This is a genomic window from Actinomadura sp. KC06 (assembly GCF_004348735.1).
In the GTDB taxonomy this organism is placed as follows: Bacteria; Actinomycetota; Actinomycetes; order Streptosporangiales; family Streptosporangiaceae; genus Spirillospora.
Map to the genome: position 1 here is coordinate 1 of NZ_SMKT01000011.1, position 54,670 is coordinate 54,670.

Annotated in this window: 52 protein-coding genes, 3 tRNA genes and 1 pseudogene; 23 read left to right on the forward strand and 33 right to left on the reverse strand. The window is 73.2% G+C overall.

The features are described 5' to 3' along the window. The 5 genes and pseudogenes from E1287_RS43545 to E1287_RS05825 form a co-directional block, all read left to right on the forward strand. Positions 1-456 (forward strand): annotated as a pseudogene (locus E1287_RS43545) (CHAP domain-containing protein); the annotation flags it as partial. A gap of 33 nt (positions 457-489) precedes the next feature. Then, positions 490-562, forward strand: a tRNA-Gly gene (locus E1287_RS05810). 30 nt (positions 563-592) lie between these two features. Then, positions 593-663 (forward strand) — tRNA-Cys (locus tag E1287_RS05815). Positions 664-668: 5 nt separating this feature from the next. Then, positions 669-743: transfer RNA gene (locus tag E1287_RS05820), tRNA-Val, on the forward strand. Between the two features lie 133 nt (positions 744-876). Continuing rightward, positions 877-1,644: an IclR family transcriptional regulator gene (locus E1287_RS05825; protein WP_131963784.1), complete on the forward strand. Its 768-nt coding sequence runs from the start codon at positions 877-879 to the stop codon at positions 1,642-1,644. 53 nt (positions 1,645-1,697) lie between these two features. On the opposite strand, the gene E1287_RS05830 is transcribed toward E1287_RS05825, so the two are convergent. The 5 genes from E1287_RS05830 to E1287_RS45420 form a co-directional block, all read right to left on the reverse strand. Then, positions 1,698-2,186, reverse strand: coding sequence for a flavin reductase family protein (locus E1287_RS05830; protein WP_131963855.1), 489 nt, complete (start codon positions 2,184-2,186; stop codon positions 1,698-1,700). 16 nt (positions 2,187-2,202) lie between these two features. Further along, positions 2,203-3,411, reverse strand: coding sequence for an acyl-CoA dehydrogenase family protein (locus E1287_RS05835; protein WP_131963785.1), 1,209 nt, complete (start codon positions 3,409-3,411; stop codon positions 2,203-2,205). Between the two features lie 25 nt (positions 3,412-3,436). Then, positions 3,437-4,933, reverse strand: coding sequence for an aldehyde dehydrogenase family protein (locus E1287_RS05840; protein WP_131963786.1), 1,497 nt, complete (start codon positions 4,931-4,933; stop codon positions 3,437-3,439). Further along, positions 4,930-5,328: a nuclear transport factor 2 family protein gene (locus E1287_RS05845; RefSeq protein WP_131963787.1), complete on the reverse strand. Its 399-nt coding sequence runs from the start codon at positions 5,326-5,328 to the stop codon at positions 4,930-4,932. Before E1287_RS05845 ends, E1287_RS05840 begins: the two co-directional genes overlap by 4 nt. A gap of 78 nt (positions 5,329-5,406) precedes the next feature. After that, positions 5,407-6,480, reverse strand: coding sequence for a response regulator transcription factor (locus tag E1287_RS45420; protein ID WP_243718670.1), 1,074 nt, complete (start codon positions 6,478-6,480; stop codon positions 5,407-5,409). Between the two features lie 122 nt (positions 6,481-6,602). On the opposite strand from E1287_RS45420, the gene E1287_RS05855 reads away from it, so the two are divergent. From E1287_RS05855 to E1287_RS05870, 4 genes are read left to right on the forward strand one after another with little or no spacing between them, the layout of a single operon-like run. Next, positions 6,603-7,340: a VOC family protein gene (locus tag E1287_RS05855; protein ID WP_131963788.1), complete on the forward strand. Its 738-nt coding sequence runs from the start codon at positions 6,603-6,605 to the stop codon at positions 7,338-7,340. Positions 7,341-7,360: 20 nt separating this feature from the next. Then, positions 7,361-7,765, forward strand: a complete 405-nt coding sequence (locus E1287_RS05860; RefSeq protein ID WP_131963789.1) for a nuclear transport factor 2 family protein — start codon at positions 7,361-7,363, stop codon at positions 7,763-7,765. Positions 7,766-7,792: 27 nt separating this feature from the next. Continuing rightward, positions 7,793-8,767 (forward strand): RNA polymerase subunit sigma-70, encoded by a 975-nt coding sequence (locus E1287_RS05865; protein WP_131963790.1) that lies wholly within the window; start codon positions 7,793-7,795, stop codon positions 8,765-8,767. 60 nt (positions 8,768-8,827) lie between these two features. Beyond that, the gene (locus E1287_RS05870) at positions 8,828-9,439 is read left to right on the forward strand and encodes a maleylpyruvate isomerase family mycothiol-dependent enzyme (protein ID WP_131963791.1); all 612 of its coding nucleotides are present in this window, start codon (positions 8,828-8,830) and stop codon (positions 9,437-9,439) included. Between the two features lie 26 nt (positions 9,440-9,465). Here E1287_RS05870 and E1287_RS05875 read toward each other — a convergent pair whose 3' ends face one another. Beyond that, positions 9,466-10,182 carry a VOC family protein gene (locus E1287_RS05875; protein ID WP_131963792.1) on the reverse strand — a complete coding sequence of 239 codons (717 nt, stop codon included), beginning with the start codon at positions 10,180-10,182 and terminating at the stop codon, positions 9,466-9,468. A gap of 72 nt (positions 10,183-10,254) precedes the next feature. Between E1287_RS05875 and E1287_RS05880 the strand changes: the two genes are divergently transcribed. Continuing rightward, the gene (locus tag E1287_RS05880) at positions 10,255-10,722 is read left to right on the forward strand and encodes a MarR family transcriptional regulator (protein WP_131963793.1); all 468 of its coding nucleotides are present in this window, start codon (positions 10,255-10,257) and stop codon (positions 10,720-10,722) included. Positions 10,723-11,009: 287 nt separating this feature from the next. On the opposite strand, the gene E1287_RS05885 is transcribed toward E1287_RS05880, so the two are convergent. The 3 genes from E1287_RS05885 to E1287_RS05895 all read right to left on the reverse strand — a co-directional run bounded on the left by E1287_RS05885 (position 11,010) and on the right by E1287_RS05895 (position 15,396). Beyond that, on the reverse strand, positions 11,010-12,017 hold the full coding sequence (locus tag E1287_RS05885; RefSeq protein WP_207934035.1) for a hypothetical protein: 1,008 nt from the start codon (positions 12,015-12,017) through the stop codon (positions 11,010-11,012). 234 nt (positions 12,018-12,251) lie between these two features. Next, positions 12,252-13,832 (reverse strand): serine/threonine-protein kinase, encoded by a 1,581-nt coding sequence (locus E1287_RS05890; protein WP_131963794.1) that lies wholly within the window; start codon positions 13,830-13,832, stop codon positions 12,252-12,254. Positions 13,833-13,914: 82 nt separating this feature from the next. After that, positions 13,915-15,396 (reverse strand): amidohydrolase family protein, encoded by a 1,482-nt coding sequence (locus tag E1287_RS05895; RefSeq protein ID WP_131963795.1) that lies wholly within the window; start codon positions 15,394-15,396, stop codon positions 13,915-13,917. 112 nt (positions 15,397-15,508) lie between these two features. Here E1287_RS05895 and E1287_RS05900 point away from each other — a divergent pair, with 112 nt between their 5' ends. The 4 genes from E1287_RS05900 to E1287_RS05915 all read left to right on the forward strand — a co-directional run bounded on the left by E1287_RS05900 (position 15,509) and on the right by E1287_RS05915 (position 18,717). Next, a complete protein-coding gene (locus E1287_RS05900) occupies positions 15,509-16,312 on the forward strand; it encodes an alpha/beta hydrolase (protein ID WP_165968895.1) in 804 nt (267 codons plus the stop codon). A gap of 52 nt (positions 16,313-16,364) precedes the next feature. Then, complete coding sequence (locus E1287_RS05905; protein WP_131963797.1) at positions 16,365-17,393, forward strand: permease; 1,029 nt, start codon at positions 16,365-16,367, stop codon at positions 17,391-17,393. Further along, positions 17,390-18,127, forward strand: coding sequence for a TIGR03943 family protein (locus tag E1287_RS05910; RefSeq protein ID WP_131963798.1), 738 nt, complete (start codon positions 17,390-17,392; stop codon positions 18,125-18,127). The genes E1287_RS05905 and E1287_RS05910 overlap by 4 nt, the downstream gene beginning before the upstream one ends. An 83-nt stretch (positions 18,128-18,210) precedes the next feature. Further along, positions 18,211-18,717: a nitroreductase family deazaflavin-dependent oxidoreductase gene (locus E1287_RS05915; protein ID WP_243718672.1), complete on the forward strand. Its 507-nt coding sequence runs from the start codon at positions 18,211-18,213 to the stop codon at positions 18,715-18,717. Between the two features lie 24 nt (positions 18,718-18,741). On the opposite strand, the gene E1287_RS05920 is transcribed toward E1287_RS05915, so the two are convergent. The 3 genes from E1287_RS05920 to E1287_RS05930 all read right to left on the reverse strand — a co-directional run bounded on the left by E1287_RS05920 (position 18,742) and on the right by E1287_RS05930 (position 25,614). Beyond that, on the reverse strand, positions 18,742-19,560 hold the full coding sequence (locus tag E1287_RS05920) for an SAM-dependent methyltransferase (RefSeq protein WP_131963799.1): 819 nt from the start codon (positions 19,558-19,560) through the stop codon (positions 18,742-18,744). Positions 19,561-19,691: 131 nt separating this feature from the next. After that, complete coding sequence (locus tag E1287_RS05925; protein ID WP_131963800.1) at positions 19,692-20,792, reverse strand: PQQ-dependent sugar dehydrogenase; 1,101 nt, start codon at positions 20,790-20,792, stop codon at positions 19,692-19,694. Between the two features lie 214 nt (positions 20,793-21,006). Continuing rightward, positions 21,007-25,614 (reverse strand): cation-translocating P-type ATPase, encoded by a 4,608-nt coding sequence (locus E1287_RS05930; protein WP_207934036.1) that lies wholly within the window; start codon positions 25,612-25,614, stop codon positions 21,007-21,009. A 114-nt stretch (positions 25,615-25,728) separates the two neighbouring features. Here E1287_RS05930 and E1287_RS05935 point away from each other — a divergent pair, with 114 nt between their 5' ends. Both E1287_RS05935 and E1287_RS05940 read left to right on the forward strand, forming a co-directional pair. Then, entirely contained in the window at positions 25,729-26,757 is a 1,029-nt protein-coding gene (locus E1287_RS05935; protein WP_131963801.1) for a hypothetical protein, read from the forward strand. 19 nt (positions 26,758-26,776) lie between these two features. Next, the gene (locus E1287_RS05940; RefSeq protein ID WP_131963802.1) at positions 26,777-27,340 is read left to right on the forward strand and encodes a dihydrofolate reductase family protein; all 564 of its coding nucleotides are present in this window, start codon (positions 26,777-26,779) and stop codon (positions 27,338-27,340) included. An 8-nt stretch (positions 27,341-27,348) separates the two neighbouring features. On the opposite strand, the gene E1287_RS05945 is transcribed toward E1287_RS05940, so the two are convergent. From E1287_RS05945 to E1287_RS05955, 3 genes are all read right to left on the reverse strand, one after another. Next, the gene (locus tag E1287_RS05945; RefSeq protein WP_131963803.1) at positions 27,349-28,632 is read right to left on the reverse strand and encodes a DUF6596 domain-containing protein; all 1,284 of its coding nucleotides are present in this window, start codon (positions 28,630-28,632) and stop codon (positions 27,349-27,351) included. Between the two features lie 33 nt (positions 28,633-28,665). After that, positions 28,666-29,085 (reverse strand): YciI family protein, encoded by a 420-nt coding sequence (locus E1287_RS05950; RefSeq protein ID WP_131963804.1) that lies wholly within the window; start codon positions 29,083-29,085, stop codon positions 28,666-28,668. A 127-nt stretch (positions 29,086-29,212) separates the two neighbouring features. Continuing rightward, positions 29,213-30,601 carry an MFS transporter gene (locus tag E1287_RS05955; protein WP_131963805.1) on the reverse strand — a complete coding sequence of 463 codons (1,389 nt, stop codon included), beginning with the start codon at positions 30,599-30,601 and terminating at the stop codon, positions 29,213-29,215. Between the two features lie 84 nt (positions 30,602-30,685). On the opposite strand from E1287_RS05955, the gene E1287_RS05960 reads away from it, so the two are divergent. Continuing rightward, complete coding sequence (locus E1287_RS05960; RefSeq protein WP_131963806.1) at positions 30,686-31,279, forward strand: TetR/AcrR family transcriptional regulator; 594 nt, start codon at positions 30,686-30,688, stop codon at positions 31,277-31,279. On the opposite strand, the gene E1287_RS05965 is transcribed toward E1287_RS05960, so the two are convergent. Next, positions 31,265-31,762 (reverse strand): GNAT family N-acetyltransferase, encoded by a 498-nt coding sequence (locus E1287_RS05965; protein ID WP_131963807.1) that lies wholly within the window; start codon positions 31,760-31,762, stop codon positions 31,265-31,267. The genes E1287_RS05960 and E1287_RS05965 overlap by 15 nt on opposite strands. Positions 31,763-31,847: 85 nt before the next feature. Here E1287_RS05965 and E1287_RS45425 point away from each other — a divergent pair, with 85 nt between their 5' ends. After that, positions 31,848-32,399 carry a CGNR zinc finger domain-containing protein gene (locus E1287_RS45425; protein ID WP_243718674.1) on the forward strand — a complete coding sequence of 184 codons (552 nt, stop codon included), beginning with the start codon at positions 31,848-31,850 and terminating at the stop codon, positions 32,397-32,399. On the opposite strand, the gene E1287_RS05975 is transcribed toward E1287_RS45425, so the two are convergent. The 6 genes from E1287_RS05975 to E1287_RS06000 are packed head-to-tail and all read right to left on the reverse strand — an operon-like array spanning position 32,396 to position 37,835. Then, positions 32,396-33,595 carry an acyl-CoA dehydrogenase family protein gene (locus E1287_RS05975; protein ID WP_131963808.1) on the reverse strand — a complete coding sequence of 400 codons (1,200 nt, stop codon included), beginning with the start codon at positions 33,593-33,595 and terminating at the stop codon, positions 32,396-32,398. The genes E1287_RS45425 and E1287_RS05975 overlap by 4 nt on opposite strands. 3 nt (positions 33,596-33,598) lie before the next feature. Then, positions 33,599-34,660, reverse strand: coding sequence for an acyl-CoA dehydrogenase (locus E1287_RS05980; protein ID WP_131963809.1), 1,062 nt, complete (start codon positions 34,658-34,660; stop codon positions 33,599-33,601). Between the two features lie 49 nt (positions 34,661-34,709). Continuing rightward, positions 34,710-35,141 (reverse strand): nuclear transport factor 2 family protein, encoded by a 432-nt coding sequence (locus tag E1287_RS05985; RefSeq protein ID WP_165968896.1) that lies wholly within the window; start codon positions 35,139-35,141, stop codon positions 34,710-34,712. Next, on the reverse strand, positions 35,141-35,713 hold the full coding sequence (locus E1287_RS05990; protein WP_131963811.1) for an OB-fold domain-containing protein: 573 nt from the start codon (positions 35,711-35,713) through the stop codon (positions 35,141-35,143). Before E1287_RS05990 ends, E1287_RS05985 begins: the two co-directional genes overlap by 1 nt. 2 nt (positions 35,714-35,715) lie before the next feature. Next, a complete protein-coding gene (locus E1287_RS05995) occupies positions 35,716-36,948 on the reverse strand; it encodes a thiolase (RefSeq protein ID WP_131963812.1) in 1,233 nt (410 codons plus the stop codon). Continuing rightward, entirely contained in the window at positions 36,948-37,835 is an 888-nt protein-coding gene (locus tag E1287_RS06000) for an LLM class F420-dependent oxidoreductase (RefSeq protein ID WP_165968897.1), read from the reverse strand. Before E1287_RS06000 ends, E1287_RS05995 begins: the two co-directional genes overlap by 1 nt. Before the next feature lie 94 nt (positions 37,836-37,929). On the opposite strand from E1287_RS06000, the gene E1287_RS06005 reads away from it, so the two are divergent. Next, a complete protein-coding gene (locus E1287_RS06005; RefSeq protein WP_165968898.1) occupies positions 37,930-39,642 on the forward strand; it encodes a thiamine pyrophosphate-binding protein in 1,713 nt (570 codons plus the stop codon). 17 nt (positions 39,643-39,659) lie between these two features. Further along, positions 39,660-39,995, forward strand: coding sequence for a hypothetical protein (locus E1287_RS06010; RefSeq protein ID WP_131963815.1), 336 nt, complete (start codon positions 39,660-39,662; stop codon positions 39,993-39,995). Between the two features lie 90 nt (positions 39,996-40,085). On the opposite strand, the gene E1287_RS06015 is transcribed toward E1287_RS06010, so the two are convergent. Genes E1287_RS06015 through E1287_RS06025 form a run of 3 tightly spaced genes read right to left on the reverse strand, consistent with a single transcriptional unit; the run spans position 40,086 to position 42,834 of the window. Next, positions 40,086-41,003 (reverse strand): enoyl-CoA hydratase, encoded by a 918-nt coding sequence (locus tag E1287_RS06015; protein WP_131963816.1) that lies wholly within the window; start codon positions 41,001-41,003, stop codon positions 40,086-40,088. Beyond that, on the reverse strand, positions 41,000-42,523 hold the full coding sequence (locus E1287_RS06020; RefSeq protein ID WP_131963817.1) for a class I adenylate-forming enzyme family protein: 1,524 nt from the start codon (positions 42,521-42,523) through the stop codon (positions 41,000-41,002). Before E1287_RS06020 ends, E1287_RS06015 begins: the two co-directional genes overlap by 4 nt. 8 nt (positions 42,524-42,531) lie before the next feature. Then, positions 42,532-42,834: a hypothetical protein gene (locus tag E1287_RS06025; protein ID WP_207934037.1), complete on the reverse strand. Its 303-nt coding sequence runs from the start codon at positions 42,832-42,834 to the stop codon at positions 42,532-42,534. A 156-nt stretch (positions 42,835-42,990) separates the two neighbouring features. Between E1287_RS06025 and E1287_RS06030 the strand changes: the two genes are divergently transcribed. After that, positions 42,991-43,863 carry a VOC family protein gene (locus E1287_RS06030; RefSeq protein WP_165968899.1) on the forward strand — a complete coding sequence of 291 codons (873 nt, stop codon included), beginning with the start codon at positions 42,991-42,993 and terminating at the stop codon, positions 43,861-43,863. A 65-nt stretch (positions 43,864-43,928) separates the two neighbouring features. Here the strand turns inward: E1287_RS06030 and E1287_RS06035 are convergent, their stop codons facing one another. The 5 genes from E1287_RS06035 to E1287_RS06055 form a co-directional block, all read right to left on the reverse strand. After that, entirely contained in the window at positions 43,929-44,816 is an 888-nt protein-coding gene (locus E1287_RS06035; RefSeq protein ID WP_243718676.1) for an SDR family oxidoreductase, read from the reverse strand. Between the two features lie 176 nt (positions 44,817-44,992). Next, positions 44,993-45,673, reverse strand: coding sequence for a TetR/AcrR family transcriptional regulator (locus tag E1287_RS06040; protein WP_131963820.1), 681 nt, complete (start codon positions 45,671-45,673; stop codon positions 44,993-44,995). Between the two features lie 62 nt (positions 45,674-45,735). Next, positions 45,736-46,944, reverse strand: a complete 1,209-nt coding sequence (locus E1287_RS06045) for a CoA transferase (protein WP_131963821.1) — start codon at positions 46,942-46,944, stop codon at positions 45,736-45,738. A gap of 20 nt (positions 46,945-46,964) precedes the next feature. Next, positions 46,965-48,614 carry an AMP-binding protein gene (locus tag E1287_RS06050; protein ID WP_131963822.1) on the reverse strand — a complete coding sequence of 550 codons (1,650 nt, stop codon included), beginning with the start codon at positions 48,612-48,614 and terminating at the stop codon, positions 46,965-46,967. Between the two features lie 85 nt (positions 48,615-48,699). After that, positions 48,700-49,614 carry an acyl-CoA thioesterase domain-containing protein gene (locus tag E1287_RS06055; RefSeq protein ID WP_165968900.1) on the reverse strand — a complete coding sequence of 305 codons (915 nt, stop codon included), beginning with the start codon at positions 49,612-49,614 and terminating at the stop codon, positions 48,700-48,702. Positions 49,615-49,772: 158 nt separating this feature from the next. Here E1287_RS06055 and E1287_RS06060 point away from each other — a divergent pair, with 158 nt between their 5' ends. Beyond that, the gene (locus E1287_RS06060; RefSeq protein ID WP_207934038.1) at positions 49,773-50,984 is read left to right on the forward strand and encodes an amidohydrolase family protein; all 1,212 of its coding nucleotides are present in this window, start codon (positions 49,773-49,775) and stop codon (positions 50,982-50,984) included. 110 nt (positions 50,985-51,094) lie between these two features. After that, on the forward strand, positions 51,095-51,622 hold the full coding sequence (locus E1287_RS06065; RefSeq protein WP_131963825.1) for a DoxX family protein: 528 nt from the start codon (positions 51,095-51,097) through the stop codon (positions 51,620-51,622). Between the two features lie 59 nt (positions 51,623-51,681). Here the strand turns inward: E1287_RS06065 and E1287_RS06070 are convergent, their stop codons facing one another. The 3 genes from E1287_RS06070 to E1287_RS06080 are packed head-to-tail and all read right to left on the reverse strand — an operon-like array spanning position 51,682 to position 54,658. Then, complete coding sequence (locus tag E1287_RS06070) at positions 51,682-52,398, reverse strand: TetR/AcrR family transcriptional regulator (protein WP_165968901.1); 717 nt, start codon at positions 52,396-52,398, stop codon at positions 51,682-51,684. A 26-nt stretch (positions 52,399-52,424) separates the two neighbouring features. Beyond that, the gene (locus E1287_RS06075) at positions 52,425-53,582 is read right to left on the reverse strand and encodes an acyl-CoA dehydrogenase family protein (protein WP_131963827.1); all 1,158 of its coding nucleotides are present in this window, start codon (positions 53,580-53,582) and stop codon (positions 52,425-52,427) included. A 2-nt stretch (positions 53,583-53,584) separates the two neighbouring features. Then, a complete protein-coding gene (locus E1287_RS06080; RefSeq protein ID WP_131963828.1) occupies positions 53,585-54,658 on the reverse strand; it encodes an acyl-CoA dehydrogenase family protein in 1,074 nt (357 codons plus the stop codon). Positions 54,659-54,670: the final 12 nt, after the last annotated feature.

Here is a 54,670-nt window from a genome sequence, read left to right on the forward strand (position 1 = left end):
GCCCCCACCGTCGACAAGGTCGGCTCGCCCGCCACCTCGACCAACGCCCTGGAGCGGGAGCACACCTCCCCGCAGCAGGTCCCCGCCCAGGAGGTCGTCCTCGGCGGGATCCTCGCCTTCATCCTCTGCGGCACCATCGCCCTCACGGCCGGACGCGCCGCCGCCGCGAAGGCCCCGAGCGCGGCGCCGATCCGCGTCCGCAAGCGCGGCAAGCACCACCGTCCGTCCACCCCCGTCGCCCTGCCCGCCGACCTCACCCCGGCCGACCTCGAACGCGCCGACGCCGGCACCGCCGTCATGCCGGCCCTGTCCCTCGCCGCCGCACACGAGGCCGAGGACCGCGAATTCTGGGGCCGCATCGCCCACCTCGAAGAGGACGGCGAGCTCGCGTTCTGGAACTCGCTGCACGCCGAACTCGCCGAGTCCCAGTACGCAACGACGCCGGGATTCCGCTAGAGTTGTGCCTGCGGGTCGTCCACCGGCCCGCCTGCGGACGTGGCTCAGCTGGTAGAGCATCACCTTGCCAAGGTGAGGGTCGCGGGTTCGAATCCCGTCGTCCGCTCTGAGAGGCCCCCGAAACAGGCCTCGCTCTGGTGGAGTGGCCGAGAGGCGAGGCAACGGCCTGCAAAGCCGTGTACACGGGTTCAAATCCCGTCTCCACCTCGCAAGGGCGATTAGCTCAGTGGGAGAGCGCTACCTTGACACGGTAGAGGCCACTGGTTCAATCCCAGTATCGCCCACCACACATCCACAGGTCCGATGGACCTGTCCCTTCATCACAGGCGCCACCTGTCTTGTGACCGGGTGGCCATTGTTGGTCCGGTGAGCGGGCTTCGGCCGTTGACAGGGACGTTTTCGCAGGTGAACCATCGGTCAATGGACGCCGTGCCGGAGTCGGCCGCCGAGAGCGGGAGCGTGCTGGGCAAAGCCCGGCTCATCCTCGAAGCCTTCGGGCTCGACGACGAGGACCTCGGGCTCTCGGAGCTGACGCGCCGGACTGGCCTGGCGAAGTCGTCCGTGCACCGGCTCAGCCAGGAGCTGGTGCACTGGGGATTCCTGGAGCGACGCGGCGGCAGGTACCGCCTGGGCATGAGGCTGTTCGAGATCGGCCAGCGGGTCCCTCGGCAGCGGATCCTGCGGGAACTCGCGCGGCCGTTCATGGAGGACCTGCTGCGGGCCACCGGACAGACGATCCATCTCGCCGTAGTTGACGGGCTGGAGGTCCTCTACCTGGAGAAGGTCTCCGGGCACCGGCAGGTCGGCCGTCCGTCCCGGATCGCCGGGCGCATGCCGCTGCACTGCACCGCCACCGGAAAGGCCCTGCTGGCGTTCGGGCCGCGCGGCCTCTTCGACGAGGTCGTGGCCGGGCCGCTCGCCCGGCCGACCCCGCGCACGACCGTCGCGCCCGGCCTGCTGGAGCAGGAGTTGAGGCGCGCCCGCGAACTCGGGTACGCGGTGGAGTACGAGCAGGCCCGCATCGGATACATGAGCGTCGCCATCCCGCTGGCGGGCGCGACCGGCGCGACGGTCGCGGCCCTGTCGGTCACCGGGCCGGTCGTGCCCGGTAGGGCCGAGCGCTTCGCGAGCCTGCTGAACGCGGCGGGCCGCGGGGTGACCAAGCTGCTCAGCGCCCGGGACGTCTGAAACCGCGAACACGGGCACCGGCGGGGATTCCGGTGCCCGTGGCGTGTCGTCACTCAGACGGGCGCCAGCCGGCGGAAACGGCTGGTGTGGAACACCAGCGGAGGAGTCTCCGGCCTGGCGAGCAGGCCGAGGACCTCCAGCAGGACGATCAGGTGATCCCCGGCGGGGATCTCGTCGTGGCGGCGGCAGTCCAGCCAGGCGGCGGCGTCGAGGACGAACACGCCGCCGCCCGGCCTGGGCTCCCAGTCGACCCCGTCGAAGCGGTCGCCCTCCTTGCGGGACAGGCGCAGGCAGGCCTCGTTGTGGTTCTCGGCGAGCACGCTCAGCCCGAGCCGCGACGCGCGCCGCAGCCGCGGCCAGGTCGCCGAGGTGTTCTGGACGCAGATCGACACCAGCGGCGGGTCCAGCGACACCGAGGTGAACGAGCTGGCCGCCATCCCCGCCGGCGCTCCGTCGATCAGGGCGCACACCGCCGTCACGCCGGACGGGAAGCACCCGAAGGTCCGGCGGAGCGCGGCGACGTCCGCCGCGGCCTGCTGCATCTCGGTCACCCGGTCTTCAGGAGGTGGCCAGCGAGGGCGCCTGCGACGGGTCGAGGCCCATCGTGATCAGGCCGGCCATCTCGGCGCAGGCGTAGGCGTTCGGCGGCATGATCGCGGCGGTGGTGACGTCGCGCAGCATGCGCTCGTAGCCGCGGGGGCGCATCAGCGCGGTGAGGCCGCCCGCGGTGGTGCCGAGCTCGACGACCCGTCCGATCGCGTCCGCGAGCATCAGCTTCGCCTGCAGGTACGCGTGGCAGGTGGCGAGGCCCGGGCCCTCCGTGTCCGCCTTCCACGCGGCCCGGTACATCATCAGCCGCGCGGCCTCGACGTGCGTCGCGATTCGCCCGACCGCCGAGCTGATCGATGGGTGGTAGCCCATCGGCTGCGCGTAGCCCTTCGCCGTCCGGGTGCCGAGGTTCTCCGCGAGCCAGCTCACCATCGCCTCGGCGAGGCCGAGGTAGCAGGCCGTGTAGCCGCCCCACGTGACGGCCGCCTGCGCGACGATCCAGTTGTTGACGAAGTCGCCGATCGGCCCGAGGACGAGTTCCGCCGGGACGTGCGCGCCGTTGATGCTGACCTTGTTGCTGCGCGTCGCCCGCATCCCGAGCGTGTCCCAGACGTCGTCCACCGCGATGTGCTCGGGCTGCGCGACCGGGAGCAGGAACGCGACGACGAGTGTCGGGTCGTCGCTCCAGTCGGGGCGGGCGAGCATGAAGGCGTAGTCGCTCGCCTCCCAGATCGAGGCGTACATCTTCGTCCCGCTCACGCGCAGGCCGCCGCCGGCGGTGCGGGCCGCCGTCACCGTCGGCAGGAACGAGCCCGGCAGCAGGCTGGACGAGGACGGCTCCGACAGCGGCGCCGAGATCAGCGCGCCGTCGTCGATCACCAGCGACGCGACGTGCTTCCTCGCCGCGGCGTCGAACGACGGCAGCTCCCCCGCCAGGCGGGTGGCCACGTAGTGCATGTTGAATCCGAGGGCGGTCGACGCGTCGCCCTGCGCGAGCTGCTCGACGGTCGCCAGCCACGCGGTCGACCGCACGCCGAGCCCGCCCAGGTCTTCGGGGAATCCCGCCCCGTACAGGCCCGCCGCGCGCAGCTCGGCGAAGCTCTCCGCCGGGATCAGGCGGTCCTCGTCGGCGCCCGCCGCGCGCTGCGCCAGCACGTCCGCGAGCCGCTTGCCGGTCTCCGCCATCCGCCGGCTCTGCTCGTCCAGCTGGAAGTCCATGGTTCCTCCACGTTCGTGCGGCGCGTCAGTCCCACATCGGGGGACGCGCGGTGTCGAGACTGACGTTGACGACCTTCACGGCCTGGTACTCGCGGACGGTCTCCGCGGCGCCCTCGCGGCCGAAGCCGCTGGCCTTGATCCCGCCCTGCGGCTGGCCGAGGGGCGTGGCGAACCAGGTGTTGACCCAGACCATCCCGGCCTGGAGGCGTCCGGCGATGCGGTGCGCCCGGGCCAGGTCGGACGTCCATACGCCACTCGCGAGGCCGTAGGCGACCGCGTTCGCGCGGGTGACGGCCTCGTCTTCGTCCGTCCAGCGCTCGACGGTGAGGACGGGCCCGAAGAACTCCTCGCAGGAGGCGCTCGTCTTGCCGTCCGGGTCTGCGAGGACGGTCGGCCGGTAGAACGCGCCTCCGGCGAGCTCGCCGTCCAGGTCGGGGACGCGGTGCCCGGCGCACACCGTGGCGCCCTCCGCGACCGCCCGGTCTACCGCCGTGCTGACCCGGTCCCGGTGCGCGAGGCTGATGAGCGGGCCGAGCTGCGTCGACGGGTCGAGCGGGTCGCCGACGCGGATCCGGTCGGCCCGCGCCGTGATCCGATCCAGCAGCTCGTCGTGCACGGCGGCGTGGGCGAGCAGGCGGGACGCGGCGAAGCACACCTCGCCGTTGGCGGCGAAGACGCCGGTCAGCACGTCCTCGGTCAGCGTGTCGAGTTCGGCGTCCGGGCCGACGACGAGCGAGCCTTTCCCGCCGAGCTCCATGAGCGCGGGGGTCAGCCGGGCGCCCGCCCGGCCGAGGATCGTCCGCGCGCTCGCCGTCCCGCCGGTGAAGCTGATCTTGGCGATGCGGGGGTCGGTGACCAGCGCATCGCCCGCGGTCGCGCCGAGGCCGGTGACGACGTTGACGACGCCCGGCGGCAGCAGGTCCGCGATCGCCTCCGCGAAGCGGACGGTGCTCACCGACGCCAGCTCCGACGGCTTGACCACGACCGTGTTGCCCGCCGCCAGCGCCGGGGCCAGCTTGTGCGCGACGGAGATGAGCGGCGAGTTCCACGGCACGATCGCGGCGATGACGCCCAGCGGCTGCCGCGTGGTGTAGACGTGCGACGACTCCGGCACGCCCTGCACCGTCTCGCCGTGGATACCCCGCGCGATCCCCGCGAAGTACCGGAAGATCTCGGCCGCGGTCGGCACGTCGATCAGCCCGGCCTCGCGGATCGCCCGCCCGTTCTCGGTGGCGAGCAGCGCCGGCCAGTCCGCCGCCGTCGCGGCCAGCCGGTCGGCGATGGCCCACAGCGCCGCCTGCCGCTCCGCGAGGGACGTCGTCCGCCACGTCTCGAACGCTTCGGACGCGGCGGTCACGGCCTCGGCCACGACGGCGGCGTCGCAGTCCGCGATCTGCGCCCACGTCCGCCCGGTCGCGGGTTCGATCGCCGGGAGGACGTCCCGGACCGGCCGCGCCTCCCCGCCGATGATCGCCGGCAGCGGCCGGTCGACGGTCAGCCGCCCGGTGCCGACGGCCGTCATGACTCCAGTCCGATGTGGACGGAGTGGAACGGGTTGTCGATGACGATGCGCCAGGTGCCGTCCGGCCTGCGGCGGAAGACGTTGGAGTCGACCGCGCTCATCTCGACCGGCTCCCCGTCCGGCCCGGTCCCGGACAGCTCCCAGCGGAGCGCGACCAGGACGATGTCGTCGGCCTCGACCCGGTGCAGCTCCTCGATCGTCAGGTGCGGCTTGAGGGCGAGGAAGTCCGCGAGCGCCGCGCGGAGCTGGTCCATGCCGCGCGCCGGCGGCGTGCCCGGGCCGGTCTGGAACACGGTGTGCTCGTCCCATACGGAGAGCGCGGCGTCCAGATCACCGGCGTTCATCGCTTCGACGAACAGATCGTTGAGCTCGGTGACGCTGTTGTGTGATCCCATGCCCGGGACGCTATTGATCGCCTCTTCCCGGCGACATCGCCCGTTCGTGGGGAATGCGCGGGTCACCCGAAGGTGGGATCACCGCAGCAGCAGGCCCGCCAGCTCCACCCGGGAATGCACGCCGAGCTTCTGGTAGATCGACTTGAGATGGTGCTTGACGGTGTTCGGGCTGATGTGGAGGCGCCCGGCTATCTCGTGGTCGCGCTTCCCCGCGGCGACGAGTTCGGCGATGGCCGCCTCGCGTTCGGTGAGGAGCCGGAGCAGGGCCGGGGACGGCGCCGCCGTCCGCGACTCCGCCGACAGGATCGACACGATCAGCGAGGGGCGCTCGGGCAGGGGCGCCGACGTCACGGTGATGTCGGTCGCGGCGTCCTGGCCCGCGGACCCCGCGGACCCCGCGGGCCGCACCGTGAGCCGCCGGGTCGCCGCCCCGCCGTCGATCGCAGCGTCGAGGGACGGCCACGCGCCGTCCGCGGCGTCGAGCAGCGCACGCGCGGGCCGGTTCGCGTGCCGCTCGGCGCGCTCCAGGTCGGTGACCACGACCGCCTGCCCGCTCGCCTCCAGCGCGCCCCACCACGCCGCCCGCTCGGCGTCGATCGCCGTCACCAGATCCGTCGCGGCGACGGCCGCCTGGAACATCCGCGCCGCCGTGGTCGCCCTGCGCCGGTCGCCGCCGTCGAAGGCGGGCTCGCCCTCGTTGCGGGCGAAATTGATCGTCCCGACGATCTCCCCACCGCTGATCAGCGGCGCGCACATCACGTGCGCCATGTCGTAGTGCCGGAACAGCCCCTGGACGATCGGCGCCTCCCGCCACCGGCCGGCGGGCTTCACCAGCGAGTCGTCCCAGGCCCGCCGCGCCGCGACGGCCCCGCGCAGCACCGGGTCGACGGCCCGGCCGAACCGCTCGTAGCGATGCGCGTAGAACCGGCTGAGCCCGCGCACAGCCGACGCCCGGGGGCGGCCCGTCCGCTGGTCGAACAGGTAGACACCGTAGGCGAAGGACGGCACGTGACCGGCGACCCAGTCGAAGTAGCGCGCCTGCAGCTCGTCCAGCCCCCGGGCGGTGACGAGCACCTCCAGCCCGGAGCTCAGGCACTCTTCGTCGGCGGCCAATGCGTCACCGACACCGATGTCGCCGATGTCGTCGCCCATCCAGCGAGTATGCGCCGCCGATAAGCCATCACGCCAGACGCCGCGGCGAACGATTCGTCTTCGGCCGCGCCGCCCCGCCTCCAGACCGGCTACGCGTCCGCCCGGGCCTATGATCAGCCGCTATGGCGCTGCGACTCATTCAGGTGAACATCAAGGCCCGGGACGACTCGGCCCTCGGCCGGTTCTGGGCGGACGCGCTCGGCTGGGACGTCTCCAGCGAGGGCCCCGGCGTGACGAACCTCGCGCCCGCCGGCGCCACCTGGCCGGACCCGGCCGCCTTCTACATCGACTTCGTCGCCGTCCCGGATCCCGAGACGGTGAAGTACCGCGTCCACCTCGATCTCGCCACCGCTTCCGCGGCCCATCAGGCTGAGCTGGTCGCGCGCCTGAAGGATCTCGGCGCGACGCCCGCCGACGTGGGCCAGGGCGACGTCCCGTGGACGGTCCTGGCCGACCCGGAGGGCAACGTGTTCTGCGTGCTGGAGCCCCGGGAGATCTACCGGGACACCGGGCCGATCGCCGCGGTGGTGGTCGACTGCGCGGACCCGCGGGCCATGGCCCGGTTCTGGGACGAGGCGCTGGACTGGACCCTGCACGAGGCGTCCGACGATCACGCGACGCTGCGTTCCGCCGACGGCGCCGGGCCGTTTCTGGAGCTCCAGCGCGCACCCGACGTGCGGGGATGGTGGAACCGCGTGCACGTCGACCTGCTGCCGCACCCCGTCGACGGCAAGGAGGCGGAGGTGGCCCGGCTGCGGGCCCTCGGCGCCGTCGACGTCGACCTCGGCCAGGGTGACGTGCCGTGGACGGTCCTGGCCGACCCGGAGGGCAACGAGTTCTGCGTCCTCGGCCGCGCCTGACGCCGGTAGCATTCGCACGCATGACAGCAGAGACGCCGGCGCAGACCGTCCAACGCCTGTTCGCGCTGCTCGCCGAGGGTACGCCCGCGGAGGCCGCGGCGCTGTTCGCCGACTCGGTGTCGTTCTCGATCCCGCATCCGCCGGGCATCCCGTGGGTGCCGGAGGTCGACTCGGCGGACGGCATGCGGGAGTTCTTCGAGCTGCTGGGCGCCCATGTGCGGCTCAAGGAGTTCGACCTCCGACATGTCGTCGCCGAGGGCGACGACGCGGTGTTCATCGGCCGCATGGTCTCCGAGGTCAAGAAGACGGGCCGGGACATCGACACCGCGTTCGCGCTGCACACCAAGGTCCGCGACGGGCGGATCACCCATTACCACCTCTATGAGGACACCTACGCCGTCGCCAGGGCCTACTTCAACGACTGACGGGGGTGGCTCGTGCGGGGAGGCGGGGTGGGGATCGAGGAGCTGGAGGCTCTGCGCGTCCCGCTGACCGGCTACTGCTACCGGCTCCTCGGCTCTTCCGCCGACGCTGACGACGCGGTCCAGGAGACCCTGATCCGGGCGTCGTCCAGGCGGGACCAGTACGACCCGGGCAGGGCGCGGCTGAGCACGTGGGTGCACCGGATCGCCACGAACGTCTGCATCGACATGCTCCGTGCGGCGAAGCGGCGGGCCCTGGTCATGGACGCGGGTCCGGCGACGTCCGAGAACTTTGGGCTCGGTGCGCCGCTTCCTCCAGAGGTGTGGGTGGAGCCGATGCCCGACTCGCGTGTGCTGGACGTCCAGAACCCCGGCGACGTGGTCCTGGAGCGGGAGTCGGTCCGCCTGGCGTTCATCGCGGCGCTCCAGCACCTGGCTCCTCGCCAGCGGGCCGTCCTGGTGCTGCGCGACGTCCTGGTGTTCAGCGCCCGGGAGACCGCCGAGATCCTCGGCACCACGGTGCCCGCGGTGAACAGCGCGCTGCAGCGCGCCCGGGCCGCGCTGGAGGCGAACCGGCCAGACCCCTTCGACCTCTACGACCCCGAGGACGCCGGGCAGCGAGACCTGCTCCGCCGGTACGTGGCCGCTTTCGAGTCCCATGACATCGCCGGGTTGACCGCGTTGATGCGCGAGGACGCGGTGGCCTCGATGCCGCCGTTCCAGTGGCGGCTGGACGGCGCGCGGGAGATCGCGGCGGCCGCCGGGTCCAGCGATTCCTGCGCGGGCGCGCGGCTGGTTCTCTGCCGGATCAACGGCGCCCCGGGGTTCGGGCAGTACCGGCCCGGCGACGACGGCGTCCTGCGTCCGTTCGCGCTGGTGTCGGTCGACATACGGGACGGACTGCTCACCCAGCTGGTGACGTTCCTCGGCACACAGCACCGGTTCGCCGAGTTCGGCCTCCCCGAGTTCCTCCGGGATGAGAGCGGGTCACCGTGTGAGCGATGAGTTGCCGCACGCCGCGTCGTACAAGTCGGTGAACACCCCGACGACGCGGAGGACAGCCCGATGGAAGCATCTTCAAGCCACCTGATCAGCGAGACCCGGGCGGAGCGGGAGCGGCTCGCCGGCCTTTTCGGCGACCTCGCGCCGGAGCGGTGGGACGCGCCGTCCCTGTGCGACGGCTGGCGGGTCCGCGAGGTGGTCGCCCACATGACGATGCCGTTCCGGACCAGACCGCTCGCGCTGATGGCGGGGCTGGTCCGGGCCGGGTTCTCGTTCAACCGCTATGCCGACCGGGACGCCCGGTCAACGGCGCAGGCCATGAGCGAGGGCGAACTTCTCGACCTTCTCCGGCGCAACATCGAGCACCCGTGGCGGCCGCCCGGCGGCGGGCAGGCCGGTGCGCTCAGCCACGACGTCATCCACGGCCTGGACGTCACCGAACCGCTCGGCCTCCCCTCGCCGCCGCCCGAGCGGCTCGCGCTGGTCCTGGCGTCGGCCGTCGACAAGCAGCTGAAGTACTTCGGCGTCGACCTCGGCGGGAGAAGGCTGGCCGCCACCGACGCGGACGTCTCCGTCGGCGAGGGACCCGCCGTCATGGCGATGAGCGCCAAGGAGATCCTCCTCGTGGTCAGCGGGCGGCGCGCACTCGACGAGGCCCGCGAGACGAGCCGGTAGCGCCCTCCGCTCCGCCCGACGGGGCCTCAGGAGGATCGGGCGGCGAGCTCGGCCAGGCCGGGGGCGCCGGAGGGCGCGCGCAGCGCTATCTCCTCGCCGTCGGCCGTGGTCAGCCCGACCCCGCGCAGCCCGGCGGGGCCGTCGACGAACCGCAGCGGGAGCGCCGCGAACGTCTCGGCGCCGACGTGCTCCTCCAGCTCGGCCGGGTCGCCGCCCACCTCGATCCAGCCGATCTCGCGCAGCGGACGCTCATGGTCCATGGGGACGCGGCGGGCGGGGTGCTGCGCCATGTCCTCGTGGAAGTACCAGTTCGGGAGCCCCCTCCCCCAGGTCATCGCGACGTTCCCCGGAGCCATGGTCGTGGCCCAGGTCGACCCGTCCGGACGGCGGGCGCCGGGTGCCGTGACCACCTCGCCGCCGAAGCGCCGCGCGACCTCCTCAAGGTCCGCGCGGGTGCGGGCCCTGAGGTTCCAGGTCATCCAGTGGTCGCCGAGAAGGGTCGTCTGCTCGAACCAGGTGCGGAACGCGTCGATTCCGGGCGCTACGTCGGCGTGGTGGTCGATGACCGACTCGATGTTGACGTAGGCGTCGCCCGGTAGCGGGATGGTGCGGTGGGCGGTCGGGACGGCGTCCAGCCATCCGCCCTCGTGGCTGCGCAGCCCGGTCTCGCCGCGCAGCCGCTCGGCCCCGGCGTAGAGGTGCCGGACGCCGAGCGTGAAGTGGTCCAGGTCGTAGACGGCCATGCGAGCCCTCCGGCATAATAAGCCTTGCTATCAAAATAGATTTGAAAGCAACACTAAATCTCGGAGGGTTCGATGTCAACCGACGGCCCGACCGTCGACGAGGGCGTGCGCGAGATGATCCGGCTGATGCCGCGGCTGGTGGCGCGGGCCAAGCGGATGCCGGTCCCGGAGCGGTTGCGCGACTTCGCGCTCACGCCCCGGCACCTGTCGCTGCTGGCGCTGCTGCTCTACGACGAGTCCGCCACGGTCAAGCAGCTCGCCGAGCAGCTCCAGCTCGCCTCGACGACGGTCAGCCTGATGGTCGGCGACCTGAGCCGGCAGGAGATCCTGCTGCGGCGCGAGGACGACCGGGACCGCCGCCGGACGATCGTGAGCATCGCCGACGCCCACCGTCCCGCGATCGAGGCCTGGCTGGGCGCGGGCGCGGCGGCGTGGCGCACCGCGTTCGAGCCGCTGTCCCCGGCCGAGCGGAACCTGGTGATCAACGCCCTGCGCACCTACGAGCGCGAGACGATGGCGCTGACCCGCCAGCCCGACTGACGACCCGACCGCCCTGGTCGCCTACGCGCGTCGGCGCGACGGCCGGTACGAGGCGCACGCCGTCGAGGTCCTGACCCTGACGGGCGACCGGATCGCGCGCATCACGGCATTCCACGACCCGAGCCTGGTGCGGACGTTCGGCCCGGTGTCCGCGCTGACGCCCTGAAGCGGTCTGGCCAGAGTCCGGGCCAGACCGGGCGGGACGGGCCCTGGCCGCCGGCGGACGTGCGTCCGCCGGCACCCCACTACCAGGGCCCGAGTCCCCACCGGACCGGATTGTCAGCGGCTCAGAATCCGCGGACGGTGGCGACGGAGAAGGGCAGTTGCGGGGTGCCCGGTCCCGTGGGGCCGCCCTTGTCGAACTGGGAGCGGACCACGTACAGCTTGCCGTTCTTACGCAGCAGGGTCGTCGGGGTCTGGAGTGCCAGGTCGGTGAGCCGTCCGGTCATCCGGGCCAACCCGCCGTCCGAGCCGATGCGCCACTTGCTGATCGCGTAGGCGTCCTTGATGGGGTGGGCCACCCACAACGTGCCGTGCTGCAGCTCCATGCCGTCGCCCGTGAGGATGCTCCCTCCGCTCAGGGCGACCTTGTCGACCTTTCCGGAGGGCAGCGCGATGCGGTACAGGTCGGCGCCGGTCATGTCCACCGTCAGCAGGTAGCGTCCCGACGGCTCGGCGACGATCCCGTTGAGGGTGATCGTGTTGGGCTCGTGCGGCTCCACGACCTCGGACAGGTCGAAGGCGGGCGTGAGCGGCACCTCGCCGCCCTGCTCGCCCGCGTCCGCGAGCTGTTCGGGCGTGACGCGGTAGACGATGGCCTGCCGGCTCTCGGTGATGTAGGCGGTGCCGTCCGGCGTGATGGCCACGTCGTTGACGAGGCGCGGGTCCTGGTTGGGGACGACGAAGCGGGCCAGCAGGCGGCGGGTGGGGATGTCGTAGACCGCGAGCCCGGTGAGGCGGTCCATCACCCACAGGCGCCTGGCCCGGTCGACCTCCAGCCCGAGGGCCTGCGAGCGTCCGTCGCCGCGCGCGGGGAGGAACTCCTCGGCGACGCGCTGCCCCGGCTCGGCCCTGAAGATCGCTCCGCCCTCGTACGACCCGACGTACATGTCGCCGGTGTACGGGTCGGCGGCGATTCCCTCGGGGTAGACCCGGTCGCCGGGGATTTCGAACGCCGTGGAGATCCGGACCCCGCCGTCCGCGGGGGCCCCCGCCGCCTGTGTGGCGGAGCCGAGGAGCAGCGGTGCCGTGAGGGTCGCGACAACGATGACGTGTCGCCGAACTGTGCGGTACATGACCACCTTCTCCGTGGGTCTTCTTGTCGCTGGAGCTGTCCAGCGCAACGTAGAGACCTGTAGGGAACCGAAAGGTTTCCTACTAGGCAGGCTAAGGAGGCCGCCAGGTCAGCGTCTACGTAATACGTCGATTGTCCGATGTCGGACATACTCTGGCAAGAGCGGGTCCGTGGTCGACGCCGGTGGAGGTCAGCCGGTCAGGTGGGCGCCGCCGTCCGGTGCGGACGAACGGTGTCAGCAGGCTCTGTGCGCGCTGATCGGTTTTCCGGTGCTGTGCAGGTAGCGCGCGGTGCCGCCGATGCTGTCGAAGGCGACGGCCATTCCGGTCGCGATGTGGTTCGCGGACGACGTGGCCTGCCGTTCGACGTAGGCGCCGCATCCGTCCCGGCCGCTCCGCGCTGGCGAGGCGGCCGAATTCCACGTCCCGGAGAACGAGCCGGACTGCCCGTAGACGGAGACGGTCACCTTTCCGCAGCCCGAGCCATAGGTCCTGACCTGGGCGAAGGCGGTGTTGCCGAAATTGCCGTATCTGATGCGATAAAGGCAGGCCGTCTTTTTCAGCTGCGGGGTGAGTTCCGCCGACGCCCATTTGAAGGTGGCGACCGGTCCCCCGGCCTTGCCGGGTTTCGGTGCGGTTTCCGTCCCTCCGGCCGGGGCGTTGGATGCGCCGGGATTGGGACCGGGGGACGGTGGCCGGGAGGTGGCGGTCGCGGTCGGGCTCGATGGGCGCGCCGACGGCATCGCCGTCGCTCCCGGTGGCGGGGCCTGATTTCCGGGGTTCGCCGGGTCGTCGCCGGGTTCGGCCTGGGTGGACGGCAGCAGCGTGGCGGTGACCAGGGCCGCCGCGCCCGCCGCGCCGATGGCCGTGGCCGCCGTGATGGCGGCGCGGCGCGCCCGGCGCGGCGGCCGGGACGTTCCGGCGGCCGGTCCGGCGGCCGGTCCGGCGGCCGCGGCGGCGGGTCCGGCGGCGGCCGCGGCGGCGGCCTGGAGGCTCACCTCGCCCTTCGGCTCGCGCCGCAGCAGGCCGAGCAGGAGGTCTTCGCTGTCCGGACGCCGCTCGGGGTCCTTGTCCAGGCAGCGGACGACCAGGTCGCGCAGCCCTCCGCGCAGGTCGCCGACGTCCGGCTCGTCCGTGGAGATGCGCCGCATGACCGCCTCGATCGTGGCGGCCGCGAACGGGGACCGGCCGGTGGCGGCGAACACGACGGTGCAGCCCCACGCGAAGACGTCGACGGCGGGCCCGGCGCGCCCGCCGGCGAATAACTCGGGCGCCATGTAGGCGGGCGTGCCGACCACCTGGCTGGAGTCCTCGCCCGCGCCTTCCAGGACGCGGGAGATCCCGAAGTCCACGACCCGCGGGCCCTGCGCCGACAGCAGCACGTTGCCCGGCTTGAAGTCGCGGTGGACGACCTTCGCCTGGTGGATGGCCACCAGCGCGGTCGCGGTGCCGATCGCCAGCCGCTCCAGATCGGCGCCGGTGCGGACGCCGTCCCGCCGCACCGCCCGCAGCAGCGAGACCCCGTCGACGAACTCGCTCACGAGGTAGGGGACGGAGCCGTCCAGGTCGGCGTCCAGCACGCGGGCCGTGCAGAACTCGGCGACGCGCTTGGCCGCCGCGACCTCCGCGGCGAACCGCTCACGCGCCTTGGCGTCGCCGTCGAGCCGGACCTTCAGGCATTTGACGGCCACCCGGCGGCCCTCGGAGTCCTCCGCGAGGTAGACCACGCCCTGCCCGCCCTCGCCGAGCCGCGCCACCAGCCGGTACCCGCCGACCGCGGCCGGATCGTGGGCCTGCAGCGGGGAACCATCGGTCATGTCGCGCTCCGTCCAGCCCTCGGCACCGCATCGAGATCGTAGTGCCAGAGCCGCCCGCCCGCCTTCGGTACGGGGCCCGGCGTCAGGACATGGGCGGGTACCGGACGGGGCCCTCCGAGGCGATCTTGCCGTTGGTGACGGTCATCAGGCGGGTCGCGCTCGCGAGGCGCTCGGCGGGCATCGTCAGCGGGTTCTCCTTGATGACGACGAGGTCGGCGTAGTTGCCGGGCTCCACCGTCCCGCGGTCGCGCTCCTCGAACGAGGCGAACGCCGCGCGCGAGGTGACCAGGCGCAGCGCGGTGGGGACGTCGAGCCGCTGGTCCGGCAGCCAGCCGCCGGGCGGGGTGCCGTCGAACTCGGTGCGGGTCACCACGCGCTGCAGCCCCCACATCGGGTCGAGCGCCTCGATGTCGAAGTCGCTGCCGCCCACCATCGGCACCCTCGCGCGCAGCATGTCCCGCCAGCGGTAGGCGTACCGCAGCCGGTGCCGTCCGAGCGCGTCCTCGGCGAACCGCTGGTCGGACGTCGCGAAGCTCAGCTGGATGCTCGCGATCACCCCGCGCCGGATCATCCGCTCCAGCAGGTCGTCCTCCGCGACCTGGACGTGCTCGACCGCCCACCGGTCCCGGGGCGACACGTCGTTGTGCTCGTAGGCGTTCAGCGTCACCTTCAGCCCGCGGTCGCCGATCGCGTGGGTGGTGATGTTGAAGCCCAGCTCGCGGGCGCGGCCGACGTCGCGGTTGGCGCGCTCCTGGGCGAGGAACAGGATGCCCTTGCGGGGGAAGCCGTACGGATCGTCGCTGTAGGGCTGACGTAGCGCGGACGTCCTGGGGCCCAGCCATCCGTCCGAGTAGAGCTTCACACCCAGGACCTTGACCCAGTCGTTGCCGGAGCCGGTGCGCAGGCCCATGCGGGCGGCCTCCTCCATGCAGCCCCATGCCACGCGCACCAGGAAGCGCACTTTGAGCTTGCCTTCGTCGGCGAGCTGGAAGAGCGCGTCCAGGGCGCCGAGGTCGCGCAGGCCCGCTTCCACGACCGTGGTGACGCCCTGCTTGGCCACCTCCTCCTGCATGACCAGCAGGTCGTTCTTCATCTTCTCGGTGACCGGGCTGTGGGTGCACTGGTCCACGGGGGTCTCGCCGCGCGCGTGGATGTCCACGTGCCGCTGCCCGGTGCGCCTGCGCGCCTCGAACGCCTCGTCCTCGTCGTACGGCTTCCACGCCGGCCGGTACGCCTCCGGGCCGGCGCCGGTCAGCGCCCGCTGGATGAGGTGGGTGTGCTGGTCCCGGAATCCGGGGCCGACGAAGGCCCCCTTCAGATCCACCCGGCGCGTGCGGTCTCCCGCGCATTCCAGCACGTGCCGGTCGGAGCCGACGGCCACGATCCGCTTTCCCTTGACGGCGACCGCCTGGGCGGTGCCGTCGCCCGTCCAGACGACGCCCGAGTGAAGCACCAGGTCGGCGTGGTCCCGCGGGCGGCCGGCGGCCACGGTGCCCGCGGCGGCGGTCCCCGCGGCCGCGCCGGTCAGGACGAGAGCGGATCGACGGGTCATCGGTGATGACATGGCACACTCCTCAAATTTCGCTCATGATCAATGTGAGGCCCCCACGCGCGCTTGTCGACCCCCGAGGGACGAACGGGCTGGTCAGAAGAATGGGAACGGTTATCATTGCGTCATGATGACCTCCCCCCACGAGCGCATGGTCGTGGACGTCGAGTACGCCATCGCCGACGGTGAGCGTCTGCTGCTCGACCTCTACATCCCCGAAGGGTCGGGGCCGCACCCGGTCTCCCTCTGGGTGCACGGTGGAGCATGGCTTTTCGGCGACCGCTGCAGCGGCGCCACTTCGTTCGCCGCCGGGCTCGCCGAGCGGGGCGTGGCGATCGCGAGCATCGACTACCGCCTCGGCGAGGCCGGGGCCTTTCCCGCCTCCATCGACGACGTCCGCGCCGCCGTCCGCTGGCTGCGGGCCCACGGCGCCCGGCACGGGCTGGCCATCGGGCGGATCGGCGCGTGGGGCGCCTCGGCCGGCGGGCACCTGTCGCTGATGGCGGCGCTCGACCCGCAGAGCAGGTCGAGTGCACACCGCATCGACGCCGTCGTCGACTTCTTCGGGCCCACCGACCTGGTGGCCCGCCTGGCGCGCACCGAGCTGGAGCGCGAGGTGCTGCCGGACCCGCCCGACGCCCGCTACCTGCGGACCTCCGTCAAGACGCTCGATCCGCACTGGGCGCGTGCCGCCAGCCCGCTGTACCAGCGGCTCGACCACGCGCCGCCGACGCTGATCGTGCACGGGGACCGCGATCAGCAGATCGCGCTGGACCAGAGCCTGCGCATGCACCAGGCCCTGGTCGCCGCCGGACGCGACTCGCAGCTGCTCGTCCTCGGCGGCGCGGGGCACGAGGACGTCCGGTTCCAGCAGTCGTGGGTCCTCGACACCACGGCCGCCTTCCTCCGCCACCATCTGACCGGTGGCTGATGCGTCCCGATAACGGCCATTCCGCACCCGCCCTCTGGAACGATTGACGGTCATGAACGACGGAGCCGGTCTCCGGACCGCCGATGACGATCTGCTGCCTCCCGCCGACTGGGGCCGCCGCCCCGCCTCCCCGGGAACCCGGGCGGTGTGGGCGTTCGGCCTGCTCGCGGCCGTGCTGGTCACCGGCCGCGTGTGGGTGGCGCCGGGCGTCGAGGCGCGCGCGCTGGACGCGTGGACGACGATGTTCGTGGCCGTGTGCGTGCAGGCGCTGCCGTTCCTGGTGTTCGGGGTCGCGCTGTCGGCCGCGATCACCGCGTTCGTGCCGCCGTCGGTGTGGCGGCGGGTGCTGCCGCGCCGGCCGGGCGCCGCGGTGCCGGTCGCGGGCGCGATGGGGGCGGTGCTGCCGGGCTGCGAGTGCGCGTCGGTGCCGGTCGCGGGCGGGCTGATGGCCCGCGGGGTGGCTCCCGCCGCCGCGCTCACCTTCCTGCTCGCCGCCCCGGCGATCAACCCGATCGTGCTGACCGCCACCGCCGTCGCCTTTCCCGGCAGCCCGGAGATGGTCGTCGGCCGGTTCGCCGCGTCGCTCGTGGTGGCCGTCCTCGCCGGATGGACGTGGCTGCTGGTGGGCAAGGGCGAGTGGCTCACGGTGCCGTCCCGTCCGCAGGCGCAGGGGGCGGCCGGACGGGTGGAGGCGTTCCGGCAGGCGATGCAGCACGACATCATGCACGCCGGAGGGTTCCTGGTGGTCGGTGCCGCCGCGGCCGCGACCATCAACGCGGTGATCCCCGCCGCCTGGGTGACGGGCGTCGCCGGGATTCCCGTCGCGTCCGTGCTGTTGCTGGCGCTGCTTGCGGTGCTGATGTCCATCTGCTCGGAGGCGGACGCCTTCGTCGCGGCGAGCCTGCCGCAGTTCTCGACCACGGCCCGGCTGGCGTTCCTGGTGGTCGGGCCGATGGTGGACCTGAAGCTGATCGCGCTGCAGGCCGGCTTCTTCGGGCGCCGCTTCGTGGTCCGGTTCGTCCCGCTGACGTTCGTCCTGGCGGTGGGGGTCAGCGCGCTGGTGGGAGGGCTGCTGACGTGAGCAGGACCGGGCAGAACCTGCTGCTGATCCTGATCGGCGCGGCGGTGCTGTGGATCACGCTCGGCACCGGCGAATACGTCAACTACGTCCGGCCGGGGTTCCGGTTCGTGCTGGTCCCGGCCGCGGTGGCGCTGCTGGCGCTGGGTGCCGCCGGTGTCCGCCGGGACCGGCGGACGGGCGGGGACGCCGCGGAGGGCGATGAGCACGGTCATGATCATTCACGCGGGCCGCGGGTGGCCTGGCTGCTGTGCCTGCCGGTGCTGGCGGTCTTCCTGATCGCGCCGCCCGCGCTCGGCTCGTTCACCGCCGCGCGGGACACCGCCCGCACGGCGCCGCCGCCGTCCGCGCCGTCCGGCGGGTTCCGCCCGCTGCCGCGGACAGGTCCGCCGGCGCCGATGACCATGGGCGAGTTCATCGGCCGCGCGTTCGAGGCGCAGAGCGGCGATCCCGCGCGGTTCCAGGGCGTCCCGGTGCGGCTGACCGGCTTCGTCTCGCCTGCCGCGAAGGGCGAGCGCGGCTGGCGGCTCATCCGGCTGAAGATGGCGTGCTGCGCGGGCGACGCCGTCCCGTTCCCGGTGATCGTGCGCGGCCTCCCCCGTCCGCCGGAGGACGCGTGGGTCCAGGTCGTCGGCGTCTGGCAGCCGCCTCCGGCGGGGCGCCGGGCGACCGCGGTCCAGGAGCTGCGGGGACGGTCGCTCCAGCGCATCAAGAAGCCCGGGAGCCCGTACGAGTGACCCGCCGGGGCGTCCGTCCGGGTCAAGGGACCGATCAGGAATCGAGAAGCGGCCATGACCGGGCCGCATCTAGCGTGAACGCCATGGACAGCGAGGTGACCGACAGGAGGCGTCCGATGGCGGAGAATCAGGCGGACGGTCGCGGGAAGCGCAAGCCCGGCACGCCCGGCGCGTTCTCGCGCTGGATGCAGCACCGCATGAACGCCCGCATGAACCGCAAGGTCCGCCGCGGACGCGGGACGTTCATGGGCATGGACGTGCTGATCCTGCACACTGTGGGACGGCACAGCGGGGAGCAGCGGGAAACGCCCGTGGCGTGGTTCCCGGACGACGACGAGGACGCCCGGCTGATCGTCGCGTCCGGCGGCGGGAGCCAGCACCCGGACTGGTTCGCCAACCTGATGGCGCACTCCGACGAGGCGTCGATCGAACTGCCCGGGGGCGGCGCCGTGCCGGTGACGCCGCACAGGCTCGAAGGCGACGACCGCGAGCGGGCCTGGCAGCGCATCGCCACCGCCCAGCCGCGCATCGCGAAGTACCAGAGCAAGTCCGATCGGCAGTACCCGGTCGTCCGGCTCACCCCGCGGTGATCGCGGCCCGCGTCCGGGGGCCGGTCAGGGCTTGCGCGCCACGCCGCCGAACTGGTCGGTCTCGGGGGGCTCGCCGAACCGGGTGTCCTCCGGACGCCAGCGCGTGCAGGAGACGACGCCGGGCTCGACCAGCTCCAGGCCGTCGAAGAGGGCTTCGATCTGCCGCGGGGTGCGGTGGGTGCCGGGCGGTTTGCCGAACTTGTTCCACTGGCGGATCGCCTCGGCCATCTTCTCGCCCGTGATCTCGATGGTCGGGTGCGCGATGGCCAGGTGGCTGCCGGGGGCCGTCCGGTCCATCAGCCGCCCGATGATGGACCGGGCCTCGTCATCGTCGGTGACGTGCCACACGACACCCAGCATGGTGATCGCGACGGGCTCGGAGAAGTCGAGGGTCGCCTCGGCGCCGCGCAGGATCGCGTCCGGGTCGTGCATGTCGGCGTCCAGGTAGTCGGTCGCGCCTTCGGGGGTGCTGGTCAGGAGCGCCCGCGCGTGCACCAGCACCAGGGGGTCGTTGTCGACGTAGACGATCTTGGACTCGGGCGCCACTCCCTGGGCGACCTGGTGGGTGTTGTCGACCGTCGGCAGGCCCGTCCCGATGTCGAGGAACTGCCGGATGCCGACCTCGCCGGCCAGGTAGCGCACGACGCGGCCGAGGAACAGGCGGTCCGCGCGGGCCTGCTGGACGATGTCGGGCAGCACCTCTTCGATCTGGTCGCCGAGCTGCCGGTCGACCTCGTAGTTCTCCTTGCCGCCCAGCCAGTAGTCCCAGATCCGGGCCGAATGCGACACCGTGGTGTCGATCGCGGGGGCCGGCCGGGGATGGGGTGTGCGCTCTTCGTCCACGAGCCTCTCCTGCCTGTCAGCCTGCGGCACGGACGTCTCATCGTAGGCGGTCGCGGGGGCACGCGATCGCCCGCCGTCCGGTGGACTGGACGGCGGGCGATCCTAAGACGGACGATACGCCGCGCGGTCGGTCAGCGGGCGACCTTCGGGAAGCGGATGACGCGGTCGTCGGTCTGGGCGGGCTGGCCGCGGCCGTCGCGGTTGCTCGTCATCACCCAGAGCCAGCCGTCCGGGCCCACGGCGACCGTGCGGAGCCGTCCGTAGGTGCCCTGCAGCACCGCCGTGGGCTGGCCGGACGATCCGCCCCTGCCGTCCAGCGGGACGGTCCAGAGCCTGCGGCCGCCCAGCGCGGCGGCGTACAGCGTGTCGCCCGCGACGGCGGCGCCGCTCGGCGACGCCTCGCGCGTGGACCAGACGGCGAGCGGGTCGTGGTAGGTCGGCTCGCCGCCCCTGCCCTCGACGTTCGGCCAGCCGTAGTTGTCGCCGGCCTCGATGTGGTTGACCTCGTCCCAGGTGTTGTTGCCGAACTCGCTCGCGTACATGTGGCCGCCGCCCCAGGCCAGCCCCTGCACGTTGCGGTGCCCGAGGGTGTAGACGACCGAGTTCGGAGTGGGATTGTCCGCAGGCGCGGTCCCGTCCGGCTTCATCCGCAGGATCTTTCCGGCCGGGGTGCTCGGGTTCTGGGAATTGGCCGTCCGGCCGGCGTCGCCGGTACCGGCGTAGAGCATTCCGTCAGGGCCGAAATGGATGCGGCCGCCGTCGTGGAAGGAGTTCTTCGGAATGCCGGAGAAGATCACTTCCTGCTGGGGCGAGGCCGCGAGCTTGAACCGGACGATCCTGTTGTCGGACGCCGCGGTGTAGTAGGCGTAGACGTATCCGTCCTGCTCGTAGGTCGGCGACACCGCGATGCCCAGGAGGCCGCCCTCGCCGGACGGCGTCACGCCGGAGAGCCGGGCCACCTCGGTCGGCGCCGAGCCGGGCTTCATCTGCAGGATGCGGGCGCTGTTGCGTTCCGAGATGAGCGCGCTGCCGTCGGGCAGGAAGGCCAGGCCCCAGGGGACCTGCAGCCCGGTCGCCGCGACGGTGGGCTTGGTGAAGTCGAAGGCGGGGTCGGCGGCCGCCGGCGCCGGCGGGGTGACCGCCGCGCCGGTCGCCGGGGAGACGGGGACTGCGAGCACGGCCGCGACGGCGAGGGCCGCGGCGGGAGCCAGCGTGCGCGTTTTACGGGGCATCTTCTCTCCTAAGTCACCCCCGAACCAATAAAAGACCTCGGCTGCTGCCCCGTGGTGACGAGCGGTTTCGCAGTTCACGGGCACCGGGGAGCGTTTCTGGCGCGCCTCTGTCAACGGTAGAGCGGGGGGTCGTTGGGGCAGCGCAACCGAGGGGAGCGCTCGGTATCGAACTACAAGCTACTCGGCCGTCCGGCACCTGTGAAGCGCCGGTTTTTCACCTTTCAACGAGCGGCACGCGGGGAAATCGAAAATGCGATTCGCCCACCTCCGTTCCGGCGGACGGGAGGAAACGCGGGGCCACGGCGGCGCCCAGCGTCGCCGCCGCCGCTGCCGCGGTGACGATCGTCCAGGCGCCGGGGCCGAGCGGGGTGCAGCCGAAGAACTGGCTGATGCCGGGCGTCTCGACCACCGCGAACAGGGCCCCGGCGGAGACCGCGCAGGTGGCGAGGACGAGGGGGCTGCGCCAGCGGGCGATGAGCGTCTGGCCGAGCTGGGCGCCGACCAGCGCGGCCAGGCCCATCGTGGACGCGCGGCGGCCTCCGCCGGGGACGAGCGCGGTCAGCCGTCCCGCCTGCCAGGACAGCAGGGCGGCGGCCGCGGTGGCGGTGCCGCGGACGGCCAGCGCGCGGCGCATGTCCTCGCCGGTGAAGCCGTGGACCGGCGCCCCGCCGAGCGGCGCCTCGGAGTCGCCGTCCGCCGGGGTGATGGCGACGGCCAGCGCCGGGAGCATGTCGGTCAGCATGTTGACGACGAGCAGCTGCCGGGTGCTCAGCGGCGCGTTGCCGCTGAGGGCCGTCCCGAGGACGGTGAACGACACCTCGCCCGCGTTGCCGCCGACGAGGATCGCGGCGGCGTCGCGGACGCTGTGCCACAGGGCGCGGCCCTCGCGCAGCGCGTCCAGGATGAGCGCGGTGTCGGGCGCGGTGAGGACGAGGTCGGCGGCGCTGCGGGCGGCGCCGGAGCCGCGCCCGGCGACCGCGATGCCGACGTCGGCGCGGCGGATGGCGGCGGCGTCGTTGGCGCCGTCGCCGGTCATCGCGACCACCCGCCCGGCCCTGCGCAGGTCCTTCACGATGCGGACCTTCTGCGCCGGGGAGACGCGGGCGAAGACCGCGGCCTCCTGGACGGCGGCGAGCCGCTCGGCGGCGGACATCGCGTCGAGCTCCGCCCCGGTGACGACGCGGTCGGCGCCGGGGATCCCGAGCTCGGCGGCGACGGCGGCGGCGGTCGCCGGATGGTCGCCGGTGATCATCGTGGTGCGCACTCCGGCGTCGCCCAGCCGCTGCACGGCCTCCTCGGCGGTGGGACGCGGCGTGTCGGCGATGCCGACGAAGCCGAGCAGCGTGAGGTCCTCGACGTGCTCGGCGATCTCGCCGCGGACCTTCGCCGGGTCGCGGACGGGCCGCTCGGCGATGGCGAGGACGCGCAGCCCCTGCCCGGCCAGGCGGCGGAACGTCGCGGCCGCGGCGCGGCGGCGGGCGGCGGTCATGGGCTCGTCGCGGTCGGCGGGACGGCGGGGCGCGTGGATCCGGGCGCAGCGGGCGAGCAGCACCTCGGGCGCGCCCTTGACCGCGAGGACCGTCCGGTCGCCGTCGCGCCCGAGCGAGGCGGAGAACCCGCGGGTGGTCTCGAAGGGGAGCTCCTCGTCCAGCGACCAGCGCTCGTCCGGCGGCAGGTCGCCGGCGCGGTCCAGCACGGCCCGGTCGGTGGCGTGCGCGACCTGCCGGCCGTGCGGGGGCGGGCAGGCGCGGGCGGCGACGCGGAGGATGCGCTGCCCGCCGTCGCCGGTCAGCGGGAGCGGACGGGCGGGCCCCGCGGCCCGGACGAGGCGGAGCCTGCCCTCGGTGAGCGTGCCGGTCTTGTCGAAGCAGAGGGTGTCGACGCGTCCGAGCGCTTCGAGCGCGCGGGTGGTGCGGACGAGCACGCCGAGCCGCGACAGCCGCCGCGCCGCCGCGAGCTGCGAGGCGGTCGCGACCAGCGGCAGCCCCTCGGGGACGGCGGCCACGGCGACGGCGACGCCGGAGCCGAGCGCCCGGCGCAGCGGCAGCCCGCGCAGCATGCCCAGCGCGGTGACGGCCGCGCCGCCGAGCACGGTGGCGGGGAGCGCCTGGTGGGTGAGCTCCGCCAGGCGGGTCTGCATGCTGGACGACGCGTCCGCCGCCCCGGCGAGGGCGGCGGCGCGGCCCGACTCGGTCGCCTCGGCGGTGGCGACGACCAGGGCGACCGCGTCGCCCGCGACGACCGTGGTGCCCTCGTAGACCATGCAGTGCCGGTCCGCCGGGTCGCCGCCCGGCGACGGCTCGACGTTCTTGTCGACGGGCACCGACTCGCCGGTGAGGGTGGCCTCGTCCACCTCCAGCGACTCGGCCCACAGCAGCCGGGCGTCCGCCGGGACGACGTCCTCGGACCGCAGGACGATCACGTCGCCGATCCGCAGGCGTCCGGCCATGACCTGCTCGGCGGGGGCCGACCGCAGATGCGCGAACGCCTCCGGGGCCGCCGCGCCGGGACGCGGGGCCACCTTGGCGCCGGGCCGCAGCCGCCGGGCGTGGACCTGCTGCCCGAGGAGCAGCTCGCCGAGGGCCTTCTCCGCGCGCATCCGCTGCGCGCCGCCGATGAGGGCGTTGCCCGCCATGACGCCGGTGACCAGCAGCGCGTCCACGCTGGAGCCGACGACCGCGGAGGCCGCCGCGCCGAGCGCGAGGACGGGCGTCAGCGGGTCGTCGAGCTCCTGCCGGACGGCGGCGGTCAGGCGCAGGCCCGCCCCGGCCGGCCAGACGACCGTCCTGCGCAGCAGCGGCACGCCCGCCAGCCGTGACCGCAGCGCGGTGAGGAGCGAGTCAGGGCCGTCCGGCTCCGCTTCGTCGGCGGCGGTGCGGGACAGGCGCCGGACGGCCTCCTCGGCGGTGAAGGCGTGCCACGCGTCGCGGACGACGGGCGGCGGCAGCGGGCGGTGGTCCAGCCGCCGGGCGCTCACCGCGTTGGTCAGCATCGCCGCCAGGGCGGCCGCGTGCACCGGCGGCATGTCCTGCCAGGACGTGACGGCCCGGCCCAGCGGCCCGCGCCCGGCGCGGCGCCCGGGACGGCGGCCCGCGATCAGCAGCGCGCCCAGCGCGGACGCGCTCAGCGACAGCTCCGCCGCGCGGTCGCTGGCGCGGCGCGCGGGCCGGACCGCCGTGAGCAGCCGCCACGCGTCGGCGAGCCCCGGCCCGCACACCAGGTCGGCGCGCCAGTCGGCGGGCCCGTCCCCGCGCAGGACGCTGACCCCGACATCTGCCGCGTCCAGCGCCAGGTCCTGGCCGGACGACACGGCCAGCACCACATGGCCCTCGCGCTGCAGCGCCCGGACCGACTCCGCCAGCTCCTCGACGGCCAGCGGGGAGTCGTCGCCCCAGGCGACCAGCTCGCGGGTGCTGGCGTGCTCGGTCAGGAAGACCACGTCGGCCGCCTGGTGCGCCGCCGACAGCAGCGCCTCGGCTAACGGGTCGAGTGAGCAGCCGACGCGGACCCGTCCGAAGAGTCCGCCTTTCTCGTCCGTGAGGTCCAGGGTGACGCCCTGCGGGTCGGCGGGGGCGCCGGACGGGGCGTCCGCCGCGCGCACCAGCCGCCATTCCGCGCCGGCGCCGCCGTGCCAGGGGCCCGGCCCGGCCAGGTCGCCGGGGTCGCGGCCCGCCAGTACGGCGCCGGCGGCGCGCCACACGCCCGCGTCGTCCAGGTCCTCGTCGGCGGCGACCGCCGACAGCAGCCGCAGCTCGCCGTCGCACAGGACCGAGGAGTCGATGACGACCGCGCTGACCCTGTCCAGGCGGCGCAGCGCGGACGGGTCCAGGATCACCGTGCCGTGTCCCGCCAGGTCGTGGGCCAGCACGGCGGCGAACGCGTCCCGGCCGTGCCGCGCCGCCTTGGCCACGGTCGCCAGCAGCAGGTCGGCGACGGCGGACGCGTCGCGCGTGCCCGCGAGGACGCCGGCCCCGCCGAGCAGGTGCCCCAGCGCGGTGCGGTTCCCGGCCTTCTCCACGGGCCCGTCCGGCAGCGGGCACGGCCGCTCGGCGCGGGCGCCGCACTCCTGCGGCTGCCGTCCCGCCGCCGCCAGCCGCGGCTCCCGGCGCCGCCACGCCGCGCGGCGCGCCCCGATCTCGTGGAGCTGGAAGACCCGGTGGACGGCGTCGGTGACCGGCGGGGCGACGCCGTGCCCGGCGCCCTGGACGACGGCGTTCGCGACACCGAGCAGGGCGTCGGCGCGCAGCAGGCCCAGCCGCCGCTCCACGGCCGTGCGGACCTGCGGCATCGAGTCGGCCACCGCGACCGCGGCCCGCACGGGGCTCGGCACCGGCGGGAGGGCCAGCAGCCTGGCGGCGACGGCGCCGACCGTCCCGGCTACGTCGGCAGCGAGGGCGGACGTGGCCGCGGCCCAGGCCATCTCGTCGTCGGGCCACCGCGCGTGGGCGTCCTCGTCGAACCGGCCGGCCCGGCGCGCCTCCTCCACGTCTTCGACGACCTCTATCAGGGCGTCGAGGCCCACGTCGCCTTCCTCGTACGCCACCAGCACGTGGCCGGTGACCGCGTTGACCTCCGCCCAGTTCACGCCGTCCAGCCGCCGCAGCGCCTCGGTCAGCGCCCGCACGTACCGCCGGTGCCGCGGCCCTTCGCCCGCCAGGCCGTTCGCCTGGATGTGCGCGCGTCCGGCGTGGGCCCACACGCGCCGCCCGCGGCCTCCGGCGGCCAGGGCCGCGAACGCGCCGGCGGTCCGGGACGCCTTCTCCGCAGCCGCGACCGGGACGCTCAGCACCGACCTGGCCAGGGACGCGCCCGGAATCCCCACCACCGCTCCTCCCCGACGGGAACGCCGACCGGGTACCCGCGACCGTGCACCGCAAACGGCGGCGGCGCCGGAGCACACGTCAATGAATCCGCTTTATTCGGGTAATGCGTCGGCATGCGAATCGGTGTGCTGGACGTCGGGTCGAACTCCGCCCATCTCATGGTGGTGGACATCAGCGTCGGCGAGCCGCCGCGGCCGGTCACGGCGGTCAAGCGCCCGACACGGCTCGCCGAGGCGATCGACGCGGGCGGGGCCGTGGGCGGCGGCGCGGTCTGCCGCCTGGTCGGATCGGTCGGGGAGGCCGCGTGCGCCGCGACCGACCAGGGCGTCGAGGAGCTGATCGCGTTCGCCACGTCCGCGGTGCGGGACGCGACGAACCAGGACGAGATCGTCGCCCGGGTCGCGGCGGCGACCGGCGTGCGGCTCGGGTTCCTGTCCGGCCGGGACGAGGCGCGGCTGACGTTCCTCGCCGCCCGCGCCTGGTACGGATGGTCGGCCGGGCGGCTGCTGCTCGTCGACATCGGGGGCGGGTCGCTGGAGATAGCGCACGGGGACGCGCAGGAGCCGGCGCTGGCGCTGTCGCTGCCGCTGGGCGCGGGACGCCTCACCCGCGAGCATCTGCCCGGCGACCCGCCGTCCCGCAAGCACGTCCGCCGGCTGCGCCGCCGCGTGTACGAGGAGCTGTCGGAGGCCGCCGCCGAGGTGGAGCCGGGGCTGGACGGCGGGCTCCCGGTGCGGCCGGTGGCGACGTCCAAGACGTTCACGCAGCTGGCCCGCCTCACCGGGGCGCCCAGGCGCAAGGCCGGCCCGTACGCGCCGCGCGTGCTGGAGCTGGAGCGGCTGCGCGAGCAGATCCCGGTGCTGGCGTCCAGGACCGCCGCGCGCCGGGCGAAGCTGCGCGGGGTGTCCCGGCCCCGGGCGGCGCAGATCCTCGCCGGCGCGATCGTGGCCGAGGCCCTCATGACCACGTTGAAGATCAGCCGGGTGGACATCTGCCCGTGGGCGATCCGCGAGGGCCTGGTGACCCGGCGCCTGCAGGCGATGTCCGATCCCGCGGCGGCCGACGACGAGACGGCGCGCCTGACCCAGGCCGTCCCCGCCCCTCCCCCGGCGGGACGGCCGCCGCTGCGCGCGGTCCCCTAGGCTCGAATCGGGAGGACGCATGCGCAAGCTCGTGGTCACGGAGAACATCACGCTCGACGGTGTCATCGACATGGCGGAGGGCTGGTTCGACCCGCTCGCCGAGGACGTCGACCAGACCGACATCACGGCGGCGACCACCGAACACCGCGAAGCCGCCGACGCGCTCCTCGTCGGCCGGAACACCTTCGAGGCCTTCCGCGGCTTCTGGCCGAACCAGAAGGACGACCCGACGGGCGTCTCCGATTACCTCAACGCGGTGAACAAGTACGTCGTCTCCAGCATCATCCAAGACCCGGAATGGGAGAACTCCACCGTCCTGCGCGGGCCCCTCGTGGACGAGGTCAACGCGCTGAAAGTGGCCCCGGGCCGCGACATCGTCGCGACGGGCAGCGTCCAGCTCGTGCACGCGCTGATCGCCGCGGACCTGGTCGACGAATACCGGCTGTTCGTCTTTCCGGTGGTCGTCGGCCACGGAGCGCGGCTGTTCGAGACGGCGGCGGCGCGGCTGCGGCTCCTGGAGACGCGACGGTTCGTCTCCGGCGCTGTGCTGCTGCGCTACGCGCCGGAGGCCGCCCGTCCCTAGGGCGAAGGTCAGCCCAGGTCGGCGAGCTTGCGTTCCAGCACCGCGCGTTCGCGCTCGTTGCCGCACATCCGCACGGCGCGCTCCAGCTCGGAGCGCGCCTCGCCGGCGCGTCCGAGGCGGGCGAGCAGTTCGCCGCGGACGCCGGGCAGGAGGTGCGAGGTCGGCAGCGCGTCAGCGGCGGCCAGCTCGTCCACGATCGGGAGCGCCGCGGACGGCCCGTCCGCCATGGAGACCGCGACCGCCCGGTTGAGGTCGACCACCGGCGACGGCGCGAGGCGTCCGAGCGCCTCGTAGATGAGGACGATGCGCTTCCAGTTCGTCTCGTCCACCGACGGCGCGACGGCGTGGCATTCGGCGATGGCCGCCTGCAGGCCGTAGGCGCCGAGGCCCCGGCCCGCCTTCTCCGCGCGTTCGAGCGCGGCGCGGCCACGGCGGATCGCGGCGCGGTCCCAGCGGCGGCGGTCCTGGTCCTCCAGCAGGACGGGCTCGCCGCCCGGGCCGGTGCGGGCGGGGAAGCGCGCCGCGGTCAGCTCCAGCAGCGCCAGCAGGCCGTGCACCTCGGGCTCGTCCGGCACCAGCCGGCCCAGCACCCGGGCCACCCGCAGCGCCTCGCCGGCCAGGTCGAACCGGATCAGGTCGCCGCCGGAGCTGGCCGAGGACCCCTCAGTGAAGATCAGGTAGATGACGCCGAGCACCGAGCCGAGCCGCTCGGCCCGCTCCCCCGCCGGCGGCGCCGCGAACGGCACCCGCGCCGCCGCGAGCGTCTTCTTGGCCCGCGTGATGCGGGCCTGCACGGTGGCGGTCGGGACGAGCAGCGCCCTGGCGATCTCGTCGCTGGTCAGGCCGCCGACGACGCGCAGCGTGAGCGCCAGCCGCGCCTCCCGCGACAGCACCGGGTGGCAGGAGATGAACATCAGCGCCAGGACGTCGTCGTCGATCTGGTCCGGGTCCCACAGGACGTCGTCGTCGCGTGCCGGGTCGGCGGGCTCGCCGCCCGCGGCCGCGCCGCCCTCGCCCAGGTGGTGGGCGAGGACGGCGTACCGGTCGTCGAGCGCGGAGCGGCGGCGGTAGGCGTCGATCGCGCGGCGCCGCCCGACGGTGAGCAGCCATCCGGCCGGGTTGCGCGGGACGCCGTCGCGCGGCCACGTCACCAGCGCCTCGGCCAGCGCCTCCTGCGCGAGGTCCTCCGCGAGGGCGAAGTCCCCGGTGTACCGCGCGAGCGCGCCGACGATCCGGGCGGACTCGATCCGCCAGACGGCGGCCACGGCCTCACGTCCCGTCGGGCCGGCCATCTCCGCTCCTCCCGTTCAAACCGTTCAGGCCGTTCAGAGCTGGCCGTGGGCCTCGCGCCACGCCCGCTCCTTCTTGATCCACTCGTTGTCCTGGGGGAACTCGTCGATCTCGGTGACCCGGCGGATCTCGGTCTTGAAGCCGGGTCCGGTGAGCGGCTGCCGCTTGGCCCACTCGACGGCCTCCTCCTTGGACGCGACGTTGAGGATGTAGAAGCCGCCGAACAGCTCCTTCGTCTCCCCGTACGGGCCGTCGGTGACCACCGGCGGCTCGGACGAGTAGTCGACCACCACGCCCTCGTCCGCGTCGGCGAGCCCTTCCGCGGCCAGGAGGACGCCCGCGCGGATCAGCTCCTGGTTGTACTTGCCGACGGTCTCGATCATCTCGTTGAAGTCGATGTCGCCCATGTTCGCGAAGGCCTCGTCGGTGGCGCGAAAGATCAGCATGTACTTCATGGTCCTCGTCTCCCTCTGAACTCGTCCGGGCCCCTCTCCGGGACCCTCTCATCCCTAGGTCGAACGGGGGCCGGCGCGGATCGACACGGCCCCCGATCTTTTTTGGAAACCTTCCCGGCCCGCGCCGTCACCGTGCCCGGCCGGGGGTCAGGACGGCCGCCGCGAGCGCGCCCGCGGCCGCGGCGGCGGCGGCGAGGACGAACCCGTCCGTGAACCCGTCGAGCGTATCGCCGACCAGGCTGGCCGCCGCGACGCTGGAGATGACGGCGGCCCCGATGGACGCGCCGAACTCGTGGAACGTGCTGACGATCCCGGACGCGATCCCGGATTCGTGCGGCGCCACCTGGCCGAGCGCGGTCGCCGACGCGACGACGAACATCGCGCCCGTCCCGGCGCCCGCGACGGCGGTGCCGACGACGACCGTCACGGGGGTCATCGACAGGGCGGGGACGGCCATCCCGATCGCGGCGACGACCAGCCCGGCGACCGCGAGCGGACGCGCCCCCGCGCGGGCGAGGGCCCGGCCGGTGAGGTTCGCGCCGAGCATCGTCGCGACCGCGACCGGGAGGAACAGCAGGCCCGTCCGCAGGGCGCCGAAGTCCTCCGCGTGCTGGAAGTAGAACGTGCCGAGGAAGAACACCGCGATCATCAGGGCGGTCGCCATCAGGATCAGGAACGTGCCCGTGGCCACCGGGCGCCGCACCAGCAGCGCGACGTCCATCATGGGCGAACGAGCGGTCCGCTGCCGGATCACGAAGGCCACGTAGCCGGCGGCGGCGAGCAGCACCAGCGCCCCGGACGCGGCGGTGACCCAGCCGTGGTCCCCGGCGCGGATGAACGCGTAGATCAGCGACCCGGACGACGCGGTGACCAGCAGCGCGCCGAGCACGTCGAGCCGGGGGCGCGGCACGGCCACCGCCTGGCCGGGCAGCATCCGGGCGAGGGCGGCGAGGATCACCAGGCCGAGCGGCACGTTGACGTAGAAGACCCAGGGCCAGCCGGGGCCCGCGGTGAGCGCGCCGCCGAGCAGCACGCCGAGGGCCGCGCCGCCGCCGCCGAGCGCGGACCAGACGCCGAGCGCCTTGTTCCGCTCGTCGCCGTCGAACAGGCGCACTACGAAGGACAGTGCGGACGGGGACATCAGCGCGGCGCCGACCCCCTGCGCGATCCGGCCGCCGAGGAGCAGGGCAGCGCCGCCTGCGAGCCCGGTGGCCAGCGACGCAGCCGTGAAGATCAGCAGGCCGGCGAGCACCACCCGCTTGGCCCCGAACAGGTCGGCGGCCCGGCCGCCGATCAGCATCAGCCCGCCGAAGGTGAGGGTGTAGGCGCTGACCGTCCAGGTCACGGCCTGGCGGCCCAGGCCGAGGTCGGTCTCGATGTGCGGCAGCGCGATCGCGACGACGGTGACGTCGAGGATCAGCATGAGCTGCGCCACGCCGAGCAGTCCGAGGATGCGCCACCGCAGCGGGTGCGCCGCGCCGTCCCGCGCGGCCGCGTCGTGGGTCTTCTGTGTCATGTCGGGCCCTCCTTAACTCGTACACTGCCGTACAACTTCTTGGAGAGTAACACGTATTCCCGTGTACGAGTTAGGATGAATGCCATGCCCACCGCCGCTTCCGGCCGCCGCCGGCGCGCAGACGCCGAGCGCAGCATCGCCCGCATCGTCGCCGCCGCCCGCGAGAGCCTCAGCCGGGACCCGAACGCCAGCATCGACGACATCGCCAAGGCCGCCGGGGTCGGCCGGATGACGCTCTACGGCCACTTCCGCAACCGGGCCGAGCTGGTCGAGGCCGCGCTGGCGGACGCGCTGCGCGCCGGCGACGAGGTGCTGTCGGCCGTCGACCTGACCGGGGACGCGCGCGAGGCGCTCACCAGGCTGCTGGCTTCGAGCTGGTCGCTCGTGGCCGAGTCCACGGCGCTGTTGACGGCGGCGCAGGGCACGCTTCCGCCGGGACGCGTCCGCAAGCTGCACGCCGCCCCGGCGGAACGCGTGGAAGAGCTGATCCGCCGCGGTCAGGAGCAGGGCGTGTTCCGCACCGACCTGCCGATCGCCTGGCTGGTGGGCGTCCTCCAGTACGTCCTGCACGGGGCGGCGGAGGAGAACCGCACCGGACGCCTGGAGCCGGACGACACCGCCCGCATCGTCACCGCGACGGCGCTGTCGATCCTGGCCGTCCCCTCAGCGGACGGCTAGCGCACTCAGCGCCTTGGCGTACCTGAGAACGGGGACGGGCACCGTGCCGCCGGCCGAGGTGGGCGCCGCGTAGGTCATGGCGCCGGTGTTCCGCCATCCGTGGAACTCGTAGAAGCGGCGGGCCCGCGCGTTGCCGGGCACGACCGCGAGCCACGCCTCCTCGTGCTCGCCCGCGAACCGCTCCTCCGCGCTCCGCAGCAGCGCGCCGCCGACGCCCTGGCCGCGGGCCGCCCTTTCGACCGCGAGCTGGACGACCTCGCCCGCGGCGCGGGCGAGGATGATCATGCCCAGGAAGCGGCCGTCGTCGCCGGTGGCGACGATCGTGGAGTCCGCGTACGTCGCGGCGTGGACGGCGAAGTGCTCGGGGCCGCGTGCGTCCATCAGCTCGGCGGGGACGTGACCGGCGTGGCCGTCGAGCCACGCCGCGCGCCACATCGGGGCGAGCCTCGGCAGGTCGGCCGTCTCGGCGGGCCGCAGGATCATCGCCGTCACCTTCTCCCGGACGCGCTGTCACTGGCGTATCCTCTTACGACAGTTACACGGTAACCGAGCGGAGGTCACTGGTCAATTGCTTCTAGACAGTTACATGGACGCGGGCGTGCTCGTCGCCGCCGATCTCGTCAACCGGATGGTGATCCGTCCCGAACCGGGCGCGGACACGGCCGTCCTGCGCGAGGTCCTGGCGGTCGATCCGCCCTCGGCCGCGCAGCTCGCGCCCGGCCACGTGCCCGGCTTCGCCGCCCTCGCCCGCGAGCTGCACGCCGTCTTCGGCGAGCTGGGCGGCGGTGACGAGGACGCCGCCGCCGACCGGCTGAACCGGCTCCTCGCCGCGCACCCCGCCCACCCGCACCTGGCGAAAGAGGACGGACGGTGGCGCCTGCACCACCACCCCGCCGACGCGTCCCTGGTGCCGATGTGGACGTCCATCTGCGCCGAGGCCCTGGCACGGTTGCTGGGCGGCGGTCACGCCGACCGCGCCGGTTCCTGCGCCGACGACCGGTGCGGACGGGTCTTCGTCGACACCAGCCGCAACGGAAGCCGCCGCTTCTGCTCGACCACCTGCCAGAACCGCGTCAAGACCGCCGCCCTGCGCCGCCGCCGCGCCGCCGTTGACGACTAACGGGGCGTGGCGCGGGGGTAGCGGGCGTACCTGGGCAGGCCCAGGACGCGCTCGGCGATGATGTTGCGGTGCACCTCGGTGGTGCCCGCGTAGATCGCGGTGCCCTGCGCGAAGCGGTGGGCCCACTCGATGACGCCGTCCTCCAGCGCGCCGTCCTCGCCGCGCCCGATCAGCGCCTTCGGGCCGACCAGGTCGATGATGTCGGCGGAGTCGCGGATGAGCAGCTCGGACGCCAGCACCCGGCCCATCGGCGGCGGGGTGTTGCGGGACGCCTCGACGTCCAGCGCGACCTGCCCGAGCCGGGCGCGGACGAGCGGGTCGTCGATGGGACTCGCGCCGTCCGCCCGGACGTCCGTCACGGCCCAGTGGAGGGTGCGCTCCAGCAGCCGCTCCAGCGTGTGGAAGTACGTCAGCCCGGACGGGTTGATCTCCGCGAGCCCGTGCGCGTCGTCGCGGCCGATGCCGTGCTCGGCGCGCAGCGGCTCGGACAGGACGGACCAGCCGTGCCCGCGCGGCCCGAGCCGGTAGTGGTCGGGGACCTGGACGTCGCCGTAGTAGACGACGTTGGTCCGCTCGCCGCCGAGCGTGTGGACGGGCCTGATCTCGACGCCCGGCGAGTCGAGCGGCACCAGGAACATCGTGAGGCCCGAATGCTTGGACGCGTCCGGCTCGCTGCGGGCGAGCAGGAAGCTGTACTGGCAGTTCTGCGCGCCGGTGGTGAACATCTTGGAGCCGGAGATCGTCCACGTGTCGCCGTCGAGCACGGCCTTCGTCCGGACCCCGGCCAGGTCGGAGCCGGTGTCGGGCTCGGTGTAGCCGAGGCAGACGCACACCTCTCCCCTGGCGATCCTCGGCAGCACGTCCGCCTTGAGGTCGTCGTTGGCGTAGGCGCGGATGCCCGCGACCGACAGGCCGGTCGTGCCCTTGGTGATGGTCGGCGCCTCGCGGCGGCGCAGCTCGGTGTCCAGCAGATGGACGCGCAGCGGGTCTAGCCCGGCGCCGCCCTCCTCGACCGGCCAGGCGGGGAAGACCCAGCCCTTGGCGCCGAGGGCCCGGTGGAAGGCGCGGTTGTGCCCGGCGCCGGTCTCCCATTCCTCGTCCAGGACGTCCTGGGTGAGGTGCTCGTCGAGGAACCCGTCCACCTCCGTCACGAAGGCGGTGAGGTCCTCGTCCAGTTCGAGCACGCTGAAGTCCATGTTCTAACTCCTCACGCGGTCGGCGAGCAGGTCGCCGATGGCGGACAGCTCGGCCCTCGGGTCGCCGGCGAGGACGCTCCAGCCCTTGGCCCGGCGGAAGTAGAGCTGGACGTCCGACTCGACCGTGAACCCGAAGCCGCCCTGGACGTGCGTCGCGACCGTCACGGCACGGGTCGCGGCCTGCGCTGCGTAGGCGAACGCCATCGGGACCAGCTCGCGCCGGCCGCCCGGTTCGTTGGCGGCGTACCAGGCCGCCTTGCGGGCGAGGTTGCGGGCGCCGACCACCGCCGTGTGCGCGTCGGCGAGCGCGTGCGAGATCGCCTGGAAGGCGCCGATTGGCGTGTCGAACGCCGTGCGGTCCTTGACGAAGTCGAGGCCGAGCGCGAGGACGCCTTCGCCGAGTCCGGCCAGCGCGGCGGCGGTGAGCAGCTTCCACTCGCGCACCGCGCCCTCGTAGAGCTCGCGCGCCCTGTCGCCGTCCGCGAGGGCCACACGGTTGTCCGGCGAAGGATGCCACCAGGCGATCGGGGCGCGGCCCTGGTTCCCCACCGGGGGCGGCGGCTCGGCGACGTTGTGCAGGACCAGCTCGCCGCCCGTCAGAGCGATGACCGCGCCCGTGATCGCCCCGGCCGGGACGAGCTGCGCGGCGCCGTCGCCGTCCGCGGGGCGGAGCGCGAGCGTCGGGAACCGGCCCCCGGCCGCCGCGCCATCGATCCACGTGCGCGCTACGTCCGGTGCCGCGTCGGCGAGCAGCCGGAGCGCGACCGCCGCCTCGATCAGCGGGACGGGCGCGAGGTGGCGGCCGAACGCGCCCGCCACCAGCGCGAGGTCCAGGACGGACGCCCCGCCCCCGCCGAGCGCCTCGGGGAGCCCCATGGTGACCGCGCCCGTCTGGACGAGGGAGCGCCAGAGCTTCTCGTCGTACCCGAGCGGCTCGGCGTCCCGTACTCGCGAGCTTGGGCATTCCCGGAGGAAGAACTCGGCGAAGACCACCTCGACGTCCTGCTGGTCCTCGCTGAGCGTGTGGTCGTTGCGTCTGAGCTCCGGGCGGCGCGCTGTCTGCACGGCATCTCCTTCCGGTCGCCTGAAATCTACCAGTCGTCTGGTAGTTTGCCTAGACCGCGGCAGTGCGGCCGTCGACGGCGACCCGGCGGTGGGCGAACAGCCAGCGATCGCCGATCAGGGCGTATTCGTCCAGGTAGCGGCCCCAGTGGTCGAGGCCGTGCGGCATCAGGACCTGGAAGTAGCTGCGGCCTTTCGCGCGCTCGCGATCCAGCAGGTCGATCTGGTGGGTGGCCGTGAAATGCCGCACGTAGGGCGGGACGCCGCGCGCCTGCGCGGCGGCCCGCCAGCGGTCCCCGGTGCCGGTGAAGATCGTGGCGATCTCGTCGCGGCCCCGGTAGGCGCGGCCGTCGCCGACGTCCATCGTGGCGTCCGGCGCGAACAGCTCCAGGAGGTGCTCGAACCGCCCGCTGTCGCCGTTGGAGTTGTAGCGGGCCACCAGGTCGCGGATGCACTCCCGGGCGGCCAGCTCCCACGGCTCCATCAGGACGGCCGCTCGGCGGCGCGCGACGCGGCGCGTTCGGCGGCGCGCGTCGGGGCGCGCCACGGGTCGTGCTCGGGCGGCTCGTCGCTCAGCCGGAACTGGGGCAGCGCCAGGCCGTCGCCGAGCTCGGTGAAGCACACCCGGACGCGCAGCCCGATCGCGACGTTCGCCTCGTCCTCGGGACGGGAAGGGTCGCCGCCGTCCACCAGGTTCGCGATCTTGCGCAGCGAGACGGACTCGTCCTCGGCGCCGCCGCGCCACGGCACGCCGCGCTGCTCGTCCAGCTCGACCAGCACCACCGGGTACGGCACCCAGTCGGCGAACGCGGGGTTCACCGCCCGCGCGACGATCTGGTAGCTGTAGATCACCCCGGTGCCGGCGACCGCCTGCCACTCCCACTCCAGGCCCGTGCAGAACGGGCACGCCGCGCCGATCTGCCCGCGCATCAGCCCGCAGCCCGCGGCCGTGCAGCGCTGCACGACCAGCTCGCCGCGCCCGGCCGCCTCGAAGTACCCGCGGTGCTCCGAGCCCGCCGGGTCCGCCGCGATGTCGAAGCCCTTGTAGACCGCCACCGCTACCTCCTCATGATCAGCGCGCTGGACACCGCCGGGGTCCCCCAGCCCATGTTCATCGCCAGCTCCACGTCCCGGACCTGGCGGCAGCCGCCCTCGGCGTGGTCGTAGGTGTGCCGCCCCTCGCGCCAGCCCGGGCAGGAGTCGTCGGCCTGGTGGCGGAGCTGCCGGACGTTCTCGATCACCAGGTTCATGCCGTGCGTGTAGCCCTCGCAGAGCTGCCCGCCGCTGGTGTTGTTCGGACGCGCCCCGCCCAGCTCGATCGTCCCGCCGGACACGTACTCGCCGCCCTCGCCCTCCCCGCAGAACCCGTACCCCTCGAACAGCAGCACGGGTGTGAAGGTGAAGGCGTCGTAGCAACCGGTGAGCTGGACGTCGGCGGGCTCGACCCCGGCGTTGCGGAACGCGATCCGCCCGCCGTAGTAGCCGGCCTGTCTGGTGATCGGGTCGCACTGGTAGTGGGCGAGCGGGTCCTGGTACGGCTTGTTGGCCCGTCCGACCACGGACATGATGTGCACCGGACGCTGCCGCAGGTCACGCGCCCGGTCGGCGGACGTCACGATCACGCAGGTCGCGTTGTCGGTCTCGACGCAGCAGTCCAGCAGGTGGCAGGCGGGCTTGACGATCCACCGCGAGTCGAGCACGTCGTCGACGGTCACGCGCTCGCGGTAGTACGCCCTCGGGTTGTTGGACGCGTGCTTGGCGTGCGCCACCTTGACGTGCGCGAGCTGCTCGTTCGTCGTCCCGTAGGTCTGCATGTGCCGCGCGAACGTGAACTGGAACCGCTGGGCGGGGCTGCCGATGCCGTACGGCGTCGTGTCGAGCGCGTCGCCGACGAGCCGTGCCGGGCCCGGCCCGGTCGGTGCGGGACGGCCGCCCATCCGCAGCGACGAGTAGCCGTTCATCGACCGGAACACCGCGACCGTGTGGCACATGCCCGCCTCGATCGCGCCCATCGCCAGCCCGATGATCGTCTCGGTGCTGGATCCGCCGCCGTAGGTGTCGGTGTAGAAGTTGAGCCGGACGCCGAGGTCGGTCGCGATCGTCTGGGACAGCGTCGAGTCGCCGACCTGGTAGCAGAGCATCCCGTCGACGTCGGACGCGTCCAGCCCCGCGTCGTTCATCGCGGCGCGGACCGCCTCCACGCCCATGCTCCGGGTGGTGCGTCCCGAGCCGCGCACGTAGGCGGTCTCCCCCACCCCGACGATGCAGTACTTGTCCTTGAGGCCGCCCATCAGCCGTCTCCCGTCCGCGCGATCACCTCGTCGGCGAAGCGCTTGATGCCGTCCAGAACGTCCTCCCTGGTGATACGCCCGTCGTGTTCCCGCACCGGGGACGCGATGACGCGTGTCACGCCCAGTTCCTCCGCGCGGCGCACGGTGTCGACGTCGCCGGGCACGCTGCAGGTGACCTCGAACGGCTCGTCCGAGCGGCCCGCCTCCCCTCGGGCCGCGCGCACCACCGCGAGCATGCGGGCGACGTCGTCGAGGTCCTTCGCGCCGATCTCGATCCAGCCGTCGCCGAGGCGGCCCGCCCTGCGCAGCGCCGGCGGGGACGTGCCGCCGACCTCCACCGGGATGCCGCGTCCGGCGCCGCGCCGCTGCACCGGCTTGGGCTCGAACGCGACCGGCCCGAACGCGTAGTGGCGGCCTTTGTGAGTGATGGTCTCCTCGCTCCAGAGGCGGCGCAGCAGCGGGATGATCTCGTCGGTGCGGCTTCCCCGGTCGCGGAACGACTGGCCGACGATGCCGAACTCCTCCTCCAGCCAGCCCACCCCGACGCCGAGCGTGACGCGTCCGCCCGACACGCGGTCGACCGTCACCACGGACCGCGCGGTGGCGATCGGGTGCCGCAGCGGCAGGACGTACACGTTCGTCGCCAGCCGGATCCGCTCGGTCGAGGCGGCGATGGCCGCGAGGACCACCCACGGGTCGTACATCGGGGTGCGGGGCTCGATCGGGGGACGACCGTCCGGGGTGTAGAGGTAGGTCGCCGGGAGCTCGGCGGGGAGCACCAGATGCTCGGGCACCCACACCGACTCGTAGCCGTGCTCCTCCGCCAGCCGCGCGGCCTCCGGCTGGTGCCGCGGACTCAGCCCGTACATCGGCAGACCGAACTTCATGTCCCGTTCCTCCCGTACGACGGTGCGCAAGGCGATCCTATATCTACCAGACGGTTGGTTGACTAGCCGGATCGGGGGATGGCATCGTGAGGACATGCCGACACAGCGGATCCTCACGACCCCGACGCCGGTCCCCGAGGCGATCGCCACGGTCCTCGCCGAGGCCGGGATCGACACGGTCTTCGGCGTCCCCGGCGGCGAGACGGGCCGGATCTTCACCGCGCTGGAGAAGTACCGCGACTCCATCCGCACGATCGTCGTCCGGCAGGAGTCGCTGGCCAGCGCGATGGCCGAGGTGTACGGACGGCTCACCGGCCGTCCCGGCGTGCTCATCGGCCAGGGCCCCTGGGTGCTCGGCTACGGCGTGATCGGCACGCTCGAGGCGCACCTGTCGAGCAGCCCGATGCTCCTGCTGACCGACTTCTCCGACGGCGCCGGGCTCACCCAGCACGGCTCGTACCAGACGGGCACCGGCGAGTACGGGAACTGGGACGCGCGGCAGAGCTTCGCCGGCATCACCAAGGAGGTCGTGGACGCACGCGGCCCAGCCGAGGCGGTGCACGGCACGCAGCTGGCGATCCGGCACGCGCTGACCGGGCAGCGGGGGCCGGTCGCCGTCCTGTACTCGGGCGCGGCGCTCCGCGGAGACGTCGGGCCCGAGTCGCGGCCCCGCCTCTACCCGACCGCCGGGTACCTGCCGCAGCCGTCCCCGCCCGCCTCCGCCGAGCGCGTCGAGGCCGCGGCCGCAGCCGTCGCCTCGGCGCACCGGCCGGTCGTGATCGCCGGGAACGGCGTGCGGATCGCGCGGGCCGAGGACGCGCTGCGCCGCTTCGCCGAGACGCTCGGCGCGCCCGTCGTCACCAGCCCGTCCGGGAAGGGCTGCATCGCCGAGACGCACGACCTCGCGCTCGGCGTGTACGGCACCTTCGGCACCGAGGCCGCGAACGCGGCGGTCGGCGGCGCAGACACGGTGATCGCGGTCGGCACCAAGCTCAGCTCCGGCGACACCGCGATGGAGAACCCGGCCCTGCTCGACCCGGAGCGGCAGACGCTCGTCCACGTGGACGTGGAGCCGCTCAACGCCGGACGGTCGTTCCCGAGCGAGCACGTCCTGCTCGGCGACGCCGCCGCCACGCTCGACCGCCTCACCGAGGCGCTCGGCGGGGGCGGGACCGGAGGCGGCCGGGAGCGCGTGGCGGAGCTGCGGGAACGGCACGGGCACTTCGACCATCCGGCGGCCGCGTCCGGCGCCGTCCCGATCATGCCGCAGCGGCTCATCGCCGAGCTGTCCCGCGCGATCGGCGACGACGGCATCGTGACCTGCGACGCGGGCGAGAACCGCATCTTCATGACGCACTACTACCGGACGCCGAACGCGGGCGGCTTCCTGCAGGCCGCCGGGATCGGGCCGATGGGCTACGCGATCCCGTCCGCGCTGGGCGCCAAGCTCGTCCACCCCGGCCGGCGCGTCGCCGCGGTCACCGGCGACGGCGGCTTCGCGATGACCATGAACGGCCTGATGACGGCGGTCGAGCACGGCATCCCCATCGTCACCGTCGTGTTCAACAACGCGGCGCTGGGGTGGGTCGTGCACGGCGGCTCGTCGGTGTCCCATTTCAACGACTTCGACCATGCGGCGATCGCCCGGTCGATGGGCTGCCGGGGCGTCCGCGTGGACGACCCGGCGCACCTCGGCGACGCGCTGCGCGAGGCGTTCGCCGAGGACGCGCTGCCCACCGTCGTCGACGTCCGGATCTCGATGGAGACGTCGTTCCGCGATGTCACGTCACCCCTGGTGCGTGCTTGAGGAAGGAGAGAGGACCCATGCCCCTGGCCTCGAAGGACGCCTGCGCGCGGGACCAGCGCTGCCCCGACTGGTGCACGCTGGACCACTCCGGGACGCGGACGGCGCTGCTGCACGAGAGCGAGACGCAGGGCCTGTCCCTGTCGCACCGCCACGACGTGCGGCTGCCCGAGTCGGTCGACGTCAGGGTCGTGCAGTACGAGCCGGACGAGACCGGCGACGCCGGTGAGGCCGCGCCGTCGGTGGAGCTGACCTACCACGTCGGCTCCCGCTACCGGGTGATCAGCCTGTCGCCGTACGAGGCGCGGCAGCTCGCCGGCGTCCTGCTGGCCTGCGCCGACCACACCGACGGCTAGCCCGCCGCTTATCCGAATGGCCGCCTCCGGGATCTCCGGCGGCGGCCATTCGGATGAGCGGGGCCTTGTGAGCGGGCCTGGAATCCGCCGCTAGGCGGGGGCCTCGGCGGTGTCCTTCTGGGCGGGCTTGACGGGCGGGGCCGAGCGCCAGTCCGGGATGCCGTGCTCGGGGGTGGCGACGATGCTCTCGCCCTTGGTCTCGTTCGACCAGTGCGCGTGGTTGAGCTCGTGCAGCGTGAAGCAGGAGTTCAGCGAGTTGTAGAAGCCCATGTTGTCGACGGTCTGGTTCACCGACTCCTTGATCAGCAGCGCGGCCATGGTGGGGAGCGCCGCGATCCGCCGGGCCAGCGCGACCGTCTCGTCGCCGAGCCGGTCGGGGGCGAACACCTTGCTGACCATGCCGAGCCGGTGCGCCTCGTGGACGTCGATCGAGTCGCCCGTGAGCAGCAGCTCCTTGGCCTTGCGCGGGCCGAACTCCCACGGGTGGCCGAAGTACTCGACGCCGCACATGCCGAGCCGGGTGCCGACGACGTCCGCGAACTTGACCTCGTCGTCGGCGACGATCAGGTCGCACGCCCACATCAGCATCAGCCCGGCCGCGTAGACGGTGCCGTGCACCTGCGCGATGGTGATCTTGCGGAGGTTGCGCCAGCGGCGGGTGTTCTCGAAGAAGTAGTGCCACTCCTGGAGCATCATCTTCTCGATGCCGGTGCGGGAGCCGCCGTTGATCCGCGTGGTCGGGTGCTGGTCCGGGCCCGGGCTGTACTCGGCGCGGGCCTCGGCCGAGCCGATGTCGTGGCCGGACGAGAACATCGGGCCCACCCCGCCGAGGATGACGACGCGGACGGTGTCGTCCTGCTCGGCGCGCAGGAAGGCGTCGTTCAGCTCGACCAGCAGGCCGCGGCTCTGCGCGTTGCGGGTCTTCGGCCGGTTCAGCAGGATCCGGACGATCGTCCCGCCGTCGAGCTCCTCGTACGTGACGAACTTGTAGTCGGGCTTCTCGGTCACGGCATGCTCTCTTCCTGTTCGCCGAGCAGGTCCGCGCGCAGGTCGCGGCGGAGCAGCTTGCCCGTGTCGGTGTAGGGCAGTCCGGTGCGGAATGCCACGTGCTCGGGGGTGCGGGACGAGCGGAGCCGCGCCCGCACCCACTCCTGGAGTTCCGCGCCCTCGGTCTTCTGGCCGTCGCGGAGCACCACGGCGGCGACGACGCGTTCGCCCCATTCGGTGTCGGGGAGGCCGACGACGGCGGCGTCCGCGACGGCGGGATGCGCGGTGAGGACGTCCTCGATCTCGCCGGGCGAGATGTTCTCGCCGCCGCGGACGATCACGTCGTCCAGGCGGCCCTCGACGTACAGGTAGCCGGCGCCGTCGAGGCGGCCCTCGTCCCTGGTCGGGAACCAGCCGTCCGCGCGGATGGCGCGGCGGTCCAGGTACTCGCCCGCGACCTGCTCGCCGCGGACCCAGATCTCCCCGGCCGCGCCCGCCGGAACCGGCCGCCCGGACGGGTCGCGGATCTCGACCTCCACCGACGGCACCGGGACGCCGACCGAGCCCAGCCGCCGCCGGACGTCCGGGTCCGCGCTCCCCATCGCCGCGCGGTGGTCGCCGGGGCCGAGGACCGCGATCGTGGAGCTGGTCTCCGTCAGCCCGTACGCGTTGACGAACTCCACGTGCGGGAGCAGCCGCATCGCGCGCTCGATCACCGGCACCGGCATCCGGCCGCCGCCGTACGACAGCGTCCGCAGCGCGCGCAGCGGGCCCGTGCGCTCGGGGAGCGCGTCGAGGATCCGGCCGAGCATGGTCGGCACCACCATCGCGTGCGTGACGCGCTCCCGCTCGGCCAGCCGCACCCATTCGCGCGGGTCGAACGACGGGAGCTGCACGATGCGGCGTCCCGCGTAGACCGAGGTCAGGACGGCCGAGATGCCCGCGATGTGGTATGGCGGGACGCTCACCAGGGTCGCCTCGTCCTCCTCCGCGCCCATGAACTCCACCGTCGACACCACGTAGGACGCCAGGTGCCGGTGCCGGAGCACGGCGGCCTTCGGTTCGCCGGTGGTGCCGCTGGTGAACAGCAGCACCGCGATCCCTTCGGGATCCGCGCCCGACGGGACGGGACCCTGATCGGTGGCGGCGGCGTCGAGGAACGTCGCCGTGTCCACCGGGGCGAGCGCGTCTTGCAGGGAGCGGACCCGTCCGGTGGAGGCGGGGTCGGTGACCGCGACGCCGGGGACGACGCGGCGCAGCACGGCCGCGAGGCGCTCGTCGGCCAGCCGGTAGTTGAGCGGCGCCATCGGCATCCCGGCGAACGCGGCGCCAAAGAGGAGCAGCGGGACGGCCGGCGAGTTCACGCCCACCAGAACGGCGTGGCGGGCGTCCCGTCCGGCGAGCCAGGCGCCGGCCCGCCGGGAGCGCTCGTGCAATTGCTCATACGTCAGCGTCTCGGCGGGATGGCCGTGCCGAGGGCCGAGCGCGACGCGGTCGCCGAAGCCGTCGGCGGCCATCTGGAGCAGGAGTGCGACGTCCATCGGCCGGCTCAGTCGGAGGACGGCAGCGGCTTGGCGTCCTTGATGCCGAGCGGCTCCTCCGCCTCCGCGAGCGACCCCGCGCCCGCCTTGGTGCACAGCAGCTCGAACCGCCCGCCGGCGCCGACGTAGCGCTTGCCGAGCAGGACGCCGTCCGCGAAGCCGGGATCTGGCGCGGCGCCGGGCTCCGCCGTCGCGTCGATGGCGATCATCGGACGGCCGCCGCAGCGCAGGTCCACCTCCTCGCCGCTCGACCTGACCACCACGACCTCGGCGTCGCACACCGCGCTGCGCAGGCGCGAACCGATGCTCAATATCACTGCAGACCCCCTCCGACCGGTGAGAACCCGGCCCGCGGCATCTCACGAACGAACGATTAAACAACCAACCGTCTGGTAGATATGTTAGGGCCGGGCGAGCGGATTCGCCAGGGCCGGGGCCAGGAGAGGGCCGAGAGAGGGAGCGGAACGTTGTTCGAGATCGGCAGGTTCTACCACGCGATCCACATGGTCTCCGACCTGGACGCCGCGGACGGCTGGTACGACCGGGTGTTCGGCGTCGAGCGCTTCTACAAGGGCCATCTGGCCGTCGAGAAGCGGGACGCGTCGCTCGTCGTCATCGCCGACTTCGTGATGGAGCCGATGATGTCCAGCCGGCTGCCGGGCGCCGAGGCGACCCCGGTCGGCAGGTTCTACGCGAGGTTCGGCCAGCACCTCCACTCGCTGGCCTGGTACGTCAAGGACCTGCGGGGCCTCTACGAGCGGCTGCGCTCGGCGGGCGTGCGCGTGACCGGGCCGGGCGGCTCGGACATGGAGTCGGAGGAGTTCCCCGGCTCCCTCTACACCCACCCGAGGGACAGCCACGGCGCCATCGAGTTCGTGGACGTCGAAGCCGTGAGCGGCCTGGAGGACCCGCGGTTCCGTCCCGGGTTCTCGACGTCCTACTGGAGCGACGTGCATCCGCTGGGCGTCGAGCGCGTCGCGTACATGACCGTGGTCGTCCGCGACCTGGAGCGGGCGGTCGCGTTCTACGCGGGCGCGCTCGGCGGCGAGGTGCTGCACCGGGGCCGGGGCGCGGACGCCACCGACAGTGTCTTCGTGCACGTCGGCGAGGACACGGTCATCGAGCTGGCCCGTCCGGACGGCGAGGAGAGCCGGGCCGGACGCGACCTCGCCCGCAACGGCGAGATCATGCACTCGGTCACGTTCAAGGTCCGCGACCTGGACGCCGCGCGGAAGCATCTCGCGTCGTGCGGGGTGCGGATCGCCGAGCGCCAGTCCGACGACCTCGTCCTCGACCCGGACGACTGCTTCGGGGCCGTCCTGCGGCTCACGGAGAGCTGACACACCGGCCGTGGCGTCGCCGAGGTCCCCCGTCCTCCGGCGATGCCACGGCCGATCCCCCCCGGTCAGCCGAGGGTGACGTTCGCGCGGGCCCTGCCCACGAGCTCCGGCATGACGGCGGCGAGCTCGTCAGGGTCCCAGCGCTTCCCCTTGTCGACGGTGGGGCCCTCGTTCCAGCCTTCGAGGACGCTGATCCGGCCGCCGTGGACGTTGAAGACGCGCCCGGTGACGTCCTTGGACCCGGTCCCGGCGAGCCAGGCCACCAGCGGCGCGATGTTCTCGGGGTCGAACGGGTCGAAGTCGTCGCGGGCGGCCATCCGCTCCTGCCCGCGCGGCGTGATCATGCGGGTGCGCGCGGACGGGGACACCGCGTTGACCGTGACGCCGTAGCGGGCCAGCTCCAGCGACGCGATGATCGTGAACCCGGCGATGCCGGCCTTGGCGGCGCCGTAGTTGCTCTGCCCGGTGTTGCCGAACAGGCCGGAGACCGACGAGGTGTTGATGATGCGGGCGTCCACCGGCTCGCCCGCCTTGGAGCGTTCCCGCCAGTGCCGGGCCGCCTCGCGGGCGACCAGGAACGTGCCCCGCAGGTGGACGGCGATGACGGAGTCCCACTCGTCCTCGGTCATGTTGACGATGGTGCGGTCGCGCAGGATGCCCGCGTTGTTCACCACGGCGTGCAGCGCGCCGAAGCTGTCGAGGGCCAGCCGGACGAGGCCGGCGGCGCCGTCGGCGGTGGAGACGTCGTGACCGCTGGGCACGGCCTCTCCCCCGGCCGCGATGATCTCCTCGGCGACCTCCTTGGCCGCGGCCGAGTCGGGGTTCGCGCCGTGCACGTCGCCGCCGAGGTCGTTGACCACGACCCGGGCGCCCTGGCGCGCGAGTTCCAGCGCGTGCCCGCGGCCGATGCCGCGTCCCGCGCCGGTGACCACCGCCACCCGGCCTTCGCACATCCTCGCCACTGCCGTTCTCCTCATCATCGAAGTCGGAGGAGGGCGACCCCTCCAGCCGGGGCGGTCGCGGGACGCGCCCGGGGCCGCCCGCCCTCTGCTAGACTACCAACCGTCTGGTGGATATCCAATTGCCGGCAAGGGTTTATCCGAGGGCTTGGCAGAACGGCCGTACCGGTTTACCCGGTTTCGCCGGACGACTTCGCCACAACCTCGTCGGAACCGCCGAGACCGCGGATGAAAAAGGTGGCGTACCAGTCGGCGAGTTCGGCGTAGGAGAGCCGTCCCGAAGGCTTGAACCAGGTCTGCGTCGTGTTCATCAGCTCGAACAGCGTGCTGGTCACGACGCTGGGGTCGATGCCCGAGTCGAAGTCGCCGTCGCGCATTCCCTGCTCGATTATCTCCTTGGCGAACGCGCTGAATTTGTCGCGTTCGGCGATGACCTCCTTGAGGCGCTTGCCGCGCAGCCGGCCGAACTCGCTCTCCGCGACCCCGCGCCAGAGGCGCTGCTTGCGGTTGAGCGCCATCCACCGGCGGATGAAGGCCCGCAGCCGCACCGGCGCGGCGGCCTCGGCGACCGCGGGCTCCTCCACCAGGGAGGGCTGGTGGGCGTCAAGCGCGCGCTGCACCAATTCAAAGAGCAAGTCTTCCTTGTTCTTGAAATAGTAGTACATGCTGCCCTTGAGGATGCCGACCGTATTGGCGATGTCCTGCAGGCTGGTGGCCTCGTAGCCCTTCTGCGAGAAGATCTTCGCAGCCGCTTCGACAATCTCTTCCCAGCGCTGTTCTCCGGCCACCCGTGATTTGGTGGCGGTGCGCTGCCGTCCTTGGGACACGCTCAAAATCATCATTCCCTTCATCGATTCGGCGTGCCCGCAGAGTCTACCAAGGGCGGGGTTGCGAAATCGCCGGTACAAGCATGTCAGGCGATGGCTCCGGACTCCTTCAGCCGGCCGATTTCCGCCCAGTCGTGGCCCAGCTCCAGCAGCACCTCTTCGGTGTGCGCGGCGGCCTCGGGCGCGGGCCGCAGTTCGGGCTGGCGCCCGTCGAACCGCACCGGCGCCCGGACGAGAGTGATGTCCTGCCCGGACGGGTGCTTGACGTCGGTGACGTAGCCGTTCGCGGTGACCTGCGGGTCGTCCAGGACCTCCGGCAGCGTCTGCATCGCCTCCCATGGCGCGCTCAGCGGGCCGAGGCGCTCGCGCCATTCCGCGAGCGTCGCGCCGGCGAACGTCGCGGTCAGCTCGGCGACGCACTCGGCGCTGTTGGCGTTCCGCTCGGCGGCGCTTGCGAAGCGCGGGTCGTCGACCAGGTCCGGACGGCCGAGGTGGCGGCACAGCGGCGCCCACCACCGGTCGGACTCCAGCATCAGCAGCGCGATCCAGCGCCCGTCGCCCGTGCGGTAGACGTGCGAGATCGGGTTCGGGACCTTGACCTCGCGGCGGCTGAAGTCGCCGCCGATCGCCTTGGAGTACACCACGTCGCTGGAGTTGACCCAGAGCGCGGTGCCGAGCAGCGACACGTCCACCTCGGACGGCGTGCCGGTGGTGGCGCGGCGGTAGAGCGCGGCGGCCACCCCGAACGCGAGGTTCATGGCGCCGGTCTTGTCGCCGAAGCCGGGACGCTGCCGCGTCGGGCGGTCCGCGCCCTCCTCGGTGAGCGCGTGCGCGATGCCGCTGCGGGCCCAGAACGCGCTCATGTCGTAGCCGGGCTTGCCGCTCTCGGGGCCTTCGGGGCCGACCGCGTCCGCGCGGACGTAGATGATGTCGGGGTTCACGGCGCGCAGGTCGTCGACGTCGATGCCGAGCTTGGCCCGGTTGCCGGGCAGGAAGCTCGTCATGAAGACGTCGCAGCGCGCCGCCATCTCCAGCAGCAGCGCGCGGCCCTCCGGCTGGGAGATGTCGAGGCCGACGCTGCGCTTGCCCCGGTTGGTCTGCTCCATCGTGATGCTGATCCCGGCCATGCTCGGCGCGTAGCCGCCGGTGGACAGGCCGCGCTGCGGGTCGCCGCGCAGCGGATGCTCGATCTTGACGACGTCGGCGCCGAAGTCGGCCAGCACGGCGGCGGCCGCGGGGACGAACGTCCAGGTGGCCACCTCCAGCACGCGGATCCCGTCGAATATGCCGTCCATCTCTCGCAGCTCTCCGTTCCTCACGCGGGCGCGGAGCCGGCCAGGGACTCCCGCAGGGCGTACTTCTTGATCTTTCCGGACGCCGTTCTCGGCAGGTCGTCCACGTACTTCCAGATCCGCGGGATCTTCTGCGGGGCCAGGCCGCCCGCGCGCAGGAACGAGGCGAGGCCGTCCGGCTCCACGGCGGCGCCCGGCCGGAGCTGCACGAACGCCGCGGGCTGCTCGCCGAGCCGCTCGTGCGGCGCCGGGACGACCGCCGCGTCCAGGACCTCGGCGTGCCGGACGAGGGCGTCCTCGATCTCCCGGACGGAGATCTTCTCCCCGCCCCGGTTGATGATCTCCTTGGACCGCCCGGTGACCTGGCAGGAGTGCCGGACCTCGCCGCCGCCCGTGTCGTGCGCGGTGAGGAACCCGAGGTCGCCGGTGCGGAACCAGCCCTCATCGGTGAAGCCCTCGCGGGTGTGCTCCGGGTCGATGTAGCCGAGCGCGAGCTGCGGCCCCCGGACGAGGAACTCCCCCGCCTCGCCGGCCGGCAGCTCGGCGCCGTCCGGGCCGAGGACCCGGACCTCGCAGCCGGGCATGATCCAGCCGTCGGTCGCCAGCCGGATGTGCGGCGGGTCGAGGCGCGGGCTGCTGCCCGTGACGCCCGGGCACTCGGTCATCCCGAACGCCCTGGCCGGGGCCAGGCCCTTCGCCTCGGTCGCCTCGGCGAGCGAGGTCGGGATCGACGAGCCGCCGCACGGGTAGCCGCCGGGCAGCGGCAGCCGGTCCATGCCGCGGCGGTCGAGGGCGTCCACCAGCTCCTTCATGAACACGGCGGCGCCCGCGGACGTCGTGACCTTGTACGCGAGGATGTCGTCGATGGCCTGGTCGGCGTCCCACCGGTCGCGCAGGACGACCGACGCGCCCGTGTAGAGGGGCACGGCGATGGCCGACAGGAGGCCGGTGGCGTGCGCGACGGGCGCGGGCATGTAGGCGCGGTCCGTCCAGGTGGTCCCGGACGTGCGGGTCGAGCGGACCGGCGACGCGATCAGGCCGCGGGTGCTGTGCACGACCGCCTTGGCGCCCGACGTCGTGCCGGAGGTGAACCCGATGAGCGCGGGCGCGTCCGGGTCGATGTCGGCGGCGATCTCGGGCCTGCCGGTCATGGTCGCCTCGAAGGGCGTCCAGCCGGTCGCGGCGCCGCGCAGCACCACCCGGACGGACGGCTCCCAGCCCGCCATGCGGCACGCCTCGTCGACCAGCTCGGGATGCCGGCAGTTTCGGAAGTCGGCGGCCGTCACCACGCAGGCCGGACGCACCGCGGCGACGATCGCGGCGACCTCGTGCTCGCGGTAGATCGGCACGACCGGGGCGCTGATCGCGCCCGCCGCCCAGATCCCGTACGCGACGGCCAGCGACTCCCACCAGTTCGGCGCCTGCCAGGCGACGACGTCGCCGGGGCCGACGCCGCGGGAGCCGAGGAACCCGGCGAAGCGTCCGGCGGTGTCGGCCAGCTCCCGCCAGGTCAGCCGGACGTCGCCGTCGAACACGGCGGTCAGCGCGCCGAACTCCACCCGGTTCCGCGTCATCAGCGAGCCGATGGAGACGGGCACCTGGTGCCCGTTCCGCTCGTAGCGGGCGTTCAGTCCTGGCGGTCTCGGCGCGGGCGCGAACTCGAACGATCCCATCGGGCTCCCCTCCACGTTCCTGGCCTGCTGCGGGGTTCCGGCCTAATCCGGAGGCTCCGGGACGTCCGGGGTCTCCGGGGCCGGTTCAGAGGACGCTCGCCTTGCCGCGGCGCCCGCCCTCCGCGCCGGGACGCGTCGCGAAGCTGCGGATGATGGCGTCCTGCGCGAACGAGGCGACCAGCCTTCCGTCGCGGGCGAAGGCGTGGCCGCGCCCGTAGGAGCGGCCGCGTCCCGCGTACGGGCTCTCGTGCGCCAGCAGGATCCAGTCGCTCACGTCGGCCTCCTCGTGGAACGTGACACTATGCCCGAGGATGCCGGTTGAGAACTTGTCGTGCGCGTCGGCGATCGTCAGCTCGGGATGCGGGCGCATCGCGGCGCCGATCAGGAATCCGGCGCTGGCGTGCGCCAGCATCGCCTGCGCGATCGCCGGTTCGGCGGAGGAGGCGGGGGCGGCGCCGGGCATCCGCGTCCAGACCGACAGCTCGGTCGAATCAGCGGACGCGGCTGCGGACGGACCGGCGCCGCCGGGCGTGGACGAGCCGTTGAGGTCGGCGCCGCCGGCGACGCGCAGTTCGCGGCCGACGTACGGGTCGGTCACCGGTTCGAGCGCTTCGGGGGGTTCCACGTCCGGCATCGGCGCGGCGTGCCGGATGAGGTCGTCGTCGGCGGTGGTGAGCAGGGCCATCGCCCTGGCGCAGAGCCGTCCGCCCTGCGTGACCGTCACGGTGGCGCTGGCCATCGTGCGCCCGGCGTGCAGGAACTCGACCTCGAAGTCGATCGGGTGGGCCTTGGACGCCGTGCGCGCGAACAGCGCATGCACGGTCTTCACCCGTTTCCCGGCGGCGGGCTCTCCTCGCGCGGCGGCGACGGCGCACTGCCCGATGAGCTGGCCGCCGAACACCACGTCGCGTTCCGGGCTGTCCACGCTGTCGCCGCGGAACCGGTTCGCGCCGAGCCGCTCCAGGTCGAGTGCGCTCGCGAGGTCGGCGACGATGCCCATCCGGTACCTCCAGGCTTCCCGGGACGTTGCCCGCATCCTAAGCGCGGAAGATCGGATTGTCTACCAGTCGGCCGGTAGATAGTCGTCGCTCGTTGACTACCAGCCGACCGGTTGACAAACTGGACTTTGACCCACGTGAGAGGACTGACATGACGACCATGCAGACTCCCGATCTCAACTGGCTGATCTCCGTCGACGACCATGTCATCGAGCCCGGCCATGTCTGGACGGACCGCGTCCCGGCCAAGTACCGGGACGTCGCGCCGCGGCTCGTGCAGGACGAGGAGCACGGCGAGGTCTGGGTGTACGAGGACCGCAAGGTCCCCTCGTCCGGGCTCGCCGCGTCCGCCGGGCGCAAGAAGGAGGAGTTCACCCCGAACGCGATCCCCTACTCGGAGATGCGGGCGGGCTGCTACGACTCCGTCGCGCGGCTGGAGGACATGGACCGCGCGGGCATCCTCGCGTCCCTCTGCTTCCCGTCCGTGCCGCGCTTCTGCGGCCAGCTGTTCTGGGAGGCGGAGGACAAGGAGCTCGCGATGCTCTGCGTCCAGGCCTACAACGACTTCATGATCGACGAGTGGTGCGGCTCGGCGCCCGGCCGCTACATCCCGCTGGTGATCATCCCGCTGTGGGACCCGAAGGCCGCCGCCAAGGAGATCGAGCGCACCGCCGCGAAGGGCGCGCGGGGCGTCGCCTTCTCGGAGAACCCGGCCCCGCTCGGGCTGCCGACCATCCACGACCCGAAGCGGTACTGGGACCCGGTGTTCGCCGCGGCCCAGGAGACCGAGCTGATCGTGTGCATGCACGTCGGCTCCTCGTCCACCATGCCGAAGATCAGCCCCAACTCGCCGTTCATGGCGAACATGACCTGGGGCGCCAACCGCACCTCGGGCGCGCTGCTCGAATGGCTGTTCAGCGGCGTCTTCCAGCGGTTCACCAGCCTGAAGATCGCGCTGTCGGAGGGCAACATCGGCTGGATCCCGTACTTCCTGGAGCGCGCCGAGCAGGTCCTCGACCACCAGCGCGCCTGGATCCAGCGGGGCGAGGCGTTCGGCGGGTCGCTGGAGGGCAAGCACGCGGTCGGGTCGCTGGACCTGGACAACTTCGACCTGCGGCAGACCTACCACGACCACGTGTTCGGCTGCTTCATCGACGACATCCACGGCATCCGGAACCTGGACGTCATCGGCGAGGACAACGTCATGATCGAGACCGACTACCCGCACTCGGACTCGACCTGGCCCGACTGCATCAAGCTGGCGCAGGAGCGGCTCGCCGACATCGACCCGCAGGTCGCCTACAAGGTGCTGCGCGGGAACGCCGAGCGCGTCTTCCGCTTCACCCCGGCCGACCCGCCGGTGAAGGCCTAGCGCCGCGTCCGCCGAGCTGCGGCGCGCCGCCCTCACCGGCGGCCTCGGCCTGTTGGGGCGGCGCGCCGCGTACGACCGTGGAAGGGACGGCGTTTGCAGAAAGGACAGCGATGGACGAGGTGGCGGCCGGGCTTCTGCTGGTCCGGGTGGTCGCCGGGCTGACGCTCGCGGCCCACGGCTACAACAAGTTCTTCGGCGGCGGACGCATCCCGGGCACCGCACGCTGGTTCGAGAGCATCGGCATGCGCCCGGGACGGCTGCACGCCCTGTTCGCGGCCTCGACGGAGATCGGCGCGGGCGTGCTGTTCGCGGCCGGGCTGCTGACGCCGCTGGCGGCGGCCGGGTTCGTCGGGCTCATGCTCGTCGCCGCGTGGACGGTGCACCGGGAGAACGGCTTCTTCAGCGCCGGCAACGGATGGGAGTACAACCTGATCCTCGCCGTCGTCGCCGCCGGGGTCGCCACGACCGGGCCGGGCGCCTGGTCGCTGGACGAGGCGATCGGCCTGGACATCGGCGGCTGGGGCCTGCTGGTCGCGGCGGGCGGCGGGCTGGCCGCGGGCGCGGGGCTGCTCGCCGCCTGCTACCGCCCGGCGCCGCGCCGCCAGGAGGCCGCCGCCGCTCAGGCGGAGACCGCCTGAGCGGCGGCCGCCGCCCGGCGTCGGGCGGCGGCCATTGGACGGGTCGGGAGACCGGAGGCTCAACGTGGGTGCGGGCCGTCGCCGTCGGCGGCGGCCCGCGGAGCGTCCGCGAACTGGATGCCCGGTCCGGCGAACTCGGCGCCCGATCCGGCGGCCTCGGCGCCCGGCTCGGCGGCGTCGGCCGCGGGGAACGGGCGCACCCCGAGGAGCGAGCCGTAGATCTCGATGGCCTTGGCGATCAGCGCGTCCGCGTCCTCCAGCGTCTCGCAGTCGGCGACCTCCCGGGCGATCCCCCCGATCGAGCCGGTGACGATCGAGGACAGCGCCCGGTCGGCCAGCGGATCGCTGACCTGGAGCAGCTTGGTGTTCTGCCGCGCCCATTCCTGGCTGAAGCGGCGCGCCACCCCGGCGAACCCGGCGGGGGCGTCGCCGTCCGAGACCATCCGGACCAGGCCGCTGTGGTGCCAGGCGCTGGTCAGGTAGGCGCGGGTGCCCGCGAGGAACAGGCGGCGTCCGTCCATCACACCGGCGGCGCGCAGTAACGTCACCGCCTCGCGGGTCCGGCCCGACTGCGCGTCCATGTAGCGGGACCACAGCGCGTGGTACACGCCGTTCTTGCTGCCGAAGTGGTAATAGAGCGCGCCGACACTGGTGCCGGCGCGCTCGGTGATGTCGGTGACGCTCGTGCCGTAGAAGCCCCGCTCGGTGAACAGCTCCTCCGCCGCGTTCAGCAGGGCCTGGGCCTGACCGTTCTCCCCGCCATCGGACTTGCGCATGGGCCCCATTCTCCCGCCGCCGCGGCTCAACGGGAGGGTTTGCGGGGCATCGAGAGGATGTGCCATGCCAGGAGATTTCGCTGGATCTGGGACGATCCGCCGTACACGCTGATGGGACGCGACCGGAAGTACCCGGCGAGCACCTCGGGCGCCGCGCCGGTCACCGCGTCCGCACCGGCCAGGTCCAGCGCGAGGTGGTACAGCGACTGCTCGGCCTGCGACCACAGCAGCTTGCCGACCGACCCCTCGGGGCCCGGCTCCCGTCCGGACACGCGCAGCGAGAGCTGCTGCGCCACGTTCAGCCGCAGCGCCTCGCCGAGGACGTACGCGCGGGCCAGCTCCCTGCGGACCTCGGGACGTCCGGTGAGGCCCTTCGCCGCGGCCGTCTCCTCGATGGCGCGCAGCGTCTTGCGGTAGTTGGAGATCATGCCGACGTCGGCCGGGCCGCGCTCGTAGGTGACGGTCGTCATCGCGATGTGCCAGCCCCGGCCGGGCGCGCCGAGCATCTGGTCGGCGGGGATCTCGACGTCGTCCCAGAAGACCTCGCTGGTCTCCGGCTCGCCGTCCGCGAGGACGATCGGCCGCGTGGTGATCCCGGGGGTCTTCATGTCGACGAGGAACGCGGAGATGCCCTTGTGCTTGGGGGCGTCCGGGTCGGTGCGGGCGAGCAGCAGGCACCAGTCGGAGTACTGGCCGCCGCTCGTCCACATCTTCTGGCCGTTGACGACGTACACGCCCGAGTCCGGGGAGCCCTTCAGCTCGGCGCGGGTCTGGAGCGCGGCGAGGTCGGAGCCCGCGCCCGGCTCGGAGAAGCCCTGGCACCACTGGACCTCGCCGCTCAGCAGCGTCGGCAGGAAGCGCCGCTTCTGCTCCTCGCCGCCGTGCGTGTAGATGGCCCGGCCGAGGTAGTTGACCTGGCCCGGCACGGGCGGGCTGTCGGACGCGCCGACCTCCTCGTTGAGGATCGCGTCGTAGACCGGGCTGAGGTCCTGGCCGCCGTACTCGCGCGGCCAGGCCATGCCCATGTAGCCGGCGTCGTAGAGGCTGCGGTGCCACCGGCGCCGGATCGCCGCCTTGGTGTCGTGGTCGGCGGCGGCGTCGTAGTCCGCCGGGGCGTTCGCGGCCAGCCAGTCGCGCAGCCGGGCGCGGAACGCGGCCTCCTCGGGGGTGTCCCGAAAGTCCATGATCAACCCTCCTCTGGCCTGGGGCGTTGGCCCAGGCGCAGGTCGGCGACGCTCAGCAGGCTGTGCGCGGCGTCGCCGAGCACCTCGCGGTCGAGCAGGACGCGGCGGGCGTACAGGTGCGCCACGTGCTCCCACGTGTGCCCGATGCCGCCGTACACCTGCATCACCGTCTCGGCGACGTCGAGGGAGGCGATGGCGGTGTAGGCCTTCGCGGTGTGCGCGGCGAGCAGCGCCTCGTCCGGGTCCGCTTCGTCGGCGGCCCAGGCGGCGTAGCTCACGCAGGCGGACGCGGCCTCGCAGTGGACGAGGGCGTCCGCGCACATGTGCTGGATCGCCTGGAACGAACCGATCAGGGTGCCGTAGGCGACGCGCTCCTTGGAGTAGGCGACGACGCCGTCCAGGGCCGCGCGCATCGCCCCGACGGCGTCGGCGGCGATCACGGTCAGCGCGAGCGCCCGCCACCGGCTGAGGTCCGCCGGCTCCAGCGGGCGGCCGATCTCCTCGGCGTCCGCCGCGGCGGGCGCGGCGGTGAACCGGGCGATCTCCCGCGTGAGGTCGGCGGCGGGCCCCCGGTCGGCGGCGTCGCCGAGCGGGACGCGGACGAGCCGCGGCGCCGGGCCGCCGTCCGACAGCGCGAGCGCGTGCCCGGCTCCCCAGCAGTCGAAGGCGATCGCCGTCCCGAGGCCGGCGACGGTGGCGATCCCGGACAGGTCCGGGATGAGCAGGACGGTGTGGCGCTCGGTGCCGTCGGCGGCCCGCTGGAGCAGGTCGGGCGGCGCGCCGGCGAGCGCGAGCAGTTCGGTGGCGAGGACCGCCGACCCGACGTAGGGCAGCGGTGCGAGCGCGCCGCCGAGCGCCTCCGCGACGATCATCGCGTCGACGCCCGAGCCGGTCGGCGCGCCGGAGCCGTCCCGGACGCGCAGCCCGAGCATCCCGGCGCCCGCGAGCGCGCCCCAGCCCTTCGCGCGGTCGATCTCCCCGATGTCCCGCGGATTTCCCGCGCTCACCGAACCGGCCAGCGAACTCATCATTTCCCGCAGCATCTGCTGTTCATCGTTCAGCAGCGCAAGAACCATTGTTGGCTCCCT

What these genes read in the sequence shown, in the direction of transcription:
- E1287_RS05825 (WP_131963784.1), top strand. Translation starts at nt 877, where the DNA reads ATGGACGCCGTGCCGGAGTCGGCCGCCGAGAGCGGGAGCGTGCTGGGC.
- E1287_RS05830 (WP_131963855.1), bottom strand. Translation starts at nt 2,186, where the DNA reads ATGCAGCAGGCCGCGGCGGACGTCGCCGCGCTCCGCCGGACCTTCGGG.
- E1287_RS05835 (WP_131963785.1), bottom strand. Translation starts at nt 3,411, where the DNA reads ATGGACTTCCAGCTGGACGAGCAGAGCCGGCGGATGGCGGAGACCGGC.
- E1287_RS05840 (WP_131963786.1), bottom strand. Translation starts at nt 4,933, where the DNA reads ATGACGGCCGTCGGCACCGGGCGGCTGACCGTCGACCGGCCGCTGCCG.
- E1287_RS05845 (WP_131963787.1), bottom strand. Translation starts at nt 5,328, where the DNA reads ATGGGATCACACAACAGCGTCACCGAGCTCAACGATCTGTTCGTCGAA.
- E1287_RS45420 (WP_243718670.1), bottom strand. Translation starts at nt 6,480, where the DNA reads ATGGGCGACGACATCGGCGACATCGGTGTCGGTGACGCATTGGCCGCC.
- E1287_RS05855 (WP_131963788.1), top strand. Translation starts at nt 6,603, where the DNA reads ATGGCGCTGCGACTCATTCAGGTGAACATCAAGGCCCGGGACGACTCG.
- E1287_RS05860 (WP_131963789.1), top strand. Translation starts at nt 7,361, where the DNA reads ATGACAGCAGAGACGCCGGCGCAGACCGTCCAACGCCTGTTCGCGCTG.
- E1287_RS05870 (WP_131963791.1), top strand. Translation starts at nt 8,828, where the DNA reads ATGGAAGCATCTTCAAGCCACCTGATCAGCGAGACCCGGGCGGAGCGG.
- E1287_RS05875 (WP_131963792.1), bottom strand. Translation starts at nt 10,182, where the DNA reads ATGGCCGTCTACGACCTGGACCACTTCACGCTCGGCGTCCGGCACCTC.
- E1287_RS05880 (WP_131963793.1), top strand. Translation starts at nt 10,255, where the DNA reads ATGTCAACCGACGGCCCGACCGTCGACGAGGGCGTGCGCGAGATGATC.
- E1287_RS05885 (WP_207934035.1), bottom strand. Translation starts at nt 12,017, where the DNA reads ATGTACCGCACAGTTCGGCGACACGTCATCGTTGTCGCGACCCTCACG.
- E1287_RS05890 (WP_131963794.1), bottom strand. Translation starts at nt 13,832, where the DNA reads ATGACCGATGGTTCCCCGCTGCAGGCCCACGATCCGGCCGCGGTCGGC.
- E1287_RS05895 (WP_131963795.1), bottom strand. Translation starts at nt 15,396, where the DNA reads ATGTCATCACCGATGACCCGTCGATCCGCTCTCGTCCTGACCGGCGCG.
- E1287_RS05900 (WP_165968895.1), top strand. Translation starts at nt 15,509, where the DNA reads ATGATGACCTCCCCCCACGAGCGCATGGTCGTGGACGTCGAGTACGCC.
- E1287_RS05905 (WP_131963797.1), top strand. Translation starts at nt 16,365, where the DNA reads ATGAACGACGGAGCCGGTCTCCGGACCGCCGATGACGATCTGCTGCCT.
- E1287_RS05915 (WP_243718672.1), top strand. Translation starts at nt 18,211, where the DNA reads ATGGACAGCGAGGTGACCGACAGGAGGCGTCCGATGGCGGAGAATCAG.
- E1287_RS05925 (WP_131963800.1), bottom strand. Translation starts at nt 20,792, where the DNA reads ATGCCCCGTAAAACGCGCACGCTGGCTCCCGCCGCGGCCCTCGCCGTC.
- E1287_RS05935 (WP_131963801.1), top strand. Translation starts at nt 25,729, where the DNA reads ATGCGAATCGGTGTGCTGGACGTCGGGTCGAACTCCGCCCATCTCATG.
- E1287_RS05940 (WP_131963802.1), top strand. Translation starts at nt 26,777, where the DNA reads ATGCGCAAGCTCGTGGTCACGGAGAACATCACGCTCGACGGTGTCATC.
- E1287_RS05945 (WP_131963803.1), bottom strand. Translation starts at nt 28,632, where the DNA reads ATGGCCGGCCCGACGGGACGTGAGGCCGTGGCCGCCGTCTGGCGGATC.
- E1287_RS05950 (WP_131963804.1), bottom strand. Translation starts at nt 29,085, where the DNA reads ATGAAGTACATGCTGATCTTTCGCGCCACCGACGAGGCCTTCGCGAAC.
- E1287_RS05955 (WP_131963805.1), bottom strand. Translation starts at nt 30,601, where the DNA reads ATGACACAGAAGACCCACGACGCGGCCGCGCGGGACGGCGCGGCGCAC.
- E1287_RS05960 (WP_131963806.1), top strand. Translation starts at nt 30,686, where the DNA reads ATGCCCACCGCCGCTTCCGGCCGCCGCCGGCGCGCAGACGCCGAGCGC.
- E1287_RS05965 (WP_131963807.1), bottom strand. Translation starts at nt 31,762, where the DNA reads ATGATCCTGCGGCCCGCCGAGACGGCCGACCTGCCGAGGCTCGCCCCG.
- E1287_RS05975 (WP_131963808.1), bottom strand. Translation starts at nt 33,595, where the DNA reads ATGGACTTCAGCGTGCTCGAACTGGACGAGGACCTCACCGCCTTCGTG.
- E1287_RS05985 (WP_165968896.1), bottom strand. Translation starts at nt 35,141, where the DNA reads ATGGAGCCGTGGGAGCTGGCCGCCCGGGAGTGCATCCGCGACCTGGTG.
- E1287_RS05995 (WP_131963812.1), bottom strand. Translation starts at nt 36,948, where the DNA reads ATGGGCGGCCTCAAGGACAAGTACTGCATCGTCGGGGTGGGGGAGACC.
- E1287_RS06000 (WP_165968897.1), bottom strand. Translation starts at nt 37,835, where the DNA reads ATGAAGTTCGGTCTGCCGATGTACGGGCTGAGTCCGCGGCACCAGCCG.
- E1287_RS06005 (WP_165968898.1), top strand. Translation starts at nt 37,930, where the DNA reads ATGCCGACACAGCGGATCCTCACGACCCCGACGCCGGTCCCCGAGGCG.
- E1287_RS06010 (WP_131963815.1), top strand. Translation starts at nt 39,660, where the DNA reads ATGCCCCTGGCCTCGAAGGACGCCTGCGCGCGGGACCAGCGCTGCCCC.
- E1287_RS06020 (WP_131963817.1), bottom strand. Translation starts at nt 42,523, where the DNA reads ATGGACGTCGCACTCCTGCTCCAGATGGCCGCCGACGGCTTCGGCGAC.
- E1287_RS06035 (WP_243718676.1), bottom strand. Translation starts at nt 44,816, where the DNA reads ATGTGCGAAGGCCGGGTGGCGGTGGTCACCGGCGCGGGACGCGGCATC.
- E1287_RS06040 (WP_131963820.1), bottom strand. Translation starts at nt 45,673, where the DNA reads ATGAAGGGAATGATGATTTTGAGCGTGTCCCAAGGACGGCAGCGCACC.
- E1287_RS06045 (WP_131963821.1), bottom strand. Translation starts at nt 46,944, where the DNA reads ATGGACGGCATATTCGACGGGATCCGCGTGCTGGAGGTGGCCACCTGG.
- E1287_RS06050 (WP_131963822.1), bottom strand. Translation starts at nt 48,614, where the DNA reads ATGGGATCGTTCGAGTTCGCGCCCGCGCCGAGACCGCCAGGACTGAAC.
- E1287_RS06055 (WP_165968900.1), bottom strand. Translation starts at nt 49,614, where the DNA reads ATGGGCATCGTCGCCGACCTCGCGAGCGCACTCGACCTGGAGCGGCTC.
- E1287_RS06060 (WP_207934038.1), top strand. Translation starts at nt 49,773, where the DNA reads ATGCAGACTCCCGATCTCAACTGGCTGATCTCCGTCGACGACCATGTC.
- E1287_RS06065 (WP_131963825.1), top strand. Translation starts at nt 51,095, where the DNA reads ATGGACGAGGTGGCGGCCGGGCTTCTGCTGGTCCGGGTGGTCGCCGGG.
- E1287_RS06070 (WP_165968901.1), bottom strand. Translation starts at nt 52,398, where the DNA reads ATGCGCAAGTCCGATGGCGGGGAGAACGGTCAGGCCCAGGCCCTGCTG.
- E1287_RS06075 (WP_131963827.1), bottom strand. Translation starts at nt 53,582, where the DNA reads ATGGACTTTCGGGACACCCCCGAGGAGGCCGCGTTCCGCGCCCGGCTG.
- E1287_RS06080 (WP_131963828.1), bottom strand. Translation starts at nt 54,658, where the DNA reads ATGGTTCTTGCGCTGCTGAACGATGAACAGCAGATGCTGCGGGAAATG.